Annotated in this window: 51 protein-coding genes (2 of these 51 only partly in view); 22 read left to right on the top strand and 29 right to left on the bottom strand. The window is 66.2% G+C overall.

Annotated elements, in window-relative coordinates:
- A protein-coding gene (locus tag DMR_RS06015) for a glycosyltransferase family 39 protein (RefSeq protein ID WP_148208370.1) crosses the window boundary here: on the bottom strand, nt 1-3 show its start. 2376 nt of this gene lie to the left of the window's left edge; the window shows 3 of its 2379 coding nt (coding positions 1-3); the start codon lies at nt 1-3; its stop codon lies beyond the left edge, outside the window.
- A 479-nt stretch (nt 4-482) separates the two neighbouring features.
- Here DMR_RS06015 and DMR_RS06010 point away from each other — a divergent pair, with 479 nt between their 5' ends.
- From DMR_RS06010 to DMR_RS05985, 6 genes are all read left to right on the top strand, one after another.
- Complete coding sequence (locus DMR_RS06010; RefSeq protein ID WP_015860010.1) at nt 483-3209, top strand: glycosyltransferase; 2727 nt, start codon at nt 483-485, stop codon at nt 3207-3209.
- A gap of 234 nt (nt 3210-3443) precedes the next feature.
- Nucleotides 3444-5249 carry an ABC transporter ATP-binding protein gene (locus DMR_RS06005; protein WP_015860009.1) on the top strand — a complete coding sequence of 602 codons (1806 nt, stop codon included), beginning with the start codon at nt 3444-3446 and terminating at the stop codon, nt 5247-5249.
- A gap of 17 nt (nt 5250-5266) precedes the next feature.
- Complete coding sequence (locus DMR_RS06000) at nt 5267-6451, top strand: hypothetical protein (RefSeq protein ID WP_015860008.1); 1185 nt, start codon at nt 5267-5269, stop codon at nt 6449-6451.
- Between the two features lie 30 nt (nt 6452-6481).
- Entirely contained in the window at nt 6482-8407 is a 1926-nt protein-coding gene (locus DMR_RS05995; protein ID WP_043600162.1) for a hypothetical protein, read from the top strand.
- Nucleotides 8408-8426: 19 nt separating this feature from the next.
- Nucleotides 8427-9440, top strand: coding sequence for a UDP-glucose 4-epimerase GalE (galE, locus tag DMR_RS05990; protein ID WP_015860006.1), 1014 nt, complete (start codon nt 8427-8429; stop codon nt 9438-9440).
- Between the two features lie 34 nt (nt 9441-9474).
- Complete coding sequence (locus DMR_RS05985; RefSeq protein WP_015860005.1) at nt 9475-9750, top strand: late competence development ComFB family protein; 276 nt, start codon at nt 9475-9477, stop codon at nt 9748-9750.
- Nucleotides 9751-10111: 361 nt separating this feature from the next.
- Here the strand turns inward: DMR_RS05985 and DMR_RS05980 are convergent, their stop codons facing one another.
- The 5 genes from DMR_RS05980 to rsmI all read right to left on the bottom strand — a co-directional run bounded on the left by DMR_RS05980 (nt 10112) and on the right by rsmI (nt 16123).
- Nucleotides 10112-11554: a sigma-54-dependent transcriptional regulator gene (locus tag DMR_RS05980; RefSeq protein WP_015860004.1), complete on the bottom strand. Its 1443-nt coding sequence runs from the start codon at nt 11552-11554 to the stop codon at nt 10112-10114.
- Nucleotides 11551-13218 carry a sensor histidine kinase gene (locus DMR_RS22335; RefSeq protein ID WP_015860003.1) on the bottom strand — a complete coding sequence of 556 codons (1668 nt, stop codon included), beginning with the start codon at nt 13216-13218 and terminating at the stop codon, nt 11551-11553. The genes DMR_RS05980 and DMR_RS22335 overlap by 4 nt, the downstream gene beginning before the upstream one ends.
- A gap of 155 nt (nt 13219-13373) precedes the next feature.
- The gene (locus tag DMR_RS05970) at nt 13374-13712 is read right to left on the bottom strand and encodes an Hpt domain-containing protein (protein WP_015860002.1); all 339 of its coding nucleotides are present in this window, start codon (nt 13710-13712) and stop codon (nt 13374-13376) included.
- Nucleotides 13709-15259, bottom strand: a complete 1551-nt coding sequence (locus tag DMR_RS05965) for a sensor histidine kinase (RefSeq protein ID WP_015860001.1) — start codon at nt 15257-15259, stop codon at nt 13709-13711. Before DMR_RS05965 ends, DMR_RS05970 begins: the two co-directional genes overlap by 4 nt.
- Before the next feature lie 18 nt (nt 15260-15277).
- Nucleotides 15278-16123, bottom strand: a complete 846-nt coding sequence (gene rsmI / locus DMR_RS05960) for a 16S rRNA (cytidine(1402)-2'-O)-methyltransferase (protein WP_015860000.1) — start codon at nt 16121-16123, stop codon at nt 15278-15280.
- A 230-nt stretch (nt 16124-16353) separates the two neighbouring features.
- Between rsmI and DMR_RS05955 the strand changes: the two genes are divergently transcribed.
- The 6 genes from DMR_RS05955 (at nt 16354) to DMR_RS05930 (ending at nt 24032) form a co-directional block, all read left to right on the top strand.
- Nucleotides 16354-18057 carry an FAD-dependent oxidoreductase gene (locus DMR_RS05955; RefSeq protein WP_015859999.1) on the top strand — a complete coding sequence of 568 codons (1704 nt, stop codon included), beginning with the start codon at nt 16354-16356 and terminating at the stop codon, nt 18055-18057.
- 573 nt (nt 18058-18630) lie between these two features.
- Entirely contained in the window at nt 18631-19896 is a 1266-nt protein-coding gene (locus DMR_RS05950; RefSeq protein WP_015859998.1) for a [FeFe] hydrogenase, group A, read from the top strand.
- Nucleotides 19897-19906: 10 nt separating this feature from the next.
- Nucleotides 19907-20281, top strand: a complete 375-nt coding sequence (locus DMR_RS05945; RefSeq protein WP_015859997.1) for an iron hydrogenase small subunit — start codon at nt 19907-19909, stop codon at nt 20279-20281.
- A gap of 225 nt (nt 20282-20506) precedes the next feature.
- Nucleotides 20507-22240 carry an ABC transporter ATP-binding protein/permease gene (locus DMR_RS05940; RefSeq protein ID WP_043600160.1) on the top strand — a complete coding sequence of 578 codons (1734 nt, stop codon included), beginning with the start codon at nt 20507-20509 and terminating at the stop codon, nt 22238-22240.
- Nucleotides 22237-23238, top strand: coding sequence for a permease (locus tag DMR_RS05935; RefSeq protein WP_015859995.1), 1002 nt, complete (start codon nt 22237-22239; stop codon nt 23236-23238). Before DMR_RS05940 ends, DMR_RS05935 begins: the two co-directional genes overlap by 4 nt.
- On the top strand, nt 23235-24032 hold the full coding sequence (locus tag DMR_RS05930; RefSeq protein WP_015859994.1) for a TIGR03943 family putative permease subunit: 798 nt from the start codon (nt 23235-23237) through the stop codon (nt 24030-24032). Before DMR_RS05935 ends, DMR_RS05930 begins: the two co-directional genes overlap by 4 nt.
- A gap of 626 nt (nt 24033-24658) precedes the next feature.
- Here DMR_RS05930 and DMR_RS05925 read toward each other — a convergent pair.
- From DMR_RS05925 to hmcA, 9 genes are all read right to left on the bottom strand, one after another.
- Nucleotides 24659-26587 carry a hybrid sensor histidine kinase/response regulator gene (locus DMR_RS05925; RefSeq protein WP_015859993.1) on the bottom strand — a complete coding sequence of 643 codons (1929 nt, stop codon included), beginning with the start codon at nt 26585-26587 and terminating at the stop codon, nt 24659-24661.
- A gap of 203 nt (nt 26588-26790) precedes the next feature.
- Nucleotides 26791-27147, bottom strand: coding sequence for a response regulator (locus tag DMR_RS05920; RefSeq protein ID WP_006921819.1), 357 nt, complete (start codon nt 27145-27147; stop codon nt 26791-26793).
- Between the two features lie 42 nt (nt 27148-27189).
- Entirely contained in the window at nt 27190-28119 is a 930-nt protein-coding gene (locus DMR_RS05915; protein WP_015859992.1) for a universal stress protein, read from the bottom strand.
- 59 nt (nt 28120-28178) lie between these two features.
- Entirely contained in the window at nt 28179-29588 is a 1410-nt protein-coding gene (gene hmcF, locus DMR_RS05910) for a sulfate respiration complex iron-sulfur protein HmcF (RefSeq protein WP_015859991.1), read from the bottom strand.
- Between the two features lie 36 nt (nt 29589-29624).
- On the bottom strand, nt 29625-30302 hold the full coding sequence (gene hmcE, locus DMR_RS05905) for a sulfate respiration complex protein HmcE (RefSeq protein WP_015859990.1): 678 nt from the start codon (nt 30300-30302) through the stop codon (nt 29625-29627).
- A gap of 34 nt (nt 30303-30336) precedes the next feature.
- Nucleotides 30337-30471: a sulfate respiration complex protein HmcD gene (gene hmcD, locus DMR_RS25565; RefSeq protein ID WP_006921815.1), complete on the bottom strand. Its 135-nt coding sequence runs from the start codon at nt 30469-30471 to the stop codon at nt 30337-30339.
- 15 nt (nt 30472-30486) lie between these two features.
- Complete coding sequence (hmcC, locus tag DMR_RS05900) at nt 30487-31659, bottom strand: sulfate respiration complex protein HmcC (protein WP_015859989.1); 1173 nt, start codon at nt 31657-31659, stop codon at nt 30487-30489.
- Nucleotides 31659-32711, bottom strand: coding sequence for a sulfate respiration complex iron-sulfur protein HmcB (gene hmcB, locus DMR_RS05895; RefSeq protein ID WP_015859988.1), 1053 nt, complete (start codon nt 32709-32711; stop codon nt 31659-31661). The genes hmcC and hmcB overlap by 1 nt, the downstream gene beginning before the upstream one ends.
- A 28-nt stretch (nt 32712-32739) precedes the next feature.
- On the bottom strand, nt 32740-34497 hold the full coding sequence (gene hmcA, locus DMR_RS05890; protein ID WP_015859987.1) for a sulfate respiration complex hexadecaheme cytochrome HmcA: 1758 nt from the start codon (nt 34495-34497) through the stop codon (nt 32740-32742).
- A gap of 280 nt (nt 34498-34777) precedes the next feature.
- Here hmcA and DMR_RS05885 point away from each other — a divergent pair, with 280 nt between their 5' ends.
- From DMR_RS05885 to divK, 4 genes are all read left to right on the top strand, one after another.
- Nucleotides 34778-35890 carry a TOBE domain-containing protein gene (locus DMR_RS05885; protein ID WP_015859986.1) on the top strand — a complete coding sequence of 371 codons (1113 nt, stop codon included), beginning with the start codon at nt 34778-34780 and terminating at the stop codon, nt 35888-35890.
- Nucleotides 35891-36039: 149 nt separating this feature from the next.
- Nucleotides 36040-38412, top strand: coding sequence for a PAS domain S-box protein (locus tag DMR_RS05880; RefSeq protein ID WP_015859985.1), 2373 nt, complete (start codon nt 36040-36042; stop codon nt 38410-38412).
- 71 nt (nt 38413-38483) lie between these two features.
- A complete protein-coding gene (locus DMR_RS05875; protein WP_015859984.1) occupies nt 38484-38843 on the top strand; it encodes a response regulator in 360 nt (119 codons plus the stop codon).
- Between the two features lie 139 nt (nt 38844-38982).
- A complete protein-coding gene (gene divK / locus DMR_RS05870) occupies nt 38983-39339 on the top strand; it encodes a DVU0259 family response regulator domain-containing protein (protein WP_015859983.1) in 357 nt (118 codons plus the stop codon).
- A gap of 275 nt (nt 39340-39614) precedes the next feature.
- On the opposite strand, the gene DMR_RS22330 is transcribed toward divK, so the two are convergent.
- On the bottom strand, nt 39615-39998 hold the full coding sequence (locus DMR_RS22330; RefSeq protein ID WP_052278958.1) for a hypothetical protein: 384 nt from the start codon (nt 39996-39998) through the stop codon (nt 39615-39617).
- Between the two features lie 217 nt (nt 39999-40215).
- On the opposite strand from DMR_RS22330, the gene DMR_RS05860 reads away from it, so the two are divergent.
- Nucleotides 40216-40557: an SMR family transporter gene (locus DMR_RS05860; protein WP_015859981.1), complete on the top strand. Its 342-nt coding sequence runs from the start codon at nt 40216-40218 to the stop codon at nt 40555-40557.
- A 14-nt stretch (nt 40558-40571) separates the two neighbouring features.
- Here DMR_RS05860 and cadR read toward each other — a convergent pair whose 3' ends face one another.
- Complete coding sequence (gene cadR, locus DMR_RS05855) at nt 40572-41039, bottom strand: Cd(II)/Pb(II)-responsive transcriptional regulator (RefSeq protein WP_015859980.1); 468 nt, start codon at nt 41037-41039, stop codon at nt 40572-40574.
- 190 nt (nt 41040-41229) lie between these two features.
- On the opposite strand from cadR, the gene DMR_RS05850 reads away from it, so the two are divergent.
- Nucleotides 41230-43566, top strand: a complete 2337-nt coding sequence (locus DMR_RS05850) for a heavy metal translocating P-type ATPase (RefSeq protein WP_015859979.1) — start codon at nt 41230-41232, stop codon at nt 43564-43566.
- A 115-nt stretch (nt 43567-43681) separates the two neighbouring features.
- Here the strand turns inward: DMR_RS05850 and DMR_RS05845 are convergent, their stop codons facing one another.
- The 8 genes from DMR_RS05845 to DMR_RS05810 all read right to left on the bottom strand — a co-directional run bounded on the left by DMR_RS05845 (nt 43682) and on the right by DMR_RS05810 (nt 51339).
- The gene (locus DMR_RS05845; protein ID WP_015859978.1) at nt 43682-44278 is read right to left on the bottom strand and encodes a single-stranded DNA-binding protein; all 597 of its coding nucleotides are present in this window, start codon (nt 44276-44278) and stop codon (nt 43682-43684) included.
- A gap of 27 nt (nt 44279-44305) precedes the next feature.
- On the bottom strand, nt 44306-44653 hold the full coding sequence (locus DMR_RS05840) for a hypothetical protein (RefSeq protein ID WP_015859977.1): 348 nt from the start codon (nt 44651-44653) through the stop codon (nt 44306-44308).
- A 4-nt stretch (nt 44654-44657) separates the two neighbouring features.
- Complete coding sequence (locus DMR_RS05835) at nt 44658-45308, bottom strand: hypothetical protein (protein ID WP_015859976.1); 651 nt, start codon at nt 45306-45308, stop codon at nt 44658-44660.
- 325 nt (nt 45309-45633) lie between these two features.
- Nucleotides 45634-47880 (bottom strand): acetyl-CoA carboxylase carboxyl transferase subunit alpha/beta, encoded by a 2247-nt coding sequence (locus tag DMR_RS05830; RefSeq protein ID WP_015859975.1) that lies wholly within the window; start codon nt 47878-47880, stop codon nt 45634-45636.
- Between the two features lie 144 nt (nt 47881-48024).
- Nucleotides 48025-49443: a biotin carboxylase N-terminal domain-containing protein gene (locus tag DMR_RS05825; protein WP_015859974.1), complete on the bottom strand. Its 1419-nt coding sequence runs from the start codon at nt 49441-49443 to the stop codon at nt 48025-48027.
- A complete protein-coding gene (locus DMR_RS05820; RefSeq protein ID WP_015859973.1) occupies nt 49424-49846 on the bottom strand; it encodes a PilZ domain-containing protein in 423 nt (140 codons plus the stop codon). The genes DMR_RS05825 and DMR_RS05820 overlap by 20 nt, the downstream gene beginning before the upstream one ends.
- Nucleotides 49847-49856: 10 nt before the next feature.
- Complete coding sequence (locus tag DMR_RS05815; RefSeq protein ID WP_043600158.1) at nt 49857-50594, bottom strand: OmpA/MotB family protein; 738 nt, start codon at nt 50592-50594, stop codon at nt 49857-49859.
- Nucleotides 50581-51339, bottom strand: coding sequence for a motility protein A (locus tag DMR_RS05810; protein ID WP_015859971.1), 759 nt, complete (start codon nt 51337-51339; stop codon nt 50581-50583). Before DMR_RS05810 ends, DMR_RS05815 begins: the two co-directional genes overlap by 14 nt.
- Before the next feature lie 111 nt (nt 51340-51450).
- Between DMR_RS05810 and DMR_RS05805 the strand changes: the two genes are divergently transcribed.
- Nucleotides 51451-52275, top strand: coding sequence for a purine-nucleoside phosphorylase (locus tag DMR_RS05805; protein ID WP_015859970.1), 825 nt, complete (start codon nt 51451-51453; stop codon nt 52273-52275).
- Nucleotides 52276-52537: 262 nt separating this feature from the next.
- Here the strand turns inward: DMR_RS05805 and DMR_RS24320 are convergent, their stop codons facing one another.
- From DMR_RS24320 to DMR_RS05790, 3 genes are read right to left on the bottom strand one after another with little or no spacing between them, the layout of a single operon-like run.
- A complete protein-coding gene (locus DMR_RS24320) occupies nt 52538-52933 on the bottom strand; it encodes a PqqD family protein (RefSeq protein WP_148208369.1) in 396 nt (131 codons plus the stop codon).
- Nucleotides 52920-53798, bottom strand: coding sequence for a hypothetical protein (locus tag DMR_RS05795; protein WP_015859968.1), 879 nt, complete (start codon nt 53796-53798; stop codon nt 52920-52922). Before DMR_RS05795 ends, DMR_RS24320 begins: the two co-directional genes overlap by 14 nt.
- 42 nt (nt 53799-53840) lie before the next feature.
- Nucleotides 53841-54149: a YnfA family protein gene (locus DMR_RS05790; RefSeq protein WP_052278957.1), complete on the bottom strand. Its 309-nt coding sequence runs from the start codon at nt 54147-54149 to the stop codon at nt 53841-53843.
- 271 nt (nt 54150-54420) lie between these two features.
- Between DMR_RS05790 and DMR_RS05785 the strand changes: the two genes are divergently transcribed.
- From DMR_RS05785 to DMR_RS05775, 3 genes are all read left to right on the top strand, one after another.
- The gene (locus DMR_RS05785) at nt 54421-54759 is read left to right on the top strand and encodes a P-II family nitrogen regulator (RefSeq protein WP_015859966.1); all 339 of its coding nucleotides are present in this window, start codon (nt 54421-54423) and stop codon (nt 54757-54759) included.
- A 131-nt stretch (nt 54760-54890) separates the two neighbouring features.
- Nucleotides 54891-55502 (top strand): CBS domain-containing protein, encoded by a 612-nt coding sequence (locus DMR_RS05780; RefSeq protein WP_015859965.1) that lies wholly within the window; start codon nt 54891-54893, stop codon nt 55500-55502.
- A complete protein-coding gene (locus tag DMR_RS05775; protein WP_043600157.1) occupies nt 55499-56035 on the top strand; it encodes an HPP family protein in 537 nt (178 codons plus the stop codon). Before DMR_RS05780 ends, DMR_RS05775 begins: the two co-directional genes overlap by 4 nt.
- A gap of 73 nt (nt 56036-56108) precedes the next feature.
- Here DMR_RS05775 and DMR_RS05770 read toward each other — a convergent pair whose 3' ends face one another.
- Nucleotides 56109-57671, bottom strand: the 3' portion of a protein-coding gene (locus DMR_RS05770) for a methyl-accepting chemotaxis protein (protein WP_015859963.1). It continues 267 nt past the right edge of the window; the window shows 1563 of its 1830 coding nt (coding positions 268-1830); its start codon lies beyond the right edge, outside the window — the gene reads right to left on this strand; its stop codon occupies nt 56109-56111.

Genomic DNA, 57671 nt, shown 5'->3' with positions numbered 1-57671 from the left:
CACGGGAACTCCTGCGGAGGGCGGGAAGGCTTGTCCGACCATACCCGATTGGCAAAGTCGCCGTTTCCTACACGACGGGCGTGGCCTTCTCAAGCCATCCGGGCCGTCGCGACAATGTTTGACGGCGACGCGGCCGCCCCAAAATAACATCCTGAAATCATGAACCAACTCGTTGTCTGGAATGGCGATTACGCTTTCGTAATCGAACGCGCAATTTTCGTAACCACAGCCCCCTTGGGAGCGTAACCGCGCCCGCCGACCCGCCTGGGGCCTGCCTCGGACATCCTGGCACGATACCTGCTATAAGAGGCCCGCGAGCAGGCGGCCGCCCGGCCCAGAACTGCCAAAGATATCACAACATTCCGGGCGGTTGAAAAAAGATCCTGCCCAGACTGAGAAAAGTACGCCGCCGCCGTCGGTTACCGAAACGGCAGACGGCTAAAGCGGGCGAAGGTTCGCCCAACCCAAGGAGAAGGGGAATTATGTTCCAGATCGAAGAAGGACTCGCCGGCGTCGAAGCCCTCCCGCGCATCCGCGCCAGGGGCCGGTATCTGTTTGCCGGGGAAGACAAGTTCTTCATCAAGGGCGTCACCTACGGCCCGTTCCCGGAAAACTCCCGGGGCGAACCGCTGCCCGAAGACGAAACCGTGGCCCATGACTTCGAACTCATGCGCCGCGCCGGCATCAACGCCATCCGCGTCTACTACGTGCCGCCCCGCCGCTTCCTGGACATCGCCGCCCGCTACGGCGTGCGCGTCATGATTGGCGTGCCCTGGCCCCAGCACCTGTGCTTCCTCGACCAGTGGGAAGTCAAAGAAGACATCAAAAAGACCATCCGCGAGGCCGTGGCCTCCTTAGCCGGCCATCCGGCCATCCTGGCCTGGCTTATCGGCAACGAGATCCCCAGCCACATCGTGCGTTGGCACGGCGCGGGCAAGATCGAGAAGTTCCTCGAAAAGCTCACCAACATCGTGCGCGAGGAGGATCCCGAAGGCCTGGTCACCTACGCCAACTACCCGTCCACGGAATACCTGCGCCTGCCGTTTTTGGATTTCCTGTCGTTTAACGTCTACCTCCACGACGAGAAGGCGTTTCGCGCCTATGTGAAGCGGCTGCAGAACGTGGCCGGCGAACTGCCGCTGGTCTTGTCCGAATTCGGCATGGACTCCATTCGCAACGACGAGGAGCACGTGGGCGAGACCCTGTCCTGGCAGTTGCACGCCTCCTTTGAACTGGGCGTTTCCGGCACCATGGTCTTCGCCTGGACCGACGAATGGTTCACCGGCGGCCATCTGGTCGAGGACTGGAAGTTCGGCATCGTGTCCGAGGTGCGCAAGCCCAAGCCGGCCTACAAGGCCGTGGCCGACGTTTACCGCCAGAAGCTGCCCCATCTGCCGGCCGACGCGCCGTTTATCTCGGTGGTCGTGTGCGCCTACAACGCCGATTCCACCATGGACGGCTGCCTGGCCTCCTTCGCCAAGGTCGACTACCCCAACTTTGAAGTCATCGTGGTCGACGACGGCTCCACCGACGCCACCGGCGAAATCGCCGACCGCCACGCCGCGGCCGCGCCCTACATCCAGGTGATCCACCAGCCCAACCTGGGTCTGTCCGCCGCCCGCAACGTCGGCATGAACGCCGCCCGGGGCACGATTGTCGCCTACACCGACTCCGACTGCTACGTGGACCCGCACTGGCTGCACTACATGGCCTGGGCGTTTACCGACGAGCGTTTCGTGGCCGTGGGCGGCCCCAACCTGCCTCCGCCCGACGACAACCGCACCGCCGCCTGCGTGGCCGTGTCCCCCGGCGCGCCGACCCACGTGCTTTTAACCGACGAGATCGCCGAGCACATCCCGGGCTGCAACATGGCCTACCGCAAGGAATACCTGGCCGGCATCGGCGGCTTCGACGCCACCTACCGCGCCGCCGGCGACGACGTGGACGTGTGCTGGCGACTCCAGGACCAGGGCCACATCATCGGCTTTTCCGCCGCCATGTTCGTGTGGCACCATCGCCGCTGCACGGTTTCGGCGTATCTCAAGCAGCAAAAGGGCTACGGCCGGGCCGAGGCGCTGCTCATTCCCAAGCACAAGTTCCGCTTCAACCTGCTGGGCAACTCCCGCTGGGCCGGCCGCATCTACGGCGACATTTCCGGCGCGCTTTTGGCCGCCCGCCCCGTGGTCTACCATGGCGCCTTCGGCATGGGCCTGTTCCAGACCCTCTACGAACCCAAGGGGAGCCTGGCCGCCTATCTGCCCCTGTCCATGGAATGGATGGTCGTGGCCTTGGCGCTGATGCTCGCCACGCCCTTTAGCCTCATCGCCGGCGGCGTGGGGCTGGCCATGGCCGCCGCCACCCTGGCCTTCGTCGGCTACCGGGTGAGCAAGGCCCGGCTGCCCAAGCACCACGACTGCATTGCCTCGCGCCTGACCATCGCCGGCCTGACCCTGGCCCAGCCGGTGCTGCGCGGCTGGACCCGCTACAAGACCCTGGCCTCGCTTAAGCGCGGCGCGGGCGTCAACGCCTGCCCGCTGCCCCTGGCCGACACCTCGGCCTGCGACGAAGCCAACCTGCCGCGCATCGGCTTTATGCGCCGCCTGGCCGGCACCGCCGGCATTCTGGCCCACCGCCTGTCGTTCCACCGCTTCTTCTGGAACAACAAGGGCCTGGAGCGCGACGAACTGCTGGCCTCGGTCATCGGCCTGCTGCGCACCCTTGGCGTCAACTACGCCCTGGATTCCGGATTTGCCGCCTCGTCCAACACCCCGCCCTGGGACCTGTCGGTGCGCACCTGCCGCCTGACCACGGCCCGGCTGCGGGTGACGGTCGAGAACCACGGCGGCGACAAGCGGTTCGTGCGCATGGCCGGCTCGGTGCTGCCTTCCGGCATCGCCGCCGCCGCCCTGGCCGGGCTGGTCATTACCGCCGGCGTCCTGGCCATGGTCAAGCCCCTGGCCGCCATGGCCGCCGGAGCCGCCGCCCTGGCGCTGACCGGCTGGATGGGCCTTGGCCTCTACCGCGCCGCCGCCCTGGTGGCCACCATCACCCAGTACGTCATGGTGACCCGTCCGGGCTGCTCGGCCTCTGAGCCCAAGGACGAGCGCGTGGTCAGGGTCGTCAAGCCCCAGACCGTCGCCCGCGACGACGCCGACGACATCACCGCCCCGGCCGAGCCCGTGGCCCCGGCCACCATCGAAGCCGCTTAATCCCAAGCGACAACGCGCCGCCCCCGGATTCCGTCACGGCCAAAGCCTGACGGCCGGGGGCGGCCTGCGTGAGGCCGCCGGCCGGCCAAGCCCCTTGCCCGGCCGGCCCAAAGGCCGTACAGACGCTTCCGACCTTCGGAAGCGCCCGGAAGGGTTCTCTACCTCTCCCGGACTGGCCGCGCGGACCTTTCGTCCAAAGCGGCCCTGGCGGCCCGGCCGCCAAGGAATGACGCCATGAGCATGTTTCGCACCCTGCTTCGCTATCTGCGCCCCTACCGGCACCTTTTCATCCTGGGGCTGTGCCTGGTCGGCATGGCCAGCGCCATGGAACTCCTCAAACCCTGGCCGCTCAAGCTCGCCATCGACCAGATCATCGGCCACAAGCCCCTGGACGTCTTTGGCTGGCAGCCGGACCTGCAAACCTGGACCGTGAGTTATCAGCTCCTGTGCGTGGTGGGCATGTTGGTCGGCGTCCACTTTCTGGTCGGCTTCGTGCAGCTGTGCAACAATTACCTGACCATCCGCATGGGCCAGGACATGGTCCAGGACCTGCGCTGCGACCTGTTTGACCACTTGCAGCGCCAGTCCCTGCTCTTTCACCAGAAATGGCCCACCGGCGACCTCATCTACCGCATCATGGGCGACACCTACGCCGTGCAGACGCTGCTCATGAACGGCGTCTTCACCACGCTGACCAGCTCGGCGCTGCTTGTCGGCATGTTGGTGGTGTGCCTGCAGATGGACGCCGAGCTGACGCTTTACGCCCTGTGCGTCATACCGTTTCTCTTTCTGGCCATCTCCCGGGTCTCGCGCAAGATCGGCGACCTGACCACCGAGACGCACATGAAGGAGTCCCAGGTCTACACCACGGTGGAGCGCATCTTTTCCTCCATCACCCTGGTCCAGGCCTTTGGCCGCGAGGACGAGGAACGGCGCAAATTCGTCACCGAGTCCCAGCACTCCTTTGACCGCAAGCTGTCGCTCTACGCCCTGCAGACCGTCTACGGCTGGCTGGTCTCGGGCATCACGGCCACGGGCACGGCGCTGGTCCTGTACATCGGCGTGCGCCATGTCCTCGACGGCACGTTGTCCACCGGCGAACTGCTGGTCTTTATTTCCTACCTTGCCTCGCTGTACACGCCGCTTAACAGTTTAAGCGACACCGTGGCCGGCATCCGGGCGTCCCTGGCCCGGGCCAGGCGGGTCATGGACGTCCTGGCCGTCAACGAGGCCGTGCCGGAAAAGCCCGACGCCCCCAAGCTGGCCGTGGGCCGGGGAGAAGTCGTCTTTAAGGACGTCACCTTTGGCTATACGCCCGAAAAGATGGTCCTAAACGACGTGGCTTTCACCTGTCCCGGCGGCTCCACCGTGGCCATCGTGGGCCAGACCGGGGCCGGCAAGACCTCGCTGGTGAGCCTGCTCCTGCGCTTCTACGATCCCCAAAAAGGCGCCATCGTCATCGACGGCCAGGACCTGCGCGACGTGACCCTGCGCAGCCTGCGCGACAACATCGCCATCGTCTTGCAGGAAACCCAGCTCTTCCCCATGAGCGTTCACGACAACATCGCCTACGGCAAACGCCAGGCCAGCCGCGAAGAAGTCATCCAGGCCGCCACCCTGGCCAACGCCCACGACTTCATCGTCGGCCTGCCCGACGGCTACGACACCATCCTCGGTGAAAAAGGGGCCAACCTCTCGGGCGGCCAGCGCCAGCGCATCTCCATCGCCCGGGCGCTGTTAAAGGACGCGCCGCTTTTAATTCTCGACGAACCCACCTCGGCGCTCGACGCCGAGACCGAGGCGCTGATCATGGAAGGCCTGGAGCGGCTCATGCAAAACCGCACCACCTTTGTCATCGCCCACCGCCTGTCCATGATGCGCCGGGCCGACATGATTTTGGTGATCAAGAACCAGCGCATCCACGAGATGGGCTCCTACGACGAACTCATGGCCCAAAACGGCGAATTCGCCCGGCTCCACGCCATCCAGATGGGCAAGGGCAAACCCGAGAAGCTGCCGCCCGCGCCGCTGGTGGCCTAAAGGACCCGGACAACAACATGAAAAAACGCACCATCATCGTTTCCGGCCTGGCCGCCACCTATCCGCTGGGCGGCGTGGCCTGGGACTACATCCAGTACCTCCACGGCTTTTACCGCCTCGGCCACGACGTCTACTACCTCGAAGACACTGGCGGCTGGGCCTACGATCCGTTCAACGTCACCTTTGTCGACGATCTGACCTACCACACCAAGTATCTGGGCGATTACCTCGCCGCCCTGGACCCGGGGCTGGCCAAGCGCTTTTGCGTCATCGGGCCGGACGACCGGCACTGGGGCATGTCCGCCGAGGAGCTTGACGCCGTGGTCGGGCGCGCCGACGTCTTTTTCAACATCTCGACCACCTGCCAGTTGCGCGAGAGCTACGCGAAAATCCCGGTCAAGGTGCTCATCGATTCCGATCCGCTCTACACCCAGTCGAGCTTCCCGCAGTTCCTGGACGGCACGGCCACGGACGAGGAAAAACGCAACATCGAAAACATGCGCCGCCACGACGTGTTTTTCTCCTTTGGCGAAAACGTCGGCCAGGACTTCTGCACCGTGCCCAAGGGGGTCATCGACTGGATTCCCACCCGCCAGCCCATCGTGCTGTCCAGTTGGGGGGACGCGCCGGCAAAACCCGCCCGGCAGACGTTCACCACCGTGCTCTCCTGGCAGCCGGCCCAGAAAGGGCCGCTGGTCGGCGGCGTGCAGTACGGCGGCAAGAACCTGGAATTCGAAAAAATGCTCGATCTGCCCCAAAAGACCACGGCCGAGCTGGAACTGGCCCTGGGCGGCGGCAAGCCGCCCCGCGAACTGCTGGAGGAAAAGGGCTGGAAGCTGCGCGACGGCTTTTCCATGTCCCAGACGCCCTGGGTCTACCGCGACTACATCTGGGACAGCTACGCCGAGTTCTCCACGGCCAAAAACGCCTACGTGGCCACCCAAAGCGGCTGGTTTTCCTGCCGCACCGCCTGCTACCTGGCCTCGGGCCGGCCGGCCGTGGTCCAGGACACCGGCTACTCCCGCTTCATGGATGTGGGCGAGGGGGTCTTGTCCTTCACCAGCGAAGCCGAGGCCCTGGCCGGCATCGAGGCCGTGCGCGCCGACTGGGACCGCCACAGCGCCGCCGCCAAGGCGTTCGCCGCCCGCTACTTCGACTCCGATGTGGTGCTGGCCAAGCTTTTGGCCGATGCCCTGGCCTAGCCGCAACTCCTGACCACCGTTGTGCCGCACATGCCAAAATCCTTCCGCTTCCTGTTTTCGGGGCTTATGGCCCTGCTGTGCCTCGCCGTCCTGGCCGGGCCGGCCCCGGCCGGGTCGGCCGACCGCTTCGGCACGGTTCGCGATAATGGCGTCTGGTGGCTCACCCTGCCCGGCGGGCCACGCTTTTTCTCCATGGGCGTCAACACCGTCAACGGCGGCGACAAGAATACCCGGGACCGGGGCTACTATTTCGAGAAGTATTACCCCGATCAGGCCGCCTGGGCCGCCGACACGCAAAAACGCCTCTACGCCTGGGGGTTCAACACCCGGGGCGGCTGGTCCGACCCGACCACGGCCATGGCCCTGCCCCTGGTTCCCGAGATCGATCTTGGCCGCAACGCCCGGCTGCACTGGTTCGACCCCTTCGCCCCCGACGCCCTGGAGCTGACCATCGCCAAGGCCCGGGAACTGACCGCGCCCTACCGCGACAATCCGGCCGTCATCGGCTACTTCACGGACAACGAAGTGGGCTGGTGGAACGCGCCGCTGTTCAAGTGGTACCTCGGCAACGAATGGGCCATCTACGCCAAGCGCCATGTCTGGCGCATGGTGTACGACCACTATCATGGCAAGTGGGACAAGCTCCTGGCCGACTTCGTACCGACAGCGGGCTTTGATTCCTTCGAGGATCTCAAAAAGGGCGGCGCGGAACTGAAACTGCGGCCCGGCGGCCGGGGCATCGCGCTCATCAACAAGGTGACCGCCGCCTGCGCCGGACGCTACTACGAGCTCGTCCACAAGGCGCTGCGGGCCGTGGACCCGGGCCGGCTGGTCATGGGCGACCGGCTGCCGCTCTACTACAACCAGGACGCGGTCCTGGCCTCGCGCGGGTTTCTCGACGTGCTGTCCACCAACTATAACGTGGACACCCCCGACGGCTGGGTGGCCCCCTACTACTTCGACGGGCTGGCCAAGCTCACCGACACGCCGGTGCTCATTTCGGAATTCTTCTTCGCGGCCAACGAGAACCGCTCAAGCAACGTCAACAACGGCCACCTGATGCATGTCCAAACCCAGGCCGAGCGGGCCGCCGGGGCCTCGGCCGCCGTGCGCCACTTCGCCGCTTTCCCCAACGTCGCCGCCGTGCACTGGTTCCAGTACTACGACGAGCCGACCGGCGGACGCGGCGACGGCGAGGACTTCAACATGGGCCTGGTCGATATCCACAATGCCCCCTACGAGGCGCTCTTGGCCGCCATGGCCCCGGCCAACCGCGAGGCCCCGGCCATTCACGCCGCCAGCGCCGGCCGGACCACCCCGCCCCAGCCGGCCGTGGTCCCCATCCACCCGGCCGCGACGCCGACGTCGCTGACCGACGGCGGCTTGGCCGACTGGCCGGACAAGGCCGGCACGCGCCTGCCCTGGCTGCGCACGGCCGCGCCCCACGTGCCCTTTGGCGACGTGCACATGAGCTGGAGCCAGGACGGGCTGAACCTGTTCCATCTGGCCCAGAACTACGCCGACCTATTTCTTTTGGCCTACGAGGGCGAATTCCCCATTTCCGAAACCTACCAGTTGCAGATCGAGGTCGACGCCGGGGCGGGCATTCGGCGTTTCGCCGCCTGCCTGCTGCCTCAGCCCCACCGCAAATATCCGGGGCGCTTCGAACTGGTCCCCCGGCTCTTTCGCATCGAGGACGACGGACGCCTGACGCGCATCGACGAGACCGGGCTGGTCCAGGTGCTGGACAAGCCCCTGCCCCACATCGCCCTGGAGATGCGCCTGCCGGCCAAGGAATTGGGCCTGGACAAACTCTCTCCGGGGCAGGGTCTGTCCTTGCGCGTAAGCGCCACCACGTTTTATCGTGAAATGACCATGACCCTGGGCGCGCCTGCCCAGGGGCGCGGCAAGAAGGACGCGGACAAGCCCTTTGCGGCGATCCTCGCGGACAAGTAAAACCAAGGAAGAACGGACCATGGCCACCAACATTCTGGTCACCGGCGGCGCGGGCTACATCGGCTCCCATACCTGCAAGGCGCTGGCCGCGGCAGGATTCACGCCCATCACCTACGACAACATGGTCTACGGCCACGACTGGGCCGTGAACTGGGGGCCGCTGGTGCGCGGCGATATCCTCAACCGCGGCGAACTCGACGAAGTGTTCGCCGAGTTCAAGCCCGTCGCGGTGCTCCATTTCGCCGCCTTCGCCTATGTCGGCGAATCCGTGACCGACCCGGAAAAATACTACCGCAACAACGTGGCCGGCTCCCTGTCGCTGCTCTCGGCCATGCGCAAGGCCGGCTGCCGCCACATCGTCTTCTCCAGCACCTGCGCCACCTACGGCGCGCCCGAACGCGTGCCCCTGACCGAGGACCACCCCACCCGGCCCATGAGCCCCTACGGCACGTCCAAGCTCATGATCGAACAGATGCTCAAGGATTTCGACGCCGCCTACGGCATGACCTACACGGCCCTGCGCTACTTCAACGCCGCCGGGGCCGACCCGGACGGCCAGATCGGCGAGGACCACGATCCCGAAACCCATCTGATCCCGCTGGTCATCGCCGCCGCCCTGGGCCGCATCCCCCGGGTGGAAGTCTTTGGCACGGACTACCCGACCCCGGACGGCACGGCCGTTCGCGACTACATCCACGTCGCCGATCTGGCCGACGCCCACATCCTGGCCGTCAAACGGCTCCTGGACGGCGGCAAGAGCGCCATCTACAACCTCGGCACCGGCACGGGCAACTCCGTGCGCGAAGTGATCCGCACCGTGGAAGAAGTCTCGGGCAAGCCCGTGCCCATGGTCGAAGGCCCCCGCCGGGCCGGCGACTCGCCAGGCCTTTACGCCGACTCCGGGGCCATTATCCGGGAACTGGGCTGGAACCCGCGCTACGGCGCTCTGCGCGACATCGTGGCCACGGCCTGGCGCTGGCACGAACAGGGGCTGCCGTCCAAAAGGCATTGCAATCTGCGCAAGTCCGGGTAACAAGGATCAAAAGACCATTTTTGCGGAGGATGCCATGGACTTTGCAGCGCTGGGACTCGATTTCCATTCCATCCGCAACGGCAACGAAGAACGCGTGATAAACTTCATCCCCATGGTGCTTGAGGAATTCCCGGAGTTCGTCGCCACGCGCACCGACATCGAGGATCTCTACGCGCTGACGCTCAACAAACTGCCGGCCCGCTACCGGCAGGCTGTCAGTCTGGTCATCAACGAACCGGTCAGTGACGCGCTGATCCGCGACCGGATGCGCGAAGCCGTCCGCACCATCATGGCGCGGCCGAATTATTGAGGTAAGAAAAGAATGCCTCCGGCGGCCAAAGGGGCTGAGCCCCTTTGGAAACCCCATATGGCAGGACACTGCTCGTTCTTTCGCAGGGTTATCAACTCTGAAAATGCAAAAAGGGCTGTTTTGGGCGCGAGGCTTTGATCGCGCCCAAAACAGCCCTTTTTGCTGGCGAGTTGGGGGTTGGAATTTGGGGTGTCCGGCTGGCGGCTTCCGCCAGCCGGACACCCCAAATTCCAACCCCCATCTTCTCTCTCCCCCCGCCGACGCTTTCCCAACCGACCGACCGTCCCCCAGGTCGGGGGTCCGGGGGCCTGAGGCCCCCGGCCGCCGGAGGCATCTTCCCTCCTGTCTACCTCCACCCCGTCTACCTGCCCAAACCACCACTCCCACTCACCCCACTCCCACTCACCCCGCTCCCCCCGCCGCTCCCCTCGCCTGTCCGCAGCCTGCGGTTGAGGGCTTGGCGGGTGATGCCGAGGAAGGCGGCGGCCTGGGCCTGGTTGCCGTCGGCCCGGCGCAGGGCTTCGGCGATGAGCGCCTCTTCGGCTTCCTTGAGGGTGGGGATGGGGCTTTTGCCGGGCGAGCGCGGCAGGATTGGCGGCGACGCCGGGTCGGCGGCGGGCTCGTCCGGGGGCGCGGCCCGGCGCAGCCAGTGGTCGAAGGCGGCCAGGGTCAGTTCGCCGCCCCGGGACCGGGCCAGGGCGTCGTGGATCATGGCTTCGAGTTCCCGGAGGTTGCCGGGGAAGGCGTAGGCGGCCAGGCGGTTGAGCAGTCCTGGCGGCGGCTGGCACGGGGCGCGGCCGAGGCTGCCTGCGGCCCGGGCGATGAAATGGCTGACCAGTTCGGGCAGATCGCCGGCCCGGTCGCGCAGGGGCGGCAGGTGGATGTGGTGGGTACGCAGGCGGTAGAAGAGGTCCAGGCGAAAGCGGCCGGGGTCGAGCAGCGCGTCGAGGTCGCGGTTGGTGGCCACGATGACGCGGGCCTGGCTGCGTTTCACAGTGTCGGACCCCAGGGCGTAGTATTCCTTTTCCTGGAGCAGGCGCAGGAGCTTGACCTGGGAGGCCTGGCCGAGGTCACCGATTTCGTCGAGGAACAGGCTGCCGCCGGCCGCTTTTTCGATGAGTCCGGCCCGGGCCGCGCCGGCTCCGGTGTAGGCGGCCTTGGCGTGGCCAAAAAGCGTGTCGGCAAAAAGCGCGTCGTCGAGGCCAGCGGCGTTGACCGCCACAAAGGGGCCGGACAGTCCCGAGGCGGCATGGACGGCCCGGGCGGCCAGTTCCTTGCCCACGCCGGTCTCGCCGGTGATGAGCACCGGCTCGCGCGAGGGGGCCACGGCGGCGATGACGCCAAATACTTCCTGCATCCCGGCCGAGCGGCCGATCATGCGCACGCCATGGTCGCCGCCCGGGGGCGTGGGCGCCGGGAGCGGACATTGGCCAAGGCCGCGCTCCACGGCGTCAAGCAGCCGGCGACGGTCCACGGGCTTGACCAGATAATCAGTGGCCCCCAGGCGCATGAGGCGCACGGCCGATTCCACCGCACTTTCGCCGGTGACGACGATGACCGGCACATCGGGCCGTCTGGCCCGCAGGGCGGCCAGCACCTCCTCGCCGCCTAGGCCGGGCATGCACAGATCGAGCAGCACCAGGCGGACATTGTTTTTGACGAGCAGTTCGGCGGCGGCTTCCGGGTCCGGGCAGGGAATGGTGGGCGGCATCCCGCCGTAGCGCAGGGTTTTTTCGTAGCTGGCAAGGATATGGACGTCGTCGTCCACCAGCAGGATGACGCCGGGGCCGGTTGGGGCGCTCACGGCAGTCCCTCCTGGCGCAGGCCGGCCAGGGGCAGGGCCACCACGGCGGTGACGCCCGGGCCGGCGTTGGGCACGAGTTCCAGGGAGCCGCCGTGTTCGCGGGCGATTTTGTGGGAGATGGAAAGGCCCAGTCCCGTGCCGCCCTGGCCGCGCCGGGTGGTGAAAAAGGGCTCGGTCACCCGGCGCAGGTCGCCTGGGGCGATGCCCGTGCCGGCGTCGCGCACGAGCACCCGCACGGCGTCGCCCTCGGGGGCAAGCGCCGTTTCGATGACAATGGGCGCGTCCTGGTTCGGCAGGGCCAGGCAGGCGTTTTCCAGCAGATTGACCAGCACCTGCTCCAGGCGTTGCCGCCGGCCGAGCACCACCGGCCCTTCGCGACAAAGGCGCAGGGAAAAGCGGCGGGTGCTGCGTTTAAGGGTCGGGCGCATGAGCCGGGCGGCGGCCCGCACGGCGTCGTTTACAGCCACCGGGGCAAAGCCCGAGCCGTCGTCGTGGCTGCCGAATTCCTTGAGCTCCGAGACGATGTCGGCGATGCGGCCCGAGCAGTCGGCCATGTCGGCCAGAAGCGCCGGCATGTCGGCCAGGGCGTCGGCCAGGGTCGGGCCGCGCGCGCCGGGGCCGCCGGACATCGCCGCGGCCTGGGCCAGCCGCGAAGCGGCCTCGGCCACGGGTTCCCAGAGGTCCTGGCACAACCGGGCATTGAGGGCGATGGCCTGATTGGGGTTGCTGACCTCGTGGGCCACGCCCGAAACGAGCGCGCCCAGCGACACCAGCCGGCTGGCGTGGATGAAGCGGTCCTCGGCGAGCTTGTGGTCCGAGACGTCGGCCCCCACGGCCTGGCAGTCCTTGAGATGGCCGGTGCGGTAGAAAAAGCCGCGTACGGTCAGCCGCAGCCAACGCGGCCGGTCGTCGGCGTAGCCCAAAAGCAGGTCCACCTCGCCGGCCGGCTGCCTGGGCGAGAGGGCGGACACGGCGTCCACCACGGCCCGGCCGGCCTCCAGGCTGACCAGGGACAGCAGGCTCTTGCCCACCGCTCCCCGCCGCGACAAGCCAAACAACCGGCAAAAAGGCGCGTTGGCGTAGAGCAGGCTCAGATCCGGCAAGAAGCGGCACATGGCGTCGGCTCCGCCTTCCACCAGGGAGCGGTATTGGGTCTGGCGACGCCGCCAGGCGTCGATGGCGGCCCTGTGGCTGGTTGTGTCCTCCACGGTCAGGGTAAGGCCCGTGCGGCCGTCGGGAAAGGGCACGGATTCGAAGAGCAGACGCACATGGAGCGCCTGGCCCGATGGGCCGATCATCGGATGATTCGGCGTATGCCACCGCTGTGTGGCCGCCGCCATGGCGGCGGCCCGGGCGGGCGTGACCGCCGGGCACAGCCGGGCGATGAGGCCGGCCAGGGTTGGCTCGGGCAGGGACTCCCCGGCCCCGAGCAGGCGGCGCAGGGCGCGGTTGGCGCAAACCAGCCGGCCGTCCGGGTCGGACAAGGCCAAGCCATGGGGCAGACGTTCGTAAAGCAGGGCCGCCTGGGCGGCGAAGAAAGACGGGTCCGGGGCGGGAACCGGGCCGAGCGAGGCCGAAGCCTGGGCCGGGCCGGCGGGCTGATGCGGACGGTCGCTGAGGTGGCGATCCGAAGTGGTCGAGGAAATGGACGAACGTGCTGTCATGGCTGCCAGGTCATTGTTCGCGCGGTGCGCTCACTTTCTTGATCTGAATACTATGGTTTTTTTTCATAGTCAGCAAGTATGTTTTTATGTGACCGATATGGAACCATCCCTGGCAGAAGCGTTCGGCCCAGTAAACAAGCCAGGGGAGAGGGATGTTAGCCCGGCAGGCAGTCGACGGCGGCGGTCAGCCGTTCCAGCACCGGGGGCAAGGCGGCGGCGGCGGCCTGGGCGTCGCCGGCCCGGGCGGCCAGCTCCAGGGCATAGGCGGCCTGGCGCAGGGGTTCAGCGAACATGGTGGCGGCCACGCCCTTGAGGGAATGGGCCATACCGGCCAGCTTGGCCAGATCCCCGGCGGCCAGGGCGGTTTCCATGCCGCTGCGCCGGCCCGGGGCCTCGCTGGCGAAGACGGCGAAGATTTCGGCCAGCAATTCGTCATCATTGTCGAAGCGTTCGCGCAGCTTGGCCAGATCCAGCAATGGTTGTTCGGCGGTCATGGCGTGCCTCCCGGCAAGGTCGCGGCATCGGCTCCGCCGCCGGCCAGGGCCGGGGGCAGATGCAGGGTGATGGCGCAGCCGCCGCCGGGCTCTCCGGCGGCTTCCACCGCGCCGCCGAAGTCGTCCACCACCTTTTTGACCATGGCCAGCCCCAGGCCGTATTCGCAGTGGTCGGCCTTGTAAAAGGGGCTGAACATGTTTTCGAGATTGTCGTGGGTGAGCCCCCGGCCGCTGTCGGCCACGCGCACCCGCACCCGGTCGGCGTCGCGGCCGCTCGACACCCGCACCACCCCGCCATGGGCCATGGCGTCCATGGCGTTTCGCAAGAGGTTGACCACGCACTGCTTTAACAGCGCCGGCTCGAAGGCCACGGCGGCCACGCCCGGCACCAGAGCCAGGGCAAAGCCGATGCCCTTGGCCTCGGCCTCGGGGCGCACGGCCTCCACGGCGGCCAGCACGGCCCGGTTGGCGTCGGCGTCGGCGTCGGCCCGGCCGGGCACGGCCTGGCCCACGGGGCGGGCAAATTCCAGGAACTGCTTGAGCAGCGCTTCCATGCGGGTCAGCTCGGCCACCACGATGCCGGCCCGTTCCCGGGCCGCCTCGGGCAAGGATTCCATGTTGGCCAGACGGCGGGCAAAACCGCTGGCCGCGAACATGGGGTTGCGCAGCTCGTGGGCCAGATAGGAAGACAGCCGGCCCATGGTTTCAATGCGTTCGGCCTGGCGGGCGCTGATTTCACCTACGGTGCGGTCGGTGATGTCGCGGCGAAAGACCACCACATGGCCGATTTTGCCCGAAGCGTCGGCGATGGGGTAGGTGTAGGTGCGGTAGTAGCGCAGTTTGCCGTCGGCCGAGACGGCGGTGTGCAGGCGCTCGGCCTTTTTGCCCGTGGACAGGGCCAGCCGGAACGGACAGGCCGGGTCGTCGGGGTCGCAAAACGGCGGATCGTCCGGGCCGGAGCGCAGCACCGAACAGGGCTGGCCCACGAGCAATTCCTTGGGCTGGCCCAGGCGATGTACGATGTTGCGGTTAAGATCCACCACCGTGCCGGCGGCGGACAGCAGCGCTATGTCCTCCTGGACCTCGTCCACGATGGCTTCGAGTAGGAGCTTTTGATGGTCCAGGCGCATCCGGCAGTGCGCGCCCACGGACACGGCGTTGCTCAGGGCGCACAGGAAAAAGGAGGCCGTGTTGTCGATAAGCGACGCGCCCGGCGGCATGGCGTCGAGGATCTCCCGGCGGGAAACGCCGCTTCGCAGCTCCACCACGAGATTAATCGTCGGATGGGCGGCGAAAAGCGCCCGACAGTCGGGATAGACCGGCACGCCGGACAGCAGCGCCCCGCGTCGCCGGGGATCGTCGGCCGGCAGCCCGACCAGGCCGGCCAAGTGCATGGGCGGCAGGAATTCGCGGAACTCCTCGCCGGCCACGATCTCCAAGATGGTGTCGAAACCCGGCCCCGCGCCGACCACGCCGACCAGGTATTCCCGTTCGTCGGCGTCAAGGACGCAGTACGTTTCCGCCCGCTCTCCACTCCCCTGCGTCATGCGGCCCCGTCCTCCCGATCAACCGGTTTCCTGGCCCATGAGCATGGCATAAACCTCTTTCTGGGTCCATCCCGAAAGCCGGGCCGCCGCACGCCGGGCCACCTCCTTGGGCTTGCCGCCCACGGCCGCCTCCTGGGCGGCGACTTGGCGCGCCTGCTCCTCGTCCGAGCGCCCGGCCTTGGCCGGCCCGACCACCACCGTCACCTCGCCGAGCAGCTCCAGGTCCCGGCCGGCAAAGTCCGAAAGCTTGCCGGAGAGAAATTCCTCATAGGTCTTGGTCAGTTCCCGGCAGATGACGCAGTCGCGGTCGCCCAGGGCTTCCAGGGCGGCGGTCAGGGTCTCGGCCAGCCGGGTCTTGCGCTCGAAAAAGACCAGCGTCGCCCCGGTGGCCCCGAACCGGGCCAAGGCGGCCCGGGCCTGGGAGGCTGTGCGCGGCAAAAAACCCAGAAAAGAAAATGGATAGGGCGCGATGCCGGCGGCCGACAAGGCGGCCGGTACGGCCGAGGGGCCGGGCACGGGGGAGACGGCGAAACCGGCCTCCCGGGCGGCCCGCACCAGCCGGTAACCGGGATCGGCCAGAAGCGGCGTGCCGGCGTCGGAGACCAGGGCCACGTCCTGGCCTTCGGCCAAGAGGGCCAGCACCTGGGGCAGCCGGGCCTCCTCGTTGTGCTCGTGAAAGCTCATGAGCCGCTTGGCCGTCACTCCCAGGGTCTTGAGCAGCATTCCGGTGCGCCGGGTGTCCTCGCAAAGGACCACCCCGGCCCCGGCCAAGGTGGCCGCCGCCCGGGGCGAACAGTCGCCCGGATTGCCCAGCGGCGTCGCCACGATGAAAAGCCTTGCCTGCCTGTGGGCGTCGTTGTCCATGCCTGCCCTCCCCGGCCATGGGTAGCCTCCCGGGCCGCTTCCGGCAAGGCCCGGCCATTGACATGGCCCGACTTTGGACTACTTTATCGGCGTCTCACGCATGCCCCGGTTCTTGACGCGCTCCTGCAAAAGCCGCGTTTCAGACCGAGGGCGTATGAATTAAGCGCTTCCGGCCCGGGGCAAGGGCCGCGTCGATACTGTACAGCAACACTAAAACGCAAGGACGCATCATGCCGCAACAGGTCGTCATCATCGGGGGCGTCGCCCTTGGACCCAAGGCCGCCTGCCGCTTCAAGAGGCTTCAGCCTGAAAGCAACGTCATCATGCTCGACCGCAGTCCCCGCATCTCCTACGGCGGCTGCGGCATCCCCTACTACGTTTCCGGCGAGGTCAGCGACATCACCGGCCTGCAATCCACGGCCTTCCACATGGTGCGCGACCCGGAATTCTTCCGCGACATCAAGGACGTGGACGCCCGGTCCGAGACCGAAGTGGTGGCCATCGACCGCACCGCCAAGACCGTGACCGCCCGCCATCTGCCCACCGGGCGGCAGGATGTCATCCCCTACGACAAGCTCGTCATGGCCACGGGCAGCAGCCCGCGCAAGCTGCCCATCGCCGGCATCGACCTGCCGGGCGTGCACACCGTGGACAGCCTGGAAGCGGCCGAGGCCATCAAGAAATCCGTGGCCGCCGGGGGCGTGGGGTCCGTGGCCATCATCGGCTCGGGCTTTATCGGCCTGGAAATGGCCGTGGCCTTTGCCGACATGTGGGGCCTGGACGTCACGGTCATCGAACTGTTCGACCAGATCCTGCCCGGCGTCACCGGGCCGACGCTGTCGGCCATGGCCCGCAAGCACATGGAGGACAAGGGCGTGGCCTTCCGCCTGGGCGAGCAGGTGAAAGCCATCGAGGGCGAGGGCAAGGTGGAGCGGGTCGTCACGGACAAGGGCGAGGTCGAGGCCGAGCTGGTGATCCTGTCCGTGGGTGTGGTGCCCAATTCCGGCCTGGCCAAGGCGGCCGGGCTTGACGTCTCGCCGCGCGGCGGCGTCCTCGTGGACGAATTCATGCGCACTTCCGACCCGGACATCTATGCCGGCGGCGACTGCGTGGAAGTCAAAAACCTGGTCACCGGCCAGCCCATGTACCTGCCGCTGGGGTCCATGGCCAACCGGCAGGGCCGGGTCATCGGCGACAACCTGGCCGGCGGCGCGTCTCGTTTCGAAGGCGTGGTCGGCTCCTGGTGCGTCAAGCTCTTCGACCTGGCCGCAGCCGGCACCGGCCTGACCCAGGCCCAGGCCGAGCGGGCCGGTTTCGACGCCGTCACCACCCACATCACGGCCATCGACCGGGCGCACTTCTACCCCGAACACGAACTCATGTCCCTGGAACTGGTGGCCGAGCGCGGCACGAGGCGCGTCCTTGGCCTCCAGGGCCTGTGCGCCATGGGCGACGAACTCATCGGCAAGGTCAACACCGTGGCCGCCATGCTGCCCCACAAACCGACCGTGGCCGACGTGTCCAACGTGGAAGTGGCCTACTCGCCACCCTTTGCCTCGGCCATGGATATTTTGAACACCGTGGCCAACGCGGCCGACAACATCCTGTCCGGCCAGAACAAGGGCATTTCCGTCACGGAATTCGCCACGATATGGGCCGACGCCGGCAGCGACGCCCACATCATCGACTGCCGGGAAAATCCCCAGGGCGGACCGCTGGTGGAGAAGCACCCCGGCCGCTGGCACAACATCCCCCAGGGCCAGCTGCGCGGACGCCTGAACGAGGTGCCCAAGGACAAGCCCGTGGTGCTTATGTGCAACACCGGCGCGCGCTCCTACGAGGCCCTGGTGACCCTGGCCGACGCCGGCTTCCAGAACGTGGTCAGCGTCGAAGGCGGCATGGCCGCGGTCAAGGCCGCTGGCGTGGACGTCTAGCCCGCCTTCCCCTCTTCCCGAACCGCCAAACGGGGACCGGTCAACAGCCGGTCCCCGTTTTTTTTCGGCCCGCTCCATCTTTCCTGGAACCGGGCTTATGGACAAATAGCAAACAATACCGGAGCCTTAACAACACAACAATCGACTCGTCACCGCCAAGAGAGCACGCGAGACACGCCCCCGTTACGCGCCGAGGCTTGCCCCGGCTGGAATTTCGTTGTAAACCGCTTTCGTGTTACTATTTTATATTTAGTATCTCATTAATAGTATAAAATAATGACAAAGACACAATCTTCCCTGCCGGAAATGACGGCCTAGGACCGTCCCGAGGCCGTGGCAGCGGCTCCGGGATACGGCGGCCCGACCGGTCGCCGCCGCCGCGCGAGCGCTCGCGCGGCGTAGGCGGTCCGGGCCGTCCCGGCAGGCAACGCGCTGTTCGGGGCCACGCGGGAACAGTCCCCGGCCGGCGCAAACCGGCTTGGCCGACGCGGCCATGCGCCACGCGGCGACGACCTGCCCCGTCGCCCGGGCCATGGCGCGTCCGGCCAAGCCTCATCCAGCGGAGGGAGCCTCATGAGCCGCGTTGAAATGGAGAAAATCTTCTACGAAATGCAGTCTCCGGACCCCAAGGCCGATCCGGACAAGCTCTTCTTCATCAAGGTCGACGAGTCCAAATGCATCGGCTGCGACAGTTGCATGGGCTATTGCCCCACCGGCGCCATCTACGGCGAGACCGGCGAACCTCACAAGATCCCCCATGTCGAAGCCTGCATCAACTGTGGCCAGTGCCTCACCCACTGCCCGGTCTCGGCCATCTACGAAGAACAGTCCTGGGTTCCGGTCATCGAACAAAAGCTCAAGGATAAAAACGTCAAGGTCATCGCCATGCCGGCCCCGGCCGTGCGCTACGGCCTGGGCGACTGCTTCGGCATGCCCGTGGGCGCGGTGACCACGGACAAGATGCTCGGAGCCTTGCAAAAGCTCGGCTTTGACCACACCTGGGACAACGAGTGGACCGCCGACGTCACCATCTGGGAAGAAGGCTCGGAGTTCGTCGGCCGGCTCACCAAAAAGATCGACAAGCCCCTGCCCCAGTTCACCTCCTGCTGTCCCGGCTGGCACAAGTACGTCGAGACGTTCTATCCCGAGCTCTTCCCCAACATGTCCACCTGCAAGTCCCCCATCGGGATGCTCGGCTCCCTGGCCAAGACCTACGGCGCGGACACCATGAAATACAAGCGCGCCGACGTCTTTACCGTCTCCATCATGCCCTGCACGGCCAAGAAATACGAAGGCATGCGCCCGGCCAACTGGTCCAGCGGCTATCAGGACATCGACGCCACCATCGACACCCGCGAACTGGCCTACATGTTCAAGAAAGCCGGCATCGACCTCAACACCGTGGCCCCGGGCCAGCGCGACGCGCTCATGGGCGAGTCCACCGGCGGCGCCACCATCTTCGGCGTCACCGGCGGCGTCATGGAAGCGGCCCTGCGCTACGCCTATCAGGCCGTCACCGGCAAGGCCCCGGAAAGCTGGGACTTCAAGGCCGTGCGGGGGCTTAAGGGCCTCAAGGAAGCCACGGTCAATGTGGGCGGCACGGACGTGAAGGTGGCCGTGGTCCACGGGGCCAAACGGTTCGCCGAGGTCTGCGAAGTGGTCAAGGCCGGCAAGTCGCCCTGGCATTTCATCGAATTCATGGCCTGCCCCGGCGGTTGCGTCATGGGCGGCGGCCAGCCCATCATGCCCGGCGTGCTGCAGTCCATGGATCGCCGCACCACCAAATTCTACGCCTCGCTCAAAAAGCGCCTGGCCCTGTACAACGAACAAAAAGCCTAAGGAGCAAGCCATGACTTTCATCGCTTCGACCCGTCGCGGCTTCCTCAAAGCCGCCTGCATCATGACCGGCGGCGCCCTCATCGGGCTTCGCATGACCGGCAAGGCCGTGGCCGCCGCCAAGCAACTCAAGGACTTCATGATGGACCGCATCGACGGCGTCTACGGGGCCGACGCCAAGTTCCCCGAGCGGGCCTCTCAGCAAAACGGCCAGGTCCAGACCCTGTACAAGAACTTCCTGGAACATCCCATGAGCCACAAGGCCGAGCAGCTCCTGCACACCCATTGGGAAGACCGCTCCAAGAACATCAAAAAACTCCAGACCGCCGGCAACTACCCCAACCCCCGGGCCAAGGAATTCGCCGGAACCACCTACCCCTACGAATAGCCCCGCCCCGGCGGCGTCGGCGGACCTGCGGCAAGGGCCTGTGCCTGCCCCAAGGGTCTGTCGGCTCCGCGCCTAACGGAAATTTCATGGACAATCTCCGCCGCTTCGGTTGCAACCGCCCCCGCCAGTGACTAGAGGGGTACGGTCCGCCCCGGCGTGCCGGCTCAAATGCCTCGCCCGGGGACCGGGCCGCCCCGCGCGGCCAACCGCAACCAGGAGCCTTCCATGTCCGCAACCAAACGGCGCTTTCTGGCCGATCTCTGGACGCTGACCAAGCCCTATTGGAAAAGCGAGGAGCGCCTGAAATCCGGCCTGCTCCTTGCCGTCATCGTCGGCATGAGCCTTGGCATCGTCTATCTCAACGTGCTGTTCAACGAGTGGAACAACCTCTTTTACAACTCGCTCCAGGAAAAAAACCTCGACGAATTCTTCCGCCTCTTCGGCCGGTTCGCCATCCTGGCCGCCATGTTCATCATCGTGGCCGTGTATCAGATCTACCTGCGCCAGATGCTGCAAATCCGCTGGCGGCGCTGGCTCACCGAACGCTACGCCGCCATGTGGCTCACCCACCGCAACTACTACCGCCTGCGCTTTTCCCCAAACGGGGCCGACAACCCCGACCAGCGCATCAGCGAGGACATCGGCGGCTTTGTCGAGCAGACGCTCTCCCTGACCCTGGGGTTCATTGAATCCGTGGTGTCCCTGGCCTCCTTTTCCGTCATCCTGTGGAACCTCTCGGGCGAAATCCATATCCTCGACATCCAGTTGCCCGGCTCCATGCTCTGGGCCGCCGTGCTCTACGCCGGCTTCGGCTCCTTTCTCACCCACTACATCGGCCGGCCGCTCATTCGCCTCAATTTCCTCCAGCAGCGCTACGAGGCCGATTACCGCTACAATCTCGTGCGCGTGCGCGAGAACGCCGAACCCATCGCCCTTTACGGCGGCGAAACCCAGGAAGCCGGCAACTTGTCCGGCCGCTTCACCCATGTGGTCACCAACTGGTGGGCCATCATGCGTCAGCAAAAGCGCCTGACCTGGTTTTCCGCCGGCTACTCCCAGGCCGCCATCCTGTTTCCTTTCCTGGTGGCCGCGCCGCGCTATTTCTCCGGGGCCATCCAGCTCGGCGGCCTCATGCAGACCGCCTCGGCCTTCAACCACGTCCAATCGTCCCTGTCCTGGTTCATCGACGCCTACACCCGCCTGGCCCAATGGCGCGCCACCGTGGATCGACTCACCGGCTTCGCCCACGCCCTGGCCGAACTTGAAGCGGCCAAGGACGCCGGATTTACCCGCACTCCCGCCTCGGCCGGCCAGGCCCTGGCCCTGACGGACGCGAGCCTCTCGCTGCCCGACGGCCGCACCCTGCTCACCGACGCCGCCCTGGCCGTGGCCCCAGGCGAACGCGTCATGATCGCCGGCCCGGCCGGCTGCGGCAAATCCACGCTGTTTCGGGCCATCGGCGGCCTGTGGCCCTACGCCACCGGAACCCTGGCCCTGCCGACCGAGGGTCGCAGCCTGTTCTTGCCCCAAAAGCCCTACCTGCCCATCGCCAGCCTGGCCGCCACGGTAGCCTACCCAGACGCCCCGGAGACCTACGGCGAGGCGCGCATCGCCGCCGTGCTCACCGACTGCGGCCTGGGCCATCTGATTGCGCTGCTGGGCGAGGAGCGCCACTGGAGCCAGGAGCTGTCCTCGGGCGAACAACAACGCCTGGGATTCGCCCGGGCCATCCTTTTGGCCCCGGACCGGCTTTTCTGCGATGAAGCCTCCTCGGCCCTGGACGAGGCCTCCCAGAAGGAACTCTACGGCCTGCTGGTGGATCGTCTGCCCAAGACCACCATCGTCAGCATCGCCCACCGGCCGTCCCTTGCCGCCTTCCACCACCGCGTCGTGCGCTTCGTGCCCACCGATCCGGCCGCCGCCGAACCTGTCTACCGCCTGGAAGCCGCCGCCGCATGAACGCCCTGCACAATCTCGATCTTTTCGCCCAGGCCACGCTGTCCATCGTGCTGGAGGCCGTGCCGTTTTTGCTGCTGGGGTCCGTGGCCTCGGGGCTGGTCGAGGCCTACGTGCCCCGCGACCGCCTGACGCGGCTTTTGCCCAAGGGCCGGCTGGCCTCCACCCTGGTGGGCCTTGGTATCGGCGCGCTGACCCCGTGCTGCGAATGCGGCGTGGTCTTTCTGGCCCGCCGGCTCATCGGCAAAGGCGTGCCCCCGGGCGCGGCGGTCGCCTTCATGCTGGCCGCGCCGGTCATCAATCCCGTGTCGCTTTTAGCCACCCTGGTGGCCTTTCGGGGCGACCCGACCATGGCCATCTGGCGCTGCGTCCTGGTCATCGCGGCCGGCCTGGTCGTCGGCTACTGGGCCGGCGGCCGCGACGCGCTGTCGCTTTTGCGCGATCCCGCCGCCGCCCCGGCCTGCGGCTGCGGCCATGACCACGGTCCCGAAGACCACGCCCATCACCACGGGCCGGCCACCATTCCCGGCACGCCCTTCGGGTCGCTCGCCGACGCCGTGCCCCTGGCCGCCGTCGTCCCCAGCCGGCGCGACAAGGTCGCCTCGGCCATGCGCCACGCCATGGCCGACTTCCTGGACATGGCCAAGGTGCTGATCCTGGGTTCCATGGTGGCGGCGGCCTTCAAAGCCTATGTCCCTGTTTCCGTGGTCATGGCCCTGGAAAACGACCTCGTCCTGGCCATTCCGGGCATGATGGCGCTCGCCGTCGTGCTCTCGCTGTGCTCCCAGGCCGACGCCTTCGTGGCCGCCTCGTTTTCCACCTTCCCGGCCGCGGCCAAGCTCGCCTTTCTGGCCCTTGGCCCCATGCTCGATCTCAAGCTCCTGCTCATGTGGCGGCAGGTGTTCACCCCGCGCCTGACCCGGGTGCTCGCCATTGTCCCGGCCGCCATCGTCTTTATCACCTGCGCCGTCTACGGCATCCTCACCGGGGGCGCGTCATGAACAAGCTTCTCGCCGCCCTGGCCGCCCGCCTCGACGGCCTGGCCATGCTGGCCCTGGCCGGCTTCATGGGCTGGCTGGCAACCGCCGGCAATTACTGGATGTACTTAAATCCCAAGTTCAAGCCGGTCACGCTTGCCGCCGCCGTGGTCCTGGCCGTGCTCGGGGCCTACGCGACCCTGCGCCCCGTGGCCAAGGCCAACCTCGGCCGGGGCCTGTGCTACCTCGCCCTGGCCTGCCTGGTGTGGTTCGCCGAAGGCGGCCTGCAAACCCTCTCGGCCAACAACGACAGCGACGTCTTCAGCGTCGCCCCATCCCTGCCAGCGCCGGACATCGCCCCGGTCCCCGAACGCCTGCGCGCCGGCGGCCAGGACTACGTGCCCATCAACACCGGCGAACTCTATGACATCGCCGCCAAAGGCCCCGGCCCCGCCTTTGAACGCCCCTACGCCGTGCGCGGCTTCGTCCACCGCAGCCCGGAACTCGACGCCAAGGGACAGTTCGTTCTCTACCGGCTGGCCGTCTGGTGCTGCTTCGCCGACGGCACGGCCGTGGGCTTTCGCGTCAAAACGCCGCCCGGCCAACAGCCCCCGGCCGACAAAAGCTGGGCCGTCGCCTACGGCCATCTGGCCGTCATCCCGGAAAACGACCGCCAGGACATCATCCTGCCCGGCATGAGCTTCTCGTCAGTGTCGGCAGCGGCGCTGCTGGCGGCGGATGCGTTGGAGAACAAGGAACTCATCCCGGAAGAAACCTACATGTTCGAATGGCGTCAGGCCGAGCCTTACGCGTTTTGAGCGAAGGGAGATGAGAGAGAGAAGGCAGAAGATTGGGGCGCTGCCCCAAGCCCCGCCGGGGGCCGACCGCCCCCCCGGCCCCCCGACCTGGGATCGGACGGACGGGCGGGGGTGATGGCGGTGGGCGGCGGCACGAGTGAATATGGCGGCCGGAATTGGGTTTGCGTGGCCAGGCGGAAGCCGCCCGGCCGCCCAACCCCAATTCCGGCCACCACCTCGCCAGCGAAACGGGCTGGTTTTGGCGCGATCAATGCATCGCGCCAAAACCAGCCCGTTTCGCGTTGTCTTGAGAAAGAATTACAGGACAGCTGGGACAAGCGCCCAGTCAGTCAATTGCTACGCCAGAGCCGCATTCCCCCATTTTCCCGTGCCGGGTAACCCCGGGCGAACCGGGTCGTTGAAATTTTTGGGCCGTCGAGCACCCGGCGACAGCCGGGCGCATCGACGGCCCAAAAATTTCAACGACCCACGCGGCGCAGCCGCCAGCGCTTCCGCGCCCAAGGGGTCTTACAAACTCCCAACCACTGACGCGCCCCTTCCCCTTACTCAACCCAGGAGGGGTTTCCAAAGGGGCTCAGCCCCTTTGGCCGCCGGAGGCATTCTTCCCTCTTTCTCCCGATTTTCCCTCAACTTCCAACCGCCTCGGCCTTCCTTCGCGGCATGACGATATGAAACTGCGTCCCTTCCCCAGGCTCGGACGTCAGGTCGATGCGGCCGCCGTGCTTTTTCACCACGTCGTGGGCGATGAAAAGCCCCAGGCCCGTTCCCTTCAAGCCCTTGGACGAGAAGAAAAGCGTGAAGGCTTTTTCCCGGGTTTCCTGGGACATGCCCATGCCGTTGTCGCTGATGTCGAAGGTGACGGCGTCGGCGTCGGCGCTGGCCTTGAAACTGATGGAGTGGATGTCCTTGGCGGTGTCGGCGGTGCAGGCGTCGATGGCGTTTTCCAGGATGTTGACCAGGGCGGCGGACAGGTTGGCCGTGTCCAGGTCGGCCGTGCCGAGGTCGGACGGAATGTCGCAGGTAAAGGCGATCTTTTCCCGGGCGGCCTTGGGTTCTACGACCTGGGCGACGTTTTGCGCCAGGTGGCTGACGTCCACGGAGTCGCCGGCCATGTCGCGGGATTTGGCGTAGTAAAGGACATTAAGGACGAGATTTCGCACCCGGCCGACCAGGGATTTGATGGTGTCGCCGGCATCGGCGATGCGCGTCATGTCTTCGCGTTTGATGCCGGATTCCAGGCGGTAGACGCCGCCTTCCAGGGCGGTGAGCATTCCTTTGACGCCATGGGAGATGGAGCCGAGCATAAGCCCCAGGGACGTCAGGTGGTCTTGGAGTTCGCGGATCTGGGTGATGTCGGTGGACAGCGCCATGACCTCGGTGATTTCGCCCTCGGCGTTGCGCATGGGCGCGGTGAAGGTCAGCACGTTCTTGGCGCTGCCGTCCAGACAAGTGACCACGGCTTCGAGGTTGTGGGGCTCGCCGTCGGCGAAGGTGGCGTCCACCGGGCAGTCCGGGCAGGGCGTGTCGCGATGGCGGAAGACTTCGTGGCAGAGCTTGCCCACGCCCTCGCCGAAATCCTGCTTGAAAAGGGTATTGTTGGCCACGATGCGATAGTTTCGGTCGCGCACGACAATGTAACAGGGCGTGGCCTCAAACAGGTCCATGTACTTCTGCTGGGTGACCCGCAGTTCTTCCTGGAGGCGTTTGATTTCGCTGACGTCCACGGCCAGTTCCAGGACGAGTTCCACCTTGCCGTCGCGCTCGCCGATGGGCGAGGTATGGACCATGACGGGCAGCTCGCGGCCGTTTTTGCAGAGCATGGTCTCACGTGACCGCTGGCCCTTGCCGGTCTCAAAGGTCTTCCAGACCGGGCCGTCGAAGCCCCGGATGGCCTGGCCCACGTAGACTTCCCAGCTGTGGTGGCCGACCATGTCGCCTAAGCGTTCCTTGTAGAGCTGGTTGGTGGCGACCACGGTAAGCGAGCGGTTGTGCACGGCCACGAAGCACGGCATCTCGTTGAAATAGCCGGCCTTGTCGCCGAAATCCTCGGACAGGCCGGAGATGGCCTGGCACATGGTTTCGACCATTTCGCCAGCGGCCAGCTGGCGTTCGAGTTCGATGACGCGGCGGGATTTTTCCTGGACGAGCTTTTCGAGATTCTGGGTGTACTGCTTGAGTTCGCGGCGCAGGATGATCTTTTCCTCCACGCGCTTGAGCGCCGCGTCGAGGATGTCGTGGTTGATGGGCTTGGTGACGAAGTCGGCGGCGTCGTACTGCAGGCAGCCGATGGCGAGGTCCATATCGCCGTGGCCGGAGATCATGACGACTTCGGTTTCGGGCGATTTGGCCTTGATTTGCTTAAGCAGCTCCAGCCCGTCCATGACCGGCATCTTGATGTCGGTGAGCACGATGGAGGGCTCGACGGAATCGAACATTTCCAGGGCCTGGACGCCGTTTTCGGCGGCGTGGACCTCATAGCCCAGGTCGGCGAGGAACATGCCGAGGAAGCGGCGGATGTCCTCCTCGTCGTCGACGAGCAACAGGCGTTCGCTCATGGCCGTGGTCCTTGTCGCCTTGGCCGCCGGGCCGGCGGCGGTCGGACGAGACCGGAGACCGGCAGGCGTCCGGCGCATTCGGGATGGCCCGAAACGCTCCGGCGTTGCCTGGACCGCGCAGGCGGTCGGGGCGAGCCAAGCCGCGTGTTTGGCTCAAGACCGTCCCCGGGGCGCGGCGGGTGGCCGCGCCCCGGGGGACGGGATTAAGAGCCTATGGTTTCGCGCACGAGATCGAGCAGTTCCTTTTGTTCAAAGGGCTTGCTCAAGGACCCCACGGCGTTGGGGATCACGTACTTGAGCCCCGTGTGGCCGGTGATGACGATGATGGGGATGTTGGCGTAGGTCTTGCCCCGCTGCAGCGCCCGGTTGAACCACGGCCCGGTCTTGTCCGGCATCTCGATGTCGAGCGTGATCAGGTCGGGCGAATGGGCGGCCAGCACTTCCAGGGCCTTTTCCCCGTTTTCGGCGACGATGGTTTCGTAGCCGTTGTCGGTGAGCAGAGTCTCCAGGTATTCCCGGATATTGGGATCGTCGTCCACGATAAGGATGGTCTTGGGCATGTTTCCCTTTCTCCTTTTGCGTCCCCGGGAGGTTGTGGGGGCTTACGCCTCGGCCGCCTGGGGCAGCTTGTCGGGACGGTTGACGCTCACCACGGGGCAGGAGGCCCGCACGATGACCTGTTCCAGGGTGCTGCCGAAGGGCCGTTCGTCGGGATCGACGTCGCGGGCGTGGTGGGCCATGACGATGAGGTCGGCCTGGCGTTCACGGGCGAACTTGACGATTTCGACGTAGGGCGTGCCCTCCCATACCTCGGAAGTATATCTTTTGAAATCCCCGAGTTGGGTGGCGTATTCGTGGTGCAGCCGACGGCGGGACTCGGCCAGTTTGGCTTCGATGCCGTCCTGGGTCAGGGCGATGGGCGACTGGAAGCGGCTCAAATCCACGCAGTGGAACATGTGCAGCTCGCCGTCCACGGCCTTGACCACGGTCTTGGCGAACTGGAAGGCCGACTCGGACGCCTTGGAGAAGTCCGTGGCAAACACGATATTGGAGAATCCGCCCCAGAAGGAAGCGGACGGACGGCTGACGGTCAGCACCGGGCAGCGGGCGGCCTTGGCCACCTTGCGCAGGTTGTCGCCGACCACGCCGCGCTTGTAGAAGCCGGACTGCTGGCCTTCGGACGGACCGCACAGGACGATCATGTCCACGTCCTTGGCCCGGGCGATGCGCAGCACCTCGCGGGAGGGAACGCCCACGGCCACTTCGATCTCGACGCCCGGCAGGGCTTCGAGCTGGTTGGCGTAGGTGGTGCGCAGCTCTTCGGCCACGCCTTCCAGGTATTCGGCGTCGGCATCGACTTCCTCGCCGGTGCGGGTGTCGATGACGAGATTGCTGTCGCCCTTGCCCGGGATGCCGAGCACGTGGAAAAGCGTCAGCTTGGAGCCGTACTGGCGGGCCATGTCGAAGGCCACGCGGGCGGCGCTGTCGCATTCCGGCGAACCGGTTGTCGCAAACAGGATCTTATTGAACATTCCAAACCCCTATTTCGTGTTAGAGGTGGAGGTTGCGTGCGGTTAGGCGCACCTCTTCCCTATTCCTCGTCGCCCTCTTCCTCGTCCTTGGGCTTGAGGTGTTCGGGCACGATGACCATTTTCAGCAGCAGCGGCTTGAGGAAGCTCCAGTCGATGTGGATGTGGTACTCTTCCTCGAGGTCGCGGATGGCGTCCCAGCAGTTGTGGCAGGGTGCGATGACCAGCTTGGCCCCGGTGGCCAGGATCTGGTCGCGCTTGGTCAAAAGCGCCTTGTTGCGCTGGGGCCGGAACTTGCCGATGCCGTTGAAGCCGCCGCCGCCGCCGCAGCAGTAGTTATGCTCTTTGTTAGGGGTCATTTCAATGAGATAGCCGGGTTCGACGAGATACGACAGGATCTCGCGGGCGGTCTCGGCCAGGCCCCAGTTGCGGATATAGTTGCAGGAATCCTGGTAGGTGACGGGCTGCTTGATCCGCTTGGCCGGATCGATCTTGAGCTTGCCTTCGCGAAGCGCCTCGGCCACCCACTGGACGTAGTGGATGTAGGGCGCGGGCGGCTGGCCGTCGGGACGACCGGCCCAGAAGGGGCCTTCGATGACCGTGGCCCGGTGGGCGTGGCCGCATTCGGTGCCGATGACCCGCTTGGGCTTGAGGCGATCGATGGCGGCGTAGACGTTTTCCACCTGCAGCTTGCAGGCTTCCCAGTCGCCGGCGAACATGGACAGGCTGGTCTGCTCCCAACCTTCGCTGGGCACGGTCCAATTCTCGCCAGCGATGTGGAACAGGATGGCCGCCTCAGCCAAGTCCTCGGGATAGTGTTTGGGTTCGCGGGCGTTGCAGGTGTACATGATGTCCGCGTCTTCCTTGTCGACGGGGATCTCAAGACCCGGCCAATCGTCCTGCTGCTCCTCGGCCATCCATTCGCACGTCTCCACCCAATCCTCGGTGGTGACGTCCATCTGGGCCCGGTAGACCCGGTGCATGCCCGCGCCGATCTTGAGTTCCCAAGGCACGAATCCCTGGGAATAGAGCAAGCCGCGGGTGTAGCCCATCATGACGCCCATATCGATGCCGTGGGGGCAATACATGGCGCAGCGGTTGCAGCAGGTGCACTGGGACCAGGCCACTTCCATGGCATGGCGCATGAACGCGTTGTCCACGTCGCCCTTGCGGCGAACGATCTCGCCCAGGGTGGACTGGATCTTGTACGACGGCACCTGCTCGGGCTTGCAGTCGTTGACCAGATACAGGAAGCAGGAGTCGGCGCACAGGCCGCACCGGGCACAGACATCGAGCCAGGTTTTCGTGCGCGATTTGCAGGTTTTCTGGATGGTTGCCCACAGTTTTTCGCGGTCAACCTCCAGCGACAGCATTTCCTCGTAGTATTTCGTGCCGCGCGTATCGGAGAGCAGAGCCTTGAGCTCCTCCTCCGTCGTGATCGGCCGCTTGTTGCAATAAATCCCTTCAGGCATGACGTGTCACTCCTTGGCGATATCCCGCCGGCCGGTTTACCAGACGATGCCGCTGCCGCGCTGACCGCCGCGCTTGGTGCCGAAGTCGATCCCGATCTGGGCCCGGGAGCAGAAGAACAGCACGGCGTGGGACAGCTTGGTGAACGGCACGGCGATGAGCCAGATTTCGCCGGTGATGATGTGGGCCAGAAGCCAACCGTTGCCGTCGCCGCTCTGGTGGGCGGCCACGAAGCCGGTGACCAGGGGGGCGAGGCTGATCGCCATGATCCCCAGATCCTGGCGGGTGGTGATGATGCGCACTTCGCTTAAGCCGAAGCGGCGCAACAGGATGAACAGGCCGGCCAGAATGGCCAGGATGGTCAGGATGTCGGCCAGCCCGTCAGGCATGGTCGGCCAGGACACGCCGAAGCGCTCGGCCACGATCATAACGTGGGCGTAGAGGAAGATCGGCACGATGACCAGGCCGATGTGCAGCAGGAAGAAGGCCGTGGCAAAGACCGGCTTGGCCCGCCAGCTGCACGAGGCAAAGGGAATGAGCCAGTGGAAGATGGACTTGAGCGCCCCTTTGACGGCCAGATCGGTATTATGGCCGTAAGCCACCCGGTCGAGCTGCCAGCTGAGGCCCTTGACGTACATATAGGCGCGCCAGGCGCAGCCGAGGATGCATATGGCGAACGACAGCCACAGCATCGGACCCGTCAGGAATGCATACATTGGTGTTCTCCTTGGCGATCGCGGTCCGATCAGCCTAGTAGCGGCGTTTACGCTCTTCCTTGTCCGTGAGGAAGTGCCAGAATCCGACGAAGCAGATCAGCACGACGCCCATGAGGACGTAGGTGATGCTCTTGTTGTGGAGCATCAGGTCTTGCAACGTATTGAACATGGCTATTCCCCTGTCCTAGTGGGACGAGTCTTTGTAAGCCGGATGCACGTAGAAAATGGGCATCCGGGTGACGATGAACCGGAAGGCGATGACGCCGATGGTGACCACGAACAAGGAGATGATGATCTCGCCCGCGCTCGGGAAGTAGCGGTCAACGCTGGGCAGCTGCCAGTTAAAGGCCACCAGGCTGATGTTGAAGCGGTTGAGCACGATGCCGAGCACCGTCCACAGGGCGGTGAACCGGGCGAGCTTCAGGTTGCGGTCGCGGTAGGCCACGGCGTAGGCGTAGCACGGCAGGGCCACGAAGCCGACGACTTCGGTGAGCCACCACACGCCGTAGCCGGTGCCCAGGTACTGCCAGCGGTTGTCCATGGCCAGGCCGAAGACCTTCATGGCCAGGTAGCCGGCCATGATCCAGGCGGCCGCCTTGGAGAAGGCCATCTGCAGGTCTTCGTAGCCAAGGTTGTATTCGTCGTCCATCTTGTGATGGAAGTGCTTGTGGGACAGCGTTCCCTCGAAGATGACCATGGACATGCCGGCGAACATGCTGGACATGAAGAACATGACCGGCAGGTACGGCGTGTACCACAGGGGATGCAGCTTGGACGGGGCGATGAGGTACAGCGCGCCCAGCGAGCTCTGGTGCAGGGTCGAGAGGATGACGCCCAGGATGGTCAGGCCCATGGTCAGCTTGACCAGGATGTCGCGGTACTTGTCAAAGCCCCGCTTCCACTCCAGGGCGGCCGGCAGGTATTCGAGGAACAGCACCGTCAAGTAGATGAACACGCACAGACCGACTTCGAACAGGATGGACGTGGTCCCCTGCTGGTAGAAGATCGGGTACGGCAGACGCCAGGGGCGGCCGACGTCGTAGTTGAGGGCAAAAACGACCAGGGCGTAGCCCAGAAAGGCCGTCAGGATGGCCGGGCGCACCGCGCCGTGAAAGCGCTTGAACCCGAAAATGTAGCAGGCGGCCGAGGTGGTGTAGCCACCGGCGGCCAGGGCGACGCCGCACAGCAGGTCAAACCCGATCCAGATGCCCCAGGGGTTGTTGTCGGAGAGGTTGGTCACCGCGCCCAGGCCCATGGTGAAGCGCATGATGGTGACCACGACGCCGGCGGCCAGGATGATGCCGGCGACGATGTTCCAGGGAGTGAAAAGCGTCCCTTTCTGAGTTTCCGTCGTCATTACGCGTCCTCCCCTTCTTCGCCGGCCTTGGCGGCGGCTTCCAGGGCCTTTTTGACCTCGACCTCGATGCGCCGCTTGCCCGCGACCTCGGCCTTGGCCAGTTCCTCGGCCAGCTTGGCCTCGGCGTCGGCGCTGGCCTTGGCGATGGCCGCGGCCACGGCGGCCTGCTTCTCGGACTCGGCGATCTTTTCCTTGCGCTTGCTGATGGCGTAAAGCCCGGTCAGCAGCACCGGCCAGATGCCGGCCACGGCGGGCACGGCGGCCAGGGCTCCGGAGGTCAGCTCCGGCGCGGAGGTGGTGCCGAGGTTTTCATCCATGCCGATGGCGGCAAAGGACGGCTTGGGCGCGATGGTCAGCCAGCTCGTGCCGCCCATCTCGCGCTCGCCGTAGACATGCTCGACGTAGCGTCCGGGATTGCCGCCGATGCGGTCCCAGGCCAGGTTGAGCAGTTCGCGGCGCTTGCCGAAGACGAGGGCTTCCTTGGGGCAGGCCTCGACGCAGCCGGGCAGCTTGCCTTCGAGCAGGCGCGGCTGGCACATGGTGCATTTCATGACCCGGGGAGTGAAGGCCTTGTCGTACTCGTAAGCCGGGATGTTGAACGGGCAGGCCACCATGCAGTAGCGGCAGCCGACGCAGACGTCGGGGTCGTAGACCACCGCGCCGGTTTCGGACTTCTTGAAAGCCGCCACGAAGCAGGCCGAGGCGCAGGCCGGCTCCATGCAATGGTTGCACTGGATCTTGCGGAAGACCGGCGGCTTGCCGGCATCCGGGACGTACTTGTTGACGATGGTGTAGGTTTTGCCGTCGGTGCGGCGCGTGGCGTCGAGCACCGTCAGATCGTCAAAGGCCTTGGCGGGCTTGGGCAGGTCGTTGACCTGGTTGCAGGCCGCTTCGCATTTGCGGCAGCCGATGCAGCGCGAGGCGTCGAAGAGCACGCCGCCCGCGTTGGGCAGTCCCTTGACGTCGCCAAGCGACGCGGCCTTGGCCGTCGCGCCGGAGCCCAGGGTGACGCCGGCCGCGCCCAGAAGGCCCAGAAAGTGTCTACGTTTCATTGTAGCGAGACCTCTGCTGGTTTGGGTCCTATTTCTTCTTTTCCTTGTGGCAACCGGCGCAGTCCGTGGCGGCAGGCACGGGCTTGGCGCCCGGAGCCTTGCTGACGACCTTGCCCTCGATGCCCATTGCCTTGTGACAGCCCATGCACTGGTTGTGGTAGGCGGCCTTGAGCGCCGGACGGGCGGAGGCGGCGGTCGTTTCGACGGCCTGGTGGCAGTTGCCGCAACGCGGCGGCGTCTTCGAGGCCGGGCTGTTGTGGTGGCAGCCCTGGCACACGGCGGCGTCGGTGGCGTGGAAGGCCCCGGCCAGCTTGCTGTCCTTCATGCCGTCAAGCATGGCCTGGACGATCTGGCGGTGGGGCAGGACCGACGGCTCGTAATCCTTGGACAGGGACCCGATGGTCACGGTCTGGGGGATGTCCTCGGCCGGGAAGGTCGTGGTGGCGTCGCGCTTGCCGGCCAGCAGCTTCTTGGCCAGGTCGGCTTCGGCGGCGGCGGTGTCGGCGCTGGCCGGCTTGGCCATCATGGAGGTCATGGCTTCCTGCAGGGCGGCGTCGCCGGGCACATGGCAGGAACCGCACTTGTCCACGCCGCCGATGCCCTTTTGCATGGCGTCGTGGCAGCCGGCGCATTCGGGCTTTTTCTGGACCACGGCGTGGCAGCCGGCGCAGCTCTGGGTCGCGCCGACGTTGTGCATGGCGCCTTCCAGGGTCACGAATCCGCCTTCCTTCACGCCGGCCGGGGTGTGGCACTTGGCCGAGCAGGAGGACAGGGCGGCGTGGTGGCAGGACACGCAGGTCTCGCTCTTGGCTTCATGGTACTTGTGGTCAAAGGGCACGGCGGGCATGCCGGCATAGGGCTTGCCGGCCACGGCCAGGGAAGTCTGGACCTCGGCCGGGCGCACCATGGCGTAGTCGGGCTGGCCGCGCTTGATGCGCAGGTCCGCGCCCTGGGGAACTTTCTTTAAGGACGTCTCGGCGATGGCCTTCTGATCCAGGGGGCCATGGCAGCCGGCGCAGGTGACCGGGCCGGTGGGCACGTCCTTGCCGGCGGCGGCGGTGGCCTTGTGGCAGGTCACGCATTCGCCGTGGGCGGCCAAGCGCAGGGAGCGGATCTCCTTGGGCTGGCGGTTTTCCACCACGGTGGTCTTCTCGCCGTGGCAGTACGAGCAGGAACCGGGGACTTCCTCCGGCTTGGGCGCGGGAGCGGTCTTGCCGGTCTTCTCGCTGAAGATGTGGTGGCAGGCGCCGCACTTGTTGTCGGCTTTTTCCTGGGTGGCGGCGTGGCGGTAGTGCAGCCGCTTGTCCACGACGATGGGCTGCCAGTTGGAGGCCACGTCAGGAGTGGCGTTGTGGCAGCCTTTGCACTGGACGTCGGTGGGGCCGGTCTTCTGGCCGGCGGCCGCCATGTCCTTGTGACAGCTGATGCAGTTGTTGTGGTAGTTGTCGCGCAGCTTCTCGCCGGATACAGGCTTGCCCTCGCTCATGTATCCAAGCTGCATCACGCCGTCCTTGTTGGACAGGTGGCAGGTGCCGCACTCTTTCTTGTAAAAGTCTTTCTGCTTGCCCAAAGCCGTGGTGTGCTTGTCGTGCAAAAACGCCACGGTGGGTTGCGACAATTTGCCGTAGGCCTTCATCTCGTCAATGGTGACGATGTCGGCCCGCTGCTTGTCGCTGGCCGGCTGGGCGGCGGTGGCCCGGCCTATCGGCAAAGCGGACAAGCCGCCAATGCCGCAAATGGCCAGGACGGCCAGCAGCTGTCTCATGCGCCGTTTTCCGTTTTTCATACCTTCTTCGACCCTCTGCTTACGTGTTGCATTCGCCCTTCCCCAGGTTGGCAATAGACGTACTGCTCCTGCCCTCGCACCTCCCTTGGCCCGCGGTCAAAATCATGGACTTGCGATCCAGAACGCAACCCGGCGACAGGCTTGGCGAAAACTGCCTATTGACAGTGTCCGCCAAGTTTGTCACGAGTTGCAAAACTTGCGTGACAATAAAGTTAGCCGCTTTTGTGAAAATTGTCACCTCATTTTTTCTTTTCGTGATAAACGAAACCCGGAGGCCACGTTGAGCGGCATTGACCTGGAGCACGTCCTGGGGGATATGGGGCAGCCCATGCACGACCACGACACCACGCCCCCCATCGAGGCGAACGAACCCAATTTCCTCACGGTCGAGCAGATGCGCCGCCTGGACGCCGCCTTTGCCGCCTGGGTGGCCAAGGCCAAGGGCAAACGGTCGGTGGTCTCCCGCAACCGCACGCGTCTGGTCTTTTTGCTGCTGCGCTATACCGGAGCGAAATTGGGGGAAATTCTGGCCATCGACGACCAGAAGGACTTTGTCCTGGCCTGCCGCAAGGTGCTGCTCGGCGGCGGCCGCGACACTGACGCCAAACCCCGGCGCGAGGTCTATCTGCCGGGCGAGCTCCACGCCGAACTCAAACAGCTCCTGCGCGACCCGGATTACACCCCGCACCGGGGGGGAATTTTCCATCTCGACCAGGGCTACGTCCGCCGGGTCATCTACGACCGGGCCAGCGAAGCCGGCATCCCCAAGCACCTGGCCAACCCCAACACCCTGCGCCGCTCCCGGGCCGTGGAACTGCTGCAAAACGGCGTGCCCCTGACCGTGGTCCAGCGCATCCTGGGGCATTTGACCGCCAACTCCACCGCCGCATTCCTCGACCTGCCCGAGGAAGAGCAAAAGCGCCTGGAAAAGCATTTTCTCGACCGGGAAAACCGCCGGGCGGCCGGGCAGTACAACACCTTTTTCGGCAAGATCGCCGCCATCGAGGCCGGCGAGATCCAGTCGCGCCTGACCGTGCGCACCTTGGGCGGCCACGACCTCACGGCCGTTATTTCCACCAAGAGCCTGGAAGCCCTGGGCCTGCGTCTGGGCGGCCTGGCCACGGTGCGGGTCAAGGGCGCGTTGCTCGCCCTGGCCGACGCGGCCGAAGCGGGCGTCGATCCAGACACCCACCCGGCCGAGAACCGGTTTCGCGGCGTGGTCGAGCGGGTGACCCGGGGAGCCGACGCCGCCGAGGTGGTGGCCGCCCTGGCCGACGGCACCCGCATTTCCGCCACCTTGGGCCTGGACGCCCTGGCCGAACTGCGGTTTTGCCAGGGCGACGGCGTCACGGTCCTTGTCAGCGCTTTTTCCGTCATTGTTTCAGCGGGTTGATCACAACACTCGCCCGCGTCCGGCCGCCTTGTTGACGGCCCCGCACAAATACGCTGGTTTTTAGGGGAAATCTGGATTAGGTTCAGGCGTTGCTTTCACACAGGCTTCGCGGCTGGCCGGCCGGCCGCGCCGTCACCGGAGGGTCCGCCATGACGCCCCGCCTGGCCCTGCCCAAGCTCGCCGACCTCGCCGCCGCCTTGCCGCGGCTTTTGCGCTCCATCCGCTGCTCGCTGATCACCAAGCTGGCCATTGCCTCGGGCGCGGCCTTGATGCTCTTTTTCTTCCTGTGGTCGTCGCTCAACATCAACGCCATGAAGACCCTGGCCACCGAGGCGGCCATGTCGGACATGGAGCGCCTGGGCAACACTATCAACCTCGGCCTGCACTACGCCATGCTCACCTACGCCCCGGACACCATCCGGGAGATCATCAAGAGCATCAGCACCCAGCAGGGCATCATTTCCATCCGCGTCTACAACAAGAACGGCCAGATCAAGTATTCCAACCTCCTCTCCGAGATCGACGACACCACCGACATCAAGGAAGAGGCCTGCTATGTCTGTCACCGCACCAACCCGCCCCAGGTTCACATTCCCCGCAGCGAGCGCACCCGCTTTTTCACCGACGCCTCGGGCCATCCCTGCATCGGCATCCTGCGGCCCATCGAAAACGAACCGTCCTGCGTGGGCGACCCCTGCCATGTCCACCCGGCCGACAAGAAGATCCTGGGCCTGCTCGACATCACCGTGTCCCAGGCCGCCAACGAAGCCATGCTGGCCGGCTACACCGAGCGCAATTTCCTGGCCGCCCTAGGCGCGGCCGCCGGAACCTTCCTGGTGCTGTTTTTGTGCACCCACCTTTTGGTCAACCGCCCGGTGCGGGCCATGATCCGGGCCACGCGGGCCATTGCCTCGGGCCGGGGGTTCACCGGCCTTGACCTCAAGCAGTCCGACGAACTGGGCGAACTTGGCCGGGCCATCGACACCATGGGCCGGGAGGTGTTCGCCAAGCAGTACGAGCTGGTGCGCCAAAAAAACCGCTACCAGGACCTCTTCGAGCACGTACCCTGCACCATCACCGTCCAGGACAAGAACCTGCGGCTTTTAAGCTACAACCAGGCCTTTGCCGACGAATTCCACGCCCGGCCCGGGGAGTACTGCTACAAGGTCTACAAGGGCCGCGACGAACCCTGCGTCCATTGTCCGGTCATCCGCACCTTCGAGGACGGCCTGCCCCACGTCACCGAGGAGATCACCCTGGACCGCGACGGCTGCCGGCGCACTTTTTTCGTCAGCACCTCGCCCATGACCGACGAATCCGGGGCCATCGCCTCGGTCATGGAGATCAGCCTGGACATTTCGGAGAGCAAGTTCCTGGAAGAGGAGCTGGAGCGTTCGCGCAAAAAATACCAGGCCATCTTCAGCTGCATCCCCTCGGCGCTTTTTGTGCTGTCCCCCGAGGACCTGACCATCCTGGAATGCAACTCCCGGCCCGAAACCCTTTACGGCTACGAGCCGGTGGAACTCCTGGGCCGGCCCTTCCTCTCGCTTTTCGACGAACCCGACGTCGCGCCCTTCGAGGAGGCCATACGGGCCGAGCGCCATATCGCCCGGGTGCGCCACCGCCGTAAGGACGGCACGGACTTCTTCGCCGCCGTGCGCACCTCTTCGGCCGCCTATCCCGGGGCGCAAGTCTTCCTGGCCTCGGTCACCGACATCACCAGCCGCCTGGAGACCGAACAGCAGCTCATCCAGGCCAGCAAGATGGCGACCCTTGGCGAGATGTCCACCAGCGTGGCCCATGAACTCAACCAGCCCATGACCGTCATCCAGACCATCGCCGACCTCCTCGTGCGCCGGGTGCGCCGGGGCCAGTGCGTGGACCAGGACACGCTGACCGAAATGGCCGAAGGCATCAGTCGCCACATCGCCCGGGCCACGGGCATCATCAACCACATGCGGGAATTTGGCCGCAAATCCGACCGCCACGTCGTCGCCGTGTCCCTGGGCGCGGTCATCCGGCGCACCTTCGAGCTTTTTTCCCAGCAGCTTAAGGTCCGCAACATCGAGGTGACCTTTGATCTGCCAGGCGACCTGCCCGACGTGGCCGCCCAGGCCAATCCCCTGGAGCAGGTGTTCATGAACCTGCTGTTAAACGCCCGGGACGCCGTGGACGAACGCTACGGCCAGCAGGCCGTGCCCGGGGTCAAGCGCATCGCCATCGCTGCCGGCCGGGAAACCGTGGACGGCAGGCAATTCGTGACCGCAAGCGTGGCCGACAACGGTCCGGGCATCGCCCAGGAGGTGCTTGGGCGCATCTTCGAACCGTTTTTCACCACTAAGGAAGTGGGCAAGGGAACGGGGCTTGGGCTGTCCATCAGCTATGGAATCGTCAAGGATTACGGGGGAGAAATCATTGCCGACGTGCCGGCGGGCGGCGGCGCGCGCTTCACCATCCGGCTGCCGGTCTGGCTCGAGGCAGGGCAGGCTCCCGCAGGCGAGGCATTCCCTCCCCACGACTGACGTTTTTTCTTGCCTGTCCCGGCCCATCCGTTTCATAACGGACGCCGACACCAACGCAGCCGGAGGCCCCCATGGCCCATACCATCCTGATCGTGGACGACGATCCGGATATTGTCGCCTACCTTGAAGACGTCTTCACCGACGAAGGCTACCGCACGGTCTCCGCCCGAAACGGCAAGCAGGCCCTGGCCGCCATCGAAACCGAACGCCCCGACGCCATCACCCTGGACCTGGAAATGCCGGACATGACCGGCCCCAAGTTCAACCGCGCCCTGGAGAAATCCGGCCGCGACATCCCCATCGTGGTCATCACCGGCCATCCCGGCCTCAAATACGTGATCCCCGGCGCTCGGGCCGTGTTCGACAAACCCATCGACCGGCTGGCCCTCTTGGCCGCGCTTCGTGATATTCTCGGACAAGGGGAGTCTTGAAAAACGGCCAGATAGGCCACTTTGCAGCTTAAGGCAATTCACGGTTGGCAGAGGAAGCAATTCGCGTTACAAAACGCCAGGATGCGATCCAGCGCGCCCGGGTAAGCCATCACCCGGGCCAAGCCACAAGGAGACGGGCATGGCCAAGAAAATCATGGTGGTCGACGACGATCCGCAGATCATCTCGTACCTGACGACCCTTTTTGCCGACAACGGCTATGACGTGTGCAGCGCGTCCGACGGCGAAGTCGCGCTTTCGGTCCTCGAAAAGGAACGGCCCGACTGCATCACCCTGGACTTGGAGATGCCCAACGAATGGGGGCCGCGCTTCTACCGCAAGTACAGCCAGAAAGAAGAGTTCAAGCACACCCCGGTCATCGTCATCAGCGGCCTCGACGGCCATGACCAGTCCATCCGCAAGGCCGTGGCCGCCATCCGCAAACCCTTTGAACCCGAAGCGGTGCTGACGGCCGTCAAAAAGGCCCTGGGCGAGTAGCCGCGCCCTTCAAAAATACGATGGTATTTTTGAAGAAAAGGTATTGGTTTTATGCTGCTGCCCGCAAAACGCCAGGGGCGGTTTTCGGGGACGCGGCACGAAAGCCCGGACCCGCTTTCCGGGTTGTCCCTGGCCGGCCGGTCGCGTCAAGCCCATGCCGCAAGGCGGCTGCAAGCGCCCGGAGTGTTCCCGGGCCGCAACTAAGCGCTCCAAGGCGGGACCCGGCGGTCCCGCCTTTTTCGTCTGTCCGGCCGTTTGGGCCGGTCCCGGTCGGCTCAAGCGACCTCGGGGTCCTCGCCCGGCCAACGGCCAACGTTCCCGCCCCCCGCGCCCAGGTCCGGCCCAAGGCCGGTCCAGCGCCAATAGGCCGGCGGAATCTCGATGTGCATGTCCGCCTCGATCTCGGCCATGTGAAAAAGAAAATAGAGCGACGGGCTGGGCGGCACGCTGTAAAGCCGGCCGGCCATGCGCCGGCGGATAAGCCCTTCAGGCAGCCCGTACTCCTGCGCCACGGCCAAAATCGCCTCCCCGATCATCCGCATCCCGTCGGCCGAAAACCGCACCGAATGCAGCCGGATCGCCTTGGCCGGCCGGCCGTTGAGAAAAATAGACTCCTCACCAACGCCCGCTCCCGGGGCATACTGCTCTGGACGGAACATGAAATCGCCTCGCGGTTGAGGTTGCGCCCTGTCGGGCGTTTTTCTCGCTTTATTGAAATTGAGATTCAATGTCAATAAATGCCCGCGACCGACTTCCCACCGAACGAGTCCCCCTCACCGTCCGCCTCGCCGCCATTGACAACCAACCGGCTGCGGCATCTACTCATAATAGCGCGGCGCGGCCGCTTCGCCGTCACCTCAAGCCCGGAGACGCTCCATGACCCTGACCCAAACCTATCTCTGCCTGGGCGCGGCCATCGTGGCCGAAGTCGTGGCTACGACCACGCTCAAGACCACCGAGAACTTCACCCGTCTGTGGCCAAGCCTCACGGTGGCCGTGGGCTACGGCTTCTCCTTTTACATGCTGACCTTCGCCCTGACCGTCATCCCCACGGGCATCGCCTACGCCATCTGGTCCGGGGTGGGCATCATCCTCGTCTCCGCCGCCGGCTGGCTGCTCCACGGCCAGCGCCTGGACGCGCCGGCCCTCATCGGCCTGGGCCTCATCATCGCCGGCGTGGTGGTGGTCAACGTCTTTTCCAAAAGCGTCACCCACTGACCGCGCCGACGCACTCAGCCCCCATCCCGGCCGCACAAACTGCCGGCGTCGCCCAGGCATTTGCAGCCGCCGCCGGCCGCCGCTTCGCCGCCGCCCTCGGCCAGGCCCTGCAAAATGCCGCAGTCGGCCACCGGCGTCACGCCGCAACACCGCTCCCGCAGCCCGGCCAACTGCTCCCGCAAGGCGGCCAGCCGGGCGATGCGCTCGTCCACATGGCCGATGTGGGCGTCCAAAAGCGCCGTCACCCCGGAACAATCCGCCCCGCCGCCATCCTTGACCCCAAGCAGCGTGCGGATCTCCCCAAGACTCATCTCCAAGGCCCGGCAGTTGCGAATGAACGCCAACCGGGCCAGATGCCCGGCGTCATACAGCCGGTAATTGCCCTCGCTGCGGCCCGGCGGCGGCAACAAGCCCTCGCGCTCGTAATACCGCACCGTATCCGCCCCGCAGCCCGCCTTTTTGGCCAGTTCGCCTATGCGCATGAGATTATCTCTCCGGTGGTGGAAGATGAAGAAATGCCTCCGGCGGCCGGGAGGGGCTCAGCCCCTCCCGGACCCTCCCGAAAGGGGGGACGAGGGGGAGGCGGTGGTTTTTCGGGGCCCGTGAAAAAAAACTTGACCCTGGAGTTGCTCCAAGGTGTCTCATGATCGCGGATGAGGCAAGGAGGTTTTTATGCCCCACGATCACACCCATGGCCACGGCCATGACTGCCGCTGCGACGGCCCCAATGCCGGACTGTCCGTCTCCGCGCCCGGAAACGGGCACGGCCATGCCCATGCGCACGACCACGCCCCCGGACCGCTCCTGGGCCACCTGGACCAGGCTGACATCTTCCCCTGCTGTTGCGGCGCAGGCTGCGGCGACAGCGCCGCCAAGCCCCAGGCCCCGGCCGATCTGCCGCCGGGCAAAAGCGTCGACGTGTTTCGCATCGAGGCCATGGACTGCCCCACCGAGGAACGGCTCATCCGCAAAGCCCTCGAACCCATGGCCGGCGTCAAGGGCCTCGCCTTCAACCTGCTCGGCCGGGAGCTGACCGTCAGCCACGACCTGCCCGCAACCGACGCCATCACCGCCGCCATCGCCGCCCTGGGCATGGAAGCCGTGCCCGTGGACAAGCGCCGGCCGGCCGGCCCCGAGTCGGCCCCGGTCTGGATGACGCCAAAGCTGGCCGTGTCCCTGGCCCTGGCCGTGGCCGCCGAACTCCTTGAATGGCGCGACGTAGCCTCGCCCTGGCTGCCGGCGGCCTGCGCCATCGCCGCAATTGCGCTCTCCGGCCTGCCGGTCTTTAAAAAGGGCTGGCTGGCCGTGCTGCGCCGCGACCTCAACATCAACGCGCTTATGAGCGTGGCCGCCGCTGGCGCTCTGCTGCTGGGCCAGTTCCCCGAGGCGGCCATGGTCATGGCGCTGTTCGCCGTGGCCGAGAAACTCGAAGCCGCCTCGCTCACCCGGGCCAAGAACGCCGTGGCCGCCCTGCTCGCCCTGGCTCCCCAGGAAGCCACGGTCATCGGCGACGACGGGTCCGAGGCCGTGGTCGCGGCCGGAGCCGTGCCCATCGGGGCCCGGATACGCCTGCGCCCGGGCGAGCGCGTGCCCCTGGACGGCGCGGTCGAGGCCGGCCGGTCGGCCCTGGACCAGTCGGCCGTCACCGGCGAGTCCCTGCCCGTGGAAAAAGGCCCGGGCGACCAGCTCTTCGCCGGCACGGTCAACCAGGAAGGCGAGCTGATCTACCGCACCACCGCCCTGGCCGACGACTCCACCCTGGCCCGCATCACCCGGGCCGTGGTCGCCTCGCCCGGCAAGAAAGCCCGCACCGAGCGGTTCGTGGACCGCTTCGCCGCCGTCTACACCCCGGCCGTCTTTGCCGTGGCCCTGGCCGTGGCCGTGTTGCCGCCGCTGGTCGCCGGCGCGTCGTTCACCGACTGGATCTACAAAGGGCTGGTCATCCTGGTCATCGCCTGCCCCTGCGCCCTGGTCATCTCCACCCCGGTGTCCATGGTCAGCGGCCTGGCCGCCGCCGCCCGGCGCGGCATCCTGGTCAAGGGCGGCCTGTTCCTGGAACAAGGCCACGCGCTGACAACCATGGTCCTGGACAAGACCGGCACCCTGACCACCGGCAAGCCCAGCGCCACCGAAACCTTTGATCTGGCCGGCGACGCCGCCGCCAACCGGGCCGTCGCCGTCAGCCTGGCCGCCCGCTCGGACCATCCCGTGTCCAAGGCCCTGGCCCGGGCCGGACGCGAGGACGGCGTGGCCGCACTGCCCGTGGCCGACTTCGCCGCACTGCCCGGACGCGGCGTGCGCGGCGTCGTGGACGGCGTGCCGTACCACCTCGGCAACCACCGGCTCATCGAGGAACTGGGCCTGTGCGGCCCGGCCATCGAAGCCCGGCTGGAAACCCTGGAAGCCCAGGGGCAAACGGCCGCCCTGCTCGCCGGCCCGGACATGGTGCTGGCCATCTACGCCGCCGCCGACGTGATAAAGCCCCATAGCCGGGAGGCCGTGGCCGAGCTGCACAGCCTGGGCATCCGCACGGTGCTGCTCTCGGGCGACAACAGCCGCACCGCCGCCGTCATCGCGGGCCAAGCCGGCATTGACGAGGCGCGCGGCGACCAGCTGCCCGAGGACAAGGCCGCCGCCGTTGACGCGCTGACGGCCAAGGGCGACGGCAGCGGGCTTGTCGGCATGGTCGGCGACGGCATCAACGACGCCCCGGCCCTGGCCCGGGCCGACATCGGCTTCGCCATGGCCGCCGCCGGCACCGACGCGGCCATCGAAACGGCCGACGTGGCCATCATGGACGACGACCTGCGCAAGGTAGCCGCCTTCGTGCGCCTGTCCCGGGCCACCGTCTCCACCCTCAAACAGAACATTGCCCTGGCCCTGGGCCTCAAGGGACTGGTGCTGGCGCTGACTCTCCTGGGCTACGGCTCCATGCTGCTGGCCGTCTTCGCCGACATGGGCACAAGCTTGCTGGTCATTGCCAATGGTTTGAGACTATTGAGAAAGTGAAAATAAAAGAGGCCTCCGGCGGCCGGGGGCCTGAGGCCCCCGGACCCCCCAACGAAAGAAAAGGGCGAAGCCACAGCTGTGGCTTCGCCCTTCGTTATCGCATGGCTAGCTGTCGCTAGAACGGCACGTCGTCCATGCCCGAGGCTTCGGAGGGGAAGGCCGGGCCGAGGTCGTCCTCGGGGTACGACTGACGCCCGCCGCCCTGCTGGGGACGGCCGCCGGCCTGCTGGCCGCCTTGGCGGGGCGCGCCGCCGTAGCCGCCGCCCTGACCGCCTTGCTGGTTGCCGTAGCCACCCTGCTGGCCGCCGCCGCGACGCGGGGCGAAGCCCTCATCGCCGCCCATGGGAGCCTCGGCGGTCTGGCCGCCGCGCGAATCCAGGCCCTGGACGGTGTGGCCGGGGCCGGACACCACCACCTCGGTCATGTAGCGCTTCTGGCCCTGCTGGTCGTCCCAGCTGCGGGTGCGGATGGAGCCTTCAATATAGACCAGCCGCCCCTTGGCGAGGTAGTTGTTGCAAAATTCCGCCGAGCGGCCGAACACCTTGACCCGGTGCCATTCGGTCTTCTCGACCTTGTTGCCCTCGCGGTCCTTGTAGGATTCGTCGGTGGCCACGCTGAACTCGGCCACGGGCTGGCCCGAGGGCAGGTAATTCAGCTTGGGGTCCTGGCCCAGACGACCGACGAGAATGACTTTGTTGATGCTTCCGGCCATGGCGGACCTCCTTTGGCGCGAGAAAAATTAGGGGCGCGGGGCGAGCTTTTCCAGCTCCCCGAGCGCGTCTTCCAGTTGATAGGACGCCTGGTCGGCGGCCTGGGGATCGCGGTTGCCAAGCGCCCCTTCCAGGGCCATCTTGGCCGCCGTGACCTTTTCCAGGCCCGGCGTCATGGCCTTGCGGTCCGGGGCGGGCAGATCGCCCAGGCGGATGCGGTCATCGAGCACGCCGGCCAGCTCCACCAGCCCGCGCGGCCCTTCGGACGGCGTGGCCTCCACGGGCCAGGCCAGGGCGTAGAGCTTGGGGAACTGCTTCTCGGCGCCGGCCTCGTCGTAGGTCTGGGCGATGACGCGAATCTGCAGATACTGGCCCATGGCGTTATTCCTTTTCCTCCCAGTCCGTGCGCACGCGGTTGACCACGTCCTGGATGAGGTCGGTCTGGTCGGCCGGACACACGCCCACAAGGGGCGCGGCCTGGTCCACGTTCTGGTCGTGCTGGAAATAGACGGCGTAGATGATGCCCTCGGGGCCTTCGTAGACGAGCGGCTTCTCGCGCTTCATGCGCGAGACGATAAAAAGCTCCATGCCGGGTTTGACAGTCACCGACCGCGCGCCGGAAGCCTTCACCTTCTTGTCCACGCTCGGGATGAAATAGTATTTGGCCCGTTCCGGGGCGCGGAAGAGGTAGAGCACCTTTTGCAGGATGCTGGCGATGACCTCGTCCTTGGACAGGTAGTGGCGGATGACGACCAGGGGCGTGCCGGCCTCGACGAAGCGGCCTTCGAGTTCCCGGTGGACCGTGCCCACCACGCCCTTGGCGTTGGCGTGAAGAGGCTTGTCGTTATGCTCCCGGGTGAGCTTGGCCAGCAGCGTGCCGGGCTTTTCGCCGAAGGCTCCGGAGATGCCGGTGACGCGCGTGCCGGGTTCGATGCCGGCGAAGGTCACCACGCCGGTATGGGGCGAAGCCACCACGATTTCCTCGTAGGGCGCGGCCTTGATGTCTTCGAGCAGGGCTTTGACGTCGATCACGTATGTCTCCCGTCGGCCGAATTGTCGCGGCCGTGGGTTTAAGCGCTTGTTACATCGCGGCGAGGTCGGCCGCAAGGGTTGCGCGTACTCGCTGCGCAGCGGAGCCAGTTCTCAGGCCTGCCGAGGCAGGCGGCCGCGCGTCCCGCGCGTGGGAAACGGCGCTTGGCCCCTCGCCAGAGCCTTCCCACAATACCGGCTCTTGTCTCGTAGGCGACTTTGCCTCCCCCCTTTACCCCTTTTCTTCATTCGGGGGGTCCGGGGGCCTCAGGCCCCCGGCCGCCGGAGGCATCTTTCTCTTGTCTTCTCTTCTCTACTTTCAGCCAATCTACCGATAATACAGATTTCTCCCACCAATCGTCAGGAGCACCTGTTTGAGATTCTTGCGAATCTCGCGGCGGTCCCAGATGCCCTGGATATGTCCCCGGGCCAGGGCGTTGTGGGCCTGGTGGTAGTCGGGCGGGATGTCGACGCCGGTGGTTTCCTTGATGACGCCCGGGCCGGCGAAACCGATGTTGGCCGAGCGCACGGCGAACTGGTAGGGCGAGCAGCCCAGGAAGCTGGCCACCGGTCCGGCGTAGGAGTTGGTGTCGTAGAGGACCACGTAGAGGCCGCCGGCCTCGATGTAGCGGCGCACGGCCAGGGTGACGCGGGGCATCTGGATGAGGCCATTTAGGCTTTCCTGGATGCGGATGCCGGCGGTGCCGTGGACGTAGGCCAGAAACGGGTAGTGTTTGCGCCGGGCCCGGGCCAGGGCGCGGATGAACTTCTCGCCTTCGGCCGCGCCCACGGAGCCGCCCCGGAAGGCGGAATAGAGCACGGTGGAGACGAGCTTGATGCCGTCGATCTTGGCGTCCAGGGAGACGCAGCCGGATTTGCGGCCGGTCTTTTTCTTGGCGGCGTCGAGCTTTTCCTCGAAACCGGGGTAATCCAGGGGATTACCGGCCTCGATGTCGTTGTCGTATTCCACGATGGAGTCGGCGTCGAAGACGTTGCCGAGCACCCATTCGTATTCCATGGGGAAGTGGTGGCCGCAGTTGACGCACACGCCGGCGAAGTCGCCGTAGAGGTCCGGGGCCCAGAGGTCGGGGCAGCCGTAGGTCTTGGCTCCGGGGCAGGTGACGGCCCGGTCCTCGGCGGCCTTGGGGGAGACGTAGCGCCAGCCGAATTCTTCCAGGCAGGCTCCCTGCTCGGGCTGGGAGAGTTCGGTGAGCATCCGGCTCTTGGCCGGGTCGCAGACCACGGGGGCGTTTTTGTCCTGGCGGCGAAGCGGCGCGGTCAGCTTGTGGGCGACCAGACGCAGTTCGGCCTCGAGGTCGGTGGCCGCCTTGGCCAGGGCCTTGGTGTGCTTGCGCACGAAGTCGTAGCGGATAAACGAGTAGCCCGACCAGACCAGGCTCTTGGCCCGGGAGGCGATGCGTTCGCCGGAGGGGCGGCCGTCGCGGAAGGCGGTCTCGGCCATACGGCGGTATTTGCAGTAGCGCTTCCAGACCAGGCGGTCGGCGGCGTCCTCGTCCAGGGTCCAGCGCACGAACATGCTTTCGGGATCGCCGCCCTTGCGCCGCGAGGCGACCAGGGCGCGGAAGAGCTTGAAGCCGGCGATACCCAGAAACACCTGGTCCGTGGCCTGGATCATTTCCTGGCGCAGGGTCTTGAAGAAGTCGTAGTGATGGGGCCGCGCGCCCAGGGCCGGCTCTTCCAGCACTTTGTCGATGTAGCCCATGCGCAGGTTGTCGGCGGCGGTGATGTTGAGCCGTTTGGCGCATTCGGCGATGAGTTCCGGGACCACGCGCTGGCCCTGGCGGATGCCGGCCTCGATGGCGGCCGCGCCTTCGGGGGAGATGACCGAATAGTAGCCGCGCGAGAGCATCATGCGCACGTCGGACAGGCCGATGGCCTCGGCCCCGCCCGAGCCGCCCTCGGAGATGATGGACACGACCGGCACGCGCAGGCCGCCCATCTCGTAAAGGTTGCGGGCGATCTGCTGGGCCGCGCCGGGGTAGTCCTCGACGGGGAACGCGCCGGGGGTGAAGACGTAGGAATGGATGGGGATGCGCTCGGTCTCGGCGACCTTCATGTATTGCAGAGCCTTGGCATTGCCCCAGGGCTTGACCGAGCCGCCGTTGCGGAACTCCTGGCCGTGGCCTTTTTCCTGGCCGATGACCATCACCGGCTGGTTGACGACCTTGTCGCCGTGGCGGCGGGTAATGTAGGCCCGGGCGATGAGCATGCTCGGGTCGATGGAGTATTCGTCCTGGCCGCCGATTTCGGTGTAGTTGTCGTAGACGTTTTCCAGGATGTCCTTGAGCGATATGCGGGCCGGATGGCGCACGATGCGCACCATGTCCATGGGCACGAGCTCGTCGTCGAGCTTTTTTTCGAGGAAGTCGAAGAGATCCTCGATCTGGCGCACCATCTGGGCGCGCTCGCCCGGGCTGGCCTCGCGCTCGCGCACGGCGAACTCGTCGAGCCGGGCCTGCATAAGCGCGATGTTGGCGTTTTCGCGGCCGCCGAAGATGTCTTTGATATAGCTTAAGCGATCAGTCAGTTCGACGACGCGCTTTTCGATTTCCATAGGGTGTCTTCCCGGTCCCGGCCGCCCGGCGGCGGAACGCTCGTGTCGCCCCGGAGGGTTCCCGGGAGGCCCGGGGACGGGGCGGCACGCTGAGTTGGTATTTCCTTGGGCCGGCCAACGAGACGTTTTCCGGCCGACACGACATCAGAACTGCAGGATGGTGGAGGTCTTCTCCCGCAGATAGCGGATGTTGGTCTTCATCTCCGCGCCCGTGCCGTCGGCCCCGGACAGGGTCAGCTCGTCGAGGTAGTCCGTGCCGCGCTTCTTGGCCTCGGCCAGATCCTTGCCCCAGATGATGGCCAGGGCCAGGTTGGGGTCGTATTCGGTCGGGATCTCGTAAGGCGCGTCCATGGGAATGTGGGTGTGGAGCCTGGCGTAGGGTAGGTTCGGGGCCAGGAACTGGTCGATGCGCCCGACCCAGGGGGTGAAACGGTTGGCCGGGTCCTCGGCGATGACCCGGTATTCGATGCCTACACCCTCGAAGGTGATGTCGGACTGGTCGTAGCCCATGGGCTCGCCCAGGCCCAGGCGGATCTGCTCGGCGATGATGTTGACGTCGCCCTGGCCCTTGATGCGGGATATGGCGGCGGACACGCCGTTTTCCACCTGGATGCGGGTGTTGACTTCCATGAGGAAGGGCTGGCCCGTGGGCGAGACGATCCATTCCCAGGTGCCGACGTTGTCGTAGCCCACCTCCCGGGCCATGGCCAGGGAGTAGCCGGTGATGTCGTCGAGGAGCTTGGCTGCATCGAAGGCGTAGGTGATTTCCTCGGGACGAAATCCCGGGGCGATCTCCACGCGTTTCTGGCGGCCGGTGGACTGGATGGTGCAGTTGCGCGTACCGAAGTGGACGATGCCCGTGCCGGTGCGGTCGGCCACGATCTGGACTTCGAGGTGGTTGAAGTCGAAGATGCGCTGTTCGATCAGCACGCCTTCGTCGTGGAACTGGCGCTTGGCGTAGTTGCGGATGCGCCGGTACACGGTCTTGAACTGCTCGATGTCGTAGATTTCCTCGATGCCCATGCCGCCGCCGCCGGCCGAGGCCTTGACCAGGACCACGGAGTTGGCGATCCCCTGCTCGGCCTGGAAGGCGAACAGGGTTTCGGCGATCTCCTCGGCTTCCAGCTCGTCGTAGACGGGCCGGTCGGAGCCGGGCACGGTGGGGATGGACAGGCTCCGGGCCAGGCGCTTGGTGTTGATCTTGTCGCCCAGGGTGCGGATGATGCGCCAGGACGGGCCGATGAAAATAAGCCCGCGCTTGCGTTCGGCCACGCGCCGGGCGAATCGGAAATCCTCGGCGAAAAAGCCGTAGCCGGGGTGGATGGCCGTGGCGCCGGCATGGTCGGCCACGGCCAGCAGCTCATTGGCGTCGTGGTAGGAGCTGACGCGGTAGGCCGCCTCGGGGCCGCCCAGCTGCCGGGCCAGGGCAAGATGTCCCGAGCCTTCGTCGGCCCGGGTGTAGACGCAAACAAAATCCAGGCCGAGCGAAACGCAAGCCTGGATGATGCGTATGGCGATTTCGCCCCGGTTGGCCACCAGGACTTTATGTTTTTTCGTCGACACGATGGGTCTTTTTATCCTCAGGGTTTTCGGCGTCTTGGCGCGACTTGCGCAGATCGATGCGCCGCTTTTGGATTTCCAGGACAAGCTTGTCGAGCCAGGCTTCCTGGCGCAGGGACAGCTCGCCAAAGGCCAACCCGGTCAGGCCGCCCTCGGCCCGCCGCACCACCCTGGCCGGCAACCCGTCGATAAGCTCCCGGGGGCCGATGCCAAGGGCCAGACGGCAGTCGCGGCCAACCGCGATACGGGCCTCGGGATCGACCAGGGCCAGACCCGAGGCGCTGACGTCATGCACGACAAAACCGTCCGCCTCGCCGTCCAGCCGGGCGACCAGGCCCCGCACCCGTTCGCGATGGGCGGCCCGCTTGCCGACCTCGCCTTCGAGTTCGAACGTCACGTCCATCATACCCCGTCTCCTAGTCGCCGATCCAACGTTCCAACACAAACTCCACGCGCTGGTTTCTGGCCCGGTGTTCTGGGGTGTCGTTGGGGTAGAGGGGTTCTAAATCAGCTAATCCGGTGGCTGTCAATCGGTTGGGCGGCATCCCCAAGGAGACCATGTAGCGCAAAACGGCAACGGCTCGCAATGACGAGATTTCCCAGTTGTCGCGGTAGCGGCTGCCGGCTCCGGGCGGTTCGTTGTCGGTAAACCCCCGAATGTTGATGCGCTCCCCGGCGGCCTTGATGAGGAAATCAAACAGGGTGCGCAGCTTGCCCTTGCCCTCTTCGGTGAGGTCCACGCCGTCCTTGGGAAACAGCACCCCGGCCGGAAAGCCGATGGTGATCTTGCCGGCTTCCAGGGTGGCCGCCACCACGCCGTCCAGGCCCTTGGACGAGACGTAGGTGCGAAACTGGTCGTAGACGCGGCGCTGTTCGCCGATGATGCGCTGCTTGAGCTTGGCCTGTTCCACCAGCACGTTCATGTCGCCGGTGGAGATGGGGGCCATGGTGACGGCCTTGTCCTTGACGCCAAGCGCCGTTTTCACCGAAGTAAACGATTCCGAGAACTTCTTGACGTCCAGGCTCGACATGGAAAAAAGCATGATGAAAAAGCTCATGAGCAGCATCGACATGTCGGCCAGGGTGGTCAGCCACTCGCTGGGCGCTTCGGACTCCTCGATCTCCTCGTCGTAGTTGTCGTCATCTTCGGACATTGCGGCGCTCCTTGGGGGCAATGAACGACGACAGCTTCTCGTAGACCAGACGGGGGTTGTTGTTTTGCAGGATGCACTTGGCCCCTTCGAAGATGATGTCGAGCTGGTGGGCCTCGCTTATGGTGCGGGCGCGCAGCTTGCCGGCCACGGGCAGGAAAAAGAGCGTCGAAAGCAGGGAACCGTAGAACGTGGTGATGATGGCCACGGCCATGGCCGGGCCGACGCTCTTGGGATCTTCCAGCCGGCCAAGCATCTGCACCAGGCCAATAAGCGTGCCGATCATGCCGAAAGACGGCGCGAAACCGGCCAGGGACTTGAACACCGCCTCGCCCACGGCGTGGCGGCGTTTCATGGAACTGATCTCGATGCGCACGGTTTCGCGGATAAGCGCCGGATCGGCGTTGTCGGCGATGAGCTGGCAGGCTTTTTTGAGGATGGCGTTGTCGGTCTGAATGTTTTCCAGGGCCAGCAACCCCTCGCGCCGGCTGATCTCGGCGATGCGCACCATCATCTCCACCACTTCGGCGTCGCTGACCTTGCGCGAGGAAAAGATCTGCAGCATGGCCGAAAAGGCCTGCATCACCTCACGCACGGGAAAGGCCACGCACGTGGAGGCGATGGTGCCGCCAACGACGATCATGAGGCTTGGGATGTCGATGAACTCCCGCAGCGAACCGCCCATGAAAATGGCCCCGAGCACCAGAGAAATGCCCGACGCAAGGCCAAGAAACGTCCCGAGATCCATGCGTTGTGTCCGTATAAGGGCGGATTGGGGGACTTTCGCGTCCGGGAAAGGCCTCCCCCTTCCCGACCGGCCGGCCCCATGCTACGACAAGCGGCAACAGGAGACGTGTATATGGTTTACAATGACGATGTAAAGCGCGCCGCCGACGCCGTCCAAAGCCGCCTGGGCGACATCCCGGCCAATTGTGTGGGGCTGGTCTCGGGCACGGGCCTGGGCGGTCTGGCCGCCGCCCTGGCCGACCGCAAGGAGATGGCCGCCAGCGACATCCCGGGCTTCCCCCGCTCCACCGCCCCCAGCCACGCCGGAACCCTGGCCCTGGGCCACATCGCCGGCCGGCCGACGCTGCTGCTTTCCGGCCGCCTCCACCTCTACGAAGGGCACTCGCCGCGCGATGTGGCCTTTGGCGTGCGGCTGCTGGCCGGGCTTGGCGTGCGCGTCCTGGCGCTGACCAACGCCGCCGGCGCGCTGGACCCCCACTTCGCCGCCGGCGGCCTCATGCGGGTGACCGACCACATCAACCTGACCGGCCGCAACCCGCTGGTCGGCCCCAACGACGACGGAGCCGGACCGCGCTTCCCGGACATGAGCCAAGCCTACAGCCACCGGCTGGGCGAAGTCGCCGACGCCAAAGCCCTGGAACTGGGGCTTCGCCTGGAACGCGGGGTCTATGCCGGGGTGCTCGGCCCCTGCCTCGAAACCCCGGCAGAAACCCGGATGCTGCGCCTGCTCGGGGCCGACGCCGTGGGCATGTCCACGGTCACCGAAGTCATCGCCGCCCGCCACCTGGGCCTGGAAGTCCTCGTCATCTCCTGCCTGACCAACGTCAACCTGCCCGACTGCATGGCCGAAACCACCCTGGAAGACGTCCTGGCCACGGCCAAGAAAGCCGAAACAAACCTAGCTAAGCTGATTAGTAGTATAATTCCAGAATGTTAATATATAAAGATGCCCCCGGCGGCCAAAGGAGCTGAGCCCCTTTGGAAACCCCACCAGGGGTATCCAACGCCCGCCTCTCCTGTCGTTTTTGCTCCAGACACGCGAAAAGGGCTGTTTTGGGCGCGAGGCTTTGCTCGCGCCCAAAACAGCCCTTTTCGCTGGCGAGTTGTCGGCCGCCGACGCCCTCCCCCGCCCAACCGACCATCCCCAAGTCGGGGGTCCGGGGGCCTGAGGCCCCCGGCCGCCGGAGGCATTCCCCGCCTCACTTCCCCCCGACGAACCCCACCGCGCCGCGCTGGCCGAGTTGACGCAAAAAGGCGGCCACGGCCAATCCTGCTTCGTCGCGGTCGAGGCCGTAGCGTTCGGCCAGGGCCACGGCCAGCTCGCCGACGGTGGCCCGACCGTCGATGCGTTCCCAGACAAAGGAGCCGATGGCGTCGAGTTCCACGGTTTTACGCAGCACCCGGCCGTCCCACACGCCCAGGCGTTTGGCCAGTCCGGCCAGAGCCGGACGCACGGCCACGGGAACCGAGAGGCGGAAAAGGCCCTCGGCCGTGCGCGAGACGTCCACGTCCCGGCTGGGGCACGGGGCGAGCCTCATGGCCTCGTCCCGGGTCATGACCGGCTCGGGCGGCTTTTTCGATTTAAACGGAAACACAGCGTCCTGCGGCGGCAGCCAGCCAGTCGGGGTTGATGGGATGGCGGGACGTCGCGGCCGCACCGTAGAGCTTGTCGGCGGCAGGATCGTGGCGCAGCAGAGTCAGGCGGGCCGGTCGGCCCAGGGTCCGGGCCAGCCGGTCGCGCCACTGTTCGCCCTGGCGCTCCCCGACCCACACGGCCGGGCAGCCGTCCACGACAGCTTCCGTGGCCGGCCGGGCCGCGTCGAAGCCAAAGGCCAGCCGGGCCAAGCGCGGCAGGGGATCGCGGGCCAGGAGCACTTCGGCCGGGGCCAGGCGCAGGATGTCCAGGCGCGATTTGCCTTGAGCGAAGTTCAGGCTGAACCGGCCGGGCGAGAAGTGGAAGGCGGTCAGGCGGTAGTCCGGCGGCGGCCGAAAGGACAGGCCGAAGACGCGATACTCCGGGGGGCCGTCGTGGTGATGCGAAAAGCTGGCCAGCGCCCGGCCGACCTCGGCCACGCGCTGACTGCCTGGGCCATCCGGGCCGCCGTAGGCCTGGAAGATGGCGGCCAGACCGCAGTCCGGGCAGTAAAGCGCCGCCCCAAGGCCGCCGCGCTCCCCGATGTTCCAGGTGATGGGCATGGTTTCAAAAGCGGTCAAAGCGGCTTCCCAGGCCCCAGGCAACCCCTTGGCCGGCCGGGCCTGACCCTTGGGCGTCATGGCCCGAAAGGCCGCCTCCATGCCGTCGCGGCCGGCCCCGGGCCGCCATTTGAGCTCAAAGGCCGGACCGGAGCCGTCCTCGAAATAGAGGTAGCCAAGCCCCAGCCGGGCGGGCCGCCAATGGGCCGGCACGGCAAGGGTCAAGCCGTTCCAGGCGACAAGGATTGTTTCGGCGACGGCGGTCATGGGGCCAGATGTACGGCATGGCCGCCGCCCGGGCAAGGCGGGTCAGCGCGGGGCAAAGAGGATGAGGCCGCCGCCGAGCAGGCACAGGGCCGCGCCGGCCAGATCGAAGCGGTCGGGCGGCTGGCCTTCGACGACATGCATCCAGGCCAGGGAGGCCAGGATGTAGACCCCGCCGTAGGCCACGAAAATGCGGCCGGCGGCCGGGGCCTCGACCCGGGTGAGCGCCCAGGCGAAGACCACGAGGGAGGCCAACCCCGGCCCGATCCACCCGGGCGACCGGCCAAGGCGCAGCCAGGCGTAAAAGGCGTAGCAGCGGCGATTTCGCCAAGGGCGGCCAGGACATACCAACAAGCGGCTCGCAACATGGCGGCAGCCTCGGCCATCGCGACAGAAATGTCCACCCTCTTTGCGCCGGCCCACGCCGAAGCCCCGGCATCCTCCCCGAGCCGCGCCAAAGCCGGTTTCCCGACCATCAGGCGTCCGCCCGGGTCTGGACCTCGCCATCCCCCTTCGTGTAAAGCTTGGTACACGGCCGGGTTCGCCGCCCAGCCCACGACGACGGCTCCGTCCGCCCGGAAAAGCGGCGGCCAGGGCAAATCCAGCGCCAGAAAAAGGGAATCCCATGAAAAAGATCGAAGCCATCATCAAGCCCTTCAAGCTCGACGAGGTCAAGGACGCCCTGGACAATTTGGGCATTCACGGCCTCACCGTCACCGAAGTGCGCGGCTACGGCCGCCAGAAAGGCCATGTCGAAGCCTACCGGGGCATCGAATACCAGGTGCAGTTCAACGCCAAGGTCAAAATCGAGATCGTGACCGCCGACGAACTGGCCGAACAAGTGGTGGCCGCCATCCGCGCCGCCGCCAACACCGGCGCCATCGGCGACGGCAAGATCTTCATCTACCCCGTGGAAGGCGTGATGCGCATCCGCACCGGCGAGACCGGCGAAGCGGCGATTTAGAATTGTGAAGATGCCTCCGGCGGCCGGGGGCCTGAGGCCCCCGGACCCCCCACTTGGGAACGGGGGAATTTGACTTAGGTCATGTCGCGGCAGGAGCGGGGCTGGCAGGATGGCGGCCGGAGGATGCCCTCATGCCCCACGCGCCCAATCCCGATCTTCCCGTGGACATCGCCGACGTCCTGGCCGCCATGCGCCAGCTCGGCGGCTATCTCGACGTCGCCCCGGACCAGGCCCTGGACCTCTACCGCCTGGCCTACGCCCACGCCGCCGCCCGGCTGACCCAGGACGTTCCCGTGGCCGCCATCATGACCCCGGACGTCACCACGGCCGCGCCCGGCGACACGGTCCGCGACGCCACCCTGGCCATGGCCCGGGCCGGCGTGTCCGGGCTGCCCGTGGTCGCGGGCGGCGCGGTGGTCGGCGTGCTGTCCGTAAAAGACGTGCTGCGCCTGCTCGGACTGCCGCCCCAGTCCGGCCCGGCCGCCCTGGCCGCCCGGCTCCTCGACCCCGAAACCTGTCTCCACGAAACCGACCCGGCCGCCCTGACCCGCACTCCCGTGGCCCGGCTCATGACCAGCCCGGCCGTTGTCGTCGCGCCGGACACGCCCCGCTCCGAGGCCGCCCGGCTCATGGCCGGACAGTGCATAAACCGCCTGCCGGTGGTGGAAAAGGGCGTGCTTCGCGGCATTGTCAGCCGGGCCGACGTGGTGCGCTCCTGCCGGGGACTGGAGTGTCCGCTGTGAGCCTGCTGCAAAAAATGCGCGGCGCGGGCGTTTCCCCGCCCCGGGTGGGCGCGCCCGAAATCCTTTGGTCGTTTCTGGGGGCCTTGGGCGGCATCGCCGCCGTGGCCTGGCTCCATGAGCGTATCGCCGACCCGGCCGGGCTGTCGCTGCTTATCGGTTCCTTCGGAGCCTCGGCCGTGCTCCTCTACGGCGCGCCGGCCAGCCCGCTTGCCCAGCCGCGAAACCTCATCGGCGGCCACGTGCTCTCGGCCCTGGTCGGGGTCACGGTCCGGCTGGCCATCGCCTCGCCGGACTGGCTGGCCTGCGCCGTGGCCGTGGCCGCGGCCATCGCGCTCATGCACGCCACCGGAACGCTCCATCCCCCTGGCGGAGCCACGGCCCTTATCGCCGTCACCGGCGGCCCCAAGCTCCTGGCCCTGGGCTACCTCTATGCGCTGATCCCGGTGCTCTCCGGGGCGCTGGTCATGCTGGCCGTGGCCCTGGTCGCGGTCAACGCCGTCCCCTCCCGGCGCTATCCTCAGTATTGGTGGTAGGGCCACGCGCCAAAACAAGCGGCCCGCCTGGAGACGCGTCCAGGCGGGCCGTTGGCGTTTGACAAGGAATGATTCAGGCCAGCGCCCGCCGCCGGCCGGCCGGCGGCAGGGCCTTGGCGGAACCGTCGCCCTGGCGCAACTGCTCGATGAGTTCCTTGAGCACCTGGGCCTGATGCGCCAACTCGCCCACGGCCTGGGCCGACTGGCGCATGGCGTCGGACATTTCCAAGGACACGCGGTTGACGTCCTCGATGCTGCGGTTGATTTCCTCGCTGGCCGAGGACTGTTCCTCGGAGGCGGTGGCGATGGAGCGCACCTGATCGGTGGTGGTCTCGGCCAGGACGACGATCTCCCGCAAGGCCTCGCCCGAGGTGTTGGCCAGCTTGGTGACCTCCTCGATGGCGGTTCCGGCCCGTTCGACGTTTTCGATGTTCTTTCTGGCCCCGGTCTGGACGCCGCGAATGGCCTCGCCGACCTCCTTGGTGGCGGTCATGGTTTTTTCGGCCAGCTTGCGGACTTCGTCGGCGACCACGGCAAAGCCGCGCCCGGCCTCGCCGGCCCGGGCCGCCTCGATGGCGGCGTTTAAGGCCAGCAGGTTGGTCTGGTCGGCGATGTCGGAAATAACGTTTAAAATCTGCCCGATGCCTTCGGCCCGTGTGCCAAGCGCCCCCATGTCGGTCATCATTTCCCGGGACTGGTTTTGCACCTGGCCGATGCCTGCCACCACCCGGCTGACCACGCCGGCCCCCTCTTCGGCCTTGGCCTTGGCCTGATCAGCGGTCTGGGCGGCGCTGGAGGCGTTTTTGGCCACTTCCAGCACGGTGGCGTTCATTTCCTCCATGGAGGTCGCGGTCTCGCCAATGCGATGGGCCTGTTCCTCGGCTCCCCGGCTCGATTGCTCGATCTGGGCCGAGAGCTGCTGGGAGGCCGAGGTCACGACCTCCACCACGGCTTCCAGCCGGCTGGCCGCGTCCAGAATCTCCCTGGCCTTGCCTTCGGCCTGTTCCTTGGCCTGCTCGGCCTCGGCCATGGCCGTACGCGCGCGGCCGCTTTCCTGTTCGGCCAGCTGCGACTTCTGCGTGGCCTCGCCGATCTTTTCCTTGAGATTGCCGACCATCCGCCGCAGGGCCACGGCCAGTTGGCCCACCTCGTCGCGGCTTTCCACGGCGCACTGAGCCTCCAGATTGCCCTGGGCCACGGCCTGGGCAAAGACCATGGTTTCGCCAAGAGGCCGGCTGATGGACCGGGCGATGACCAGCCCGAGTCCGATGCCAAGCAGTACGCTTGCCGTGATGATGCCGGTCAGGGCCCACAGGTTGGCGTCGTAGGTTTCCTTGATCTGGGCAGCGAACCGGGCGGCATTTTCCTGTTTGACCTTGCTGAGGTCGTCGATGACGGCGTCGACGGCGTCGACCTTGTCCCGGGCCAGCCCCATGGACAGCTTGGCCGACTCCCGGTTGGCCGCCAGGTCCTCGGACTTGCTCATCTCCAACAACTTCCCCAACACCGGGGTATAGTCCTCCCAGGCGGCGGCGAGCCTGGCCATGCCGGCCTTGCCCTTTTCCGTCCAGAAAAGCGGCTTGGCCTTGGCATAGGACTCAAGATAATCTTTTTTATACTGCTCAATGCGACCAGC

The organism is Solidesulfovibrio magneticus RS-1 (genome assembly GCF_000010665.1).
GTDB classification, from domain to species: domain Bacteria; phylum Desulfobacterota; class Desulfovibrionia; order Desulfovibrionales; family Desulfovibrionaceae; genus Solidesulfovibrio; species Solidesulfovibrio magneticus.
This window is presented reverse-complemented; position numbering and strand designations above follow the sequence as displayed.

Bases quoted from the DNA above. Each gene is read 5' to 3' on its own strand.
- DMR_RS05845 (WP_015859978.1), bottom strand. From the start codon at position 44,278: ATGGCCGGAAGCATCAACAAAGTCATTCTCGTCGGTCGTCTGGGCCAG.
- DMR_RS05830 (WP_015859975.1), bottom strand. From the start codon at position 47,880: ATGGAAATCGAAAAGCGCGTCGTCGAACTGACTGATCGCTTAAGCTAT.
- hmcF (WP_015859991.1), bottom strand. From the start codon at position 29,588: ATGCCTGAAGGGATTTATTGCAACAAGCGGCCGATCACGACGGAGGAG.
- DMR_RS05985 (WP_015860005.1), top strand. From the start codon at position 9,475: ATGGACTTTGCAGCGCTGGGACTCGATTTCCATTCCATCCGCAACGGC.
- DMR_RS05930 (WP_015859994.1), top strand. From the start codon at position 23,235: ATGAACAAGCTTCTCGCCGCCCTGGCCGCCCGCCTCGACGGCCTGGCC.
- DMR_RS05965 (WP_015860001.1), bottom strand. From the start codon at position 15,259: ATGACGCAGGGGAGTGGAGAGCGGGCGGAAACGTACTGCGTCCTTGAC.
- hmcA (WP_015859987.1), bottom strand. From the start codon at position 34,497: ATGAAAAACGGAAAACGGCGCATGAGACAGCTGCTGGCCGTCCTGGCC.
- DMR_RS05850 (WP_015859979.1), top strand. From the start codon at position 41,230: ATGCCCCACGATCACACCCATGGCCACGGCCATGACTGCCGCTGCGAC.
- DMR_RS05880 (WP_015859985.1), top strand. From the start codon at position 36,040: ATGACGCCCCGCCTGGCCCTGCCCAAGCTCGCCGACCTCGCCGCCGCC.
- DMR_RS05815 (WP_043600158.1), bottom strand. From the start codon at position 50,594: ATGTCCGAAGATGACGACAACTACGACGAGGAGATCGAGGAGTCCGAA.
- hmcB (WP_015859988.1), bottom strand. From the start codon at position 32,711: ATGAAACGTAGACACTTTCTGGGCCTTCTGGGCGCGGCCGGCGTCACC.
- DMR_RS05920 (WP_006921819.1), bottom strand. From the start codon at position 27,147: ATGCCCAAGACCATCCTTATCGTGGACGACGATCCCAATATCCGGGAA.
- cadR (WP_015859980.1), bottom strand. From the start codon at position 41,039: ATGCGCATAGGCGAACTGGCCAAAAAGGCGGGCTGCGGGGCGGATACG.
- DMR_RS05785 (WP_015859966.1), top strand. From the start codon at position 54,421: ATGAAAAAGATCGAAGCCATCATCAAGCCCTTCAAGCTCGACGAGGTC.
- DMR_RS22330 (WP_052278958.1), bottom strand. From the start codon at position 39,998: ATGTTCCGTCCAGAGCAGTATGCCCCGGGAGCGGGCGTTGGTGAGGAG.
- hmcE (WP_015859990.1), bottom strand. From the start codon at position 30,302: ATGTATGCATTCCTGACGGGTCCGATGCTGTGGCTGTCGTTCGCCATA.
- DMR_RS05915 (WP_015859992.1), bottom strand. From the start codon at position 28,119: ATGTTCAATAAGATCCTGTTTGCGACAACCGGTTCGCCGGAATGCGAC.
- DMR_RS05875 (WP_015859984.1), top strand. From the start codon at position 38,484: ATGGCCCATACCATCCTGATCGTGGACGACGATCCGGATATTGTCGCC.
- DMR_RS22335 (WP_015860003.1), bottom strand. From the start codon at position 13,218: ATGACAGCACGTTCGTCCATTTCCTCGACCACTTCGGATCGCCACCTC.
- DMR_RS05935 (WP_015859995.1), top strand. From the start codon at position 22,237: ATGAACGCCCTGCACAATCTCGATCTTTTCGCCCAGGCCACGCTGTCC.
- divK (WP_015859983.1), top strand. From the start codon at position 38,983: ATGGCCAAGAAAATCATGGTGGTCGACGACGATCCGCAGATCATCTCG.
- DMR_RS06005 (WP_015860009.1), top strand. From the start codon at position 3,444: ATGAGCATGTTTCGCACCCTGCTTCGCTATCTGCGCCCCTACCGGCAC.
- DMR_RS05995 (WP_043600162.1), top strand. From the start codon at position 6,482: ATGCCAAAATCCTTCCGCTTCCTGTTTTCGGGGCTTATGGCCCTGCTG.
- DMR_RS05840 (WP_015859977.1), bottom strand. From the start codon at position 44,653: ATGGGCCAGTATCTGCAGATTCGCGTCATCGCCCAGACCTACGACGAG.
- DMR_RS05925 (WP_015859993.1), bottom strand. From the start codon at position 26,587: ATGAGCGAACGCCTGTTGCTCGTCGACGACGAGGAGGACATCCGCCGC.
- DMR_RS05860 (WP_015859981.1), top strand. From the start codon at position 40,216: ATGACCCTGACCCAAACCTATCTCTGCCTGGGCGCGGCCATCGTGGCC.
- DMR_RS05970 (WP_015860002.1), bottom strand. From the start codon at position 13,712: ATGACCGCCGAACAACCATTGCTGGATCTGGCCAAGCTGCGCGAACGC.
- rsmI (WP_015860000.1), bottom strand. From the start codon at position 16,123: ATGGACAACGACGCCCACAGGCAGGCAAGGCTTTTCATCGTGGCGACG.
- DMR_RS05950 (WP_015859998.1), top strand. From the start codon at position 18,631: ATGAGCCGCGTTGAAATGGAGAAAATCTTCTACGAAATGCAGTCTCCG.
- DMR_RS05820 (WP_015859973.1), bottom strand. From the start codon at position 49,846: ATGATGGACGTGACGTTCGAACTCGAAGGCGAGGTCGGCAAGCGGGCC.
- DMR_RS06000 (WP_015860008.1), top strand. From the start codon at position 5,267: ATGAAAAAACGCACCATCATCGTTTCCGGCCTGGCCGCCACCTATCCG.
- DMR_RS05810 (WP_015859971.1), bottom strand. From the start codon at position 51,339: ATGGATCTCGGGACGTTTCTTGGCCTTGCGTCGGGCATTTCTCTGGTG.
- DMR_RS05945 (WP_015859997.1), top strand. From the start codon at position 19,907: ATGACTTTCATCGCTTCGACCCGTCGCGGCTTCCTCAAAGCCGCCTGC.
- DMR_RS05940 (WP_043600160.1), top strand. From the start codon at position 20,507: ATGTCCGCAACCAAACGGCGCTTTCTGGCCGATCTCTGGACGCTGACC.
- DMR_RS05955 (WP_015859999.1), top strand. From the start codon at position 16,354: ATGCCGCAACAGGTCGTCATCATCGGGGGCGTCGCCCTTGGACCCAAG.
- DMR_RS06010 (WP_015860010.1), top strand. From the start codon at position 483: ATGTTCCAGATCGAAGAAGGACTCGCCGGCGTCGAAGCCCTCCCGCGC.
- DMR_RS05795 (WP_015859968.1), bottom strand. From the start codon at position 53,798: ATGACCGCCGTCGCCGAAACAATCCTTGTCGCCTGGAACGGCTTGACC.
- DMR_RS05780 (WP_015859965.1), top strand. From the start codon at position 54,891: ATGCCCCACGCGCCCAATCCCGATCTTCCCGTGGACATCGCCGACGTC.
- galE (WP_015860006.1), top strand. From the start codon at position 8,427: ATGGCCACCAACATTCTGGTCACCGGCGGCGCGGGCTACATCGGCTCC.
- hmcD (WP_006921815.1), bottom strand. From the start codon at position 30,471: ATGTTCAATACGTTGCAAGACCTGATGCTCCACAACAAGAGCATCACC.
- hmcC (WP_015859989.1), bottom strand. From the start codon at position 31,659: ATGACGACGGAAACTCAGAAAGGGACGCTTTTCACTCCCTGGAACATC.
- DMR_RS05805 (WP_015859970.1), top strand. From the start codon at position 51,451: ATGGTTTACAATGACGATGTAAAGCGCGCCGCCGACGCCGTCCAAAGC.